This is a genomic window from Streptomyces sp. RG80 (assembly GCF_040446465.1).
In the GTDB taxonomy this organism is placed as follows: Bacteria; Actinomycetota; Actinomycetes; order Streptomycetales; family Streptomycetaceae; genus Streptomyces.
This window is the reverse complement of sequence record NZ_JBEAAJ010000019.1, coordinates 55,458-112,642: the sequence shown is the minus strand read 5'-3', so window position 1 is coordinate 112,642 and position 57,185 is coordinate 55,458. Positions and strand designations below refer to the sequence as shown.

Here is a 57,185-nt window from a genome sequence, read left to right as displayed (position 1 = left end):
GAGGTTGCGCGGGGTCTGCTCCTCGGGCGTCGTGGACGAGGTCTTCCCGAAGCCGAGCTGCGACCAGCGGATCACGACCTTGCCGAAGCCGATCCGGGCCAGGTTGCGGATCGCGTGCACGGCGACCTGCGGGTCGTCCGCGCAGGCCTGGATGCACAGGTCCCCGCTGCTGCGGTTCCTGTCGAGGGCGTCCCCGGCGAACTTGGGCAGCTCGAAGAGACCGTCGGGGCGCTGGTCCGCGAGCCCGAACTTCTCGAAGAGCGAGGGTCCGAAGCCGATCGTCAGCGTCAGCCGTGACGGCTTGAGCCCCAGTGCCTCGCCGGTGTCGTCCGGCGGCGCCTCGGCGAGCCCGCCGAAGGCACCCTCGCCGACGGCCTGTCCGCCGGTCATCCGCCGCGCGGCCGCCGTCCAGTCCTTGAGCATCTGCACGAACTCGGCGCGGTCGTCCGTCTTCACGTCGAACGCGGCGAAGTGCAGCCGGTCCTGTACGGGGGTGGAGATGCCCGCCTGGTGGTCGCCATGGAACTCGACAGCGGCGCCCGCTTCGGAGGCGGCCGGATCGACGTCGTTGCCGGCCTGGGTCATCGCCACCGCCCCGCCGGCCGCGGCGGCACCGAGCGCGAGCCCGGCACCACCCCAGCCGATCAGCGCACGGCGGGAGGGAGTTGCGTCCGTCATGGCTGCTCCTGCCTCAGGAAGACTTCGTGACGACGGCGGCGGCCAGCTTCGACAGCGGCTCCGCGAGGGCGTTCACCGCGTCCGACAGTTCCTTGCGGTCGTCCTTGCCGACCTTGTCGTACGAGGTGAAGTCGTACGAGTTCTTGTCGGCGCGGTACTTGTCGAGCAGCGCGTCGATCGCCGCGAACTGCTTGTCCAGCTCGGTGGTGAGGGCGGCGTCGTTCTCCTTGGCGACCGGCTTCAGCAGCTCGTAGGACTTCTCGGCGCCCTCGACGTTGGCCTTGAAGTCGACGAGGTCGGTGTGCGAGTAGCGCTCCTCCTCGCCGGTGACCTTGCCGGTGGCGACCTCGTCGAGGAGCTCCTTGGCGCCGTTGGCCATGGAGGTCGGGGTGATCTCGGCCTTGCCGACCCGCTTCTGCCAGTCCTTCAGGTCGGTGATCAGCTGGTCGGCGAGCTCGGAGTCACGGGCGGTGAGCTTCTTGTCCTTCCACAGCGAGCGCTCCAGACGGTGCCAGCCGGTCCAGTCCTTCTCCGGGTCCTGGCCATCCTCCAGACCGTCCTCGCGGACGTCGACCTTCGGGTCGATGTCACCGAAGGACTCGGCGACCGGCTCGGTGCGCTCCCAGCCGATACGGGAGGGCGCGTAGGCCTTCTTCGCCGCTTCGAGGTCGCCGTCCTTGACCGCCTTGGCGAAGGTCTCGGCGAGCGGCAGGGTCTCGTCGGCCTGCGCCTGCACATACTCGCGGTAGGCGGCGACGGCCTTGTCGAGGCGCGGGTCGCGCTTGGGCGCGCTGCCGCCGGTGGCCTTGACGTCCTGGCGGATGCCGTCGCCCTTCATGCCGGGCTTGCAGGCGATCTGGTAGTCACCGGCCTTCACCTCGGCGGTGACGGTCTGCTTGGTGCCGGGCCCGATGTTCTCGCGCTCGGTGACGACCCGGTCGTCCGGGAAGAGGACGTAGACCTCGGTGACCTTGGAGCCCTTGTTCTCGATGGCGAGCTTGATGTGCCCGGCCGGGAACTCCTTCTTCGACACCTCGCACTTGCTGTCGGTGGCGGTCACCTCGATGGTGCCGTCGCTCCCACCGGAGCTGCCCTTCTCGGTGCATCCGGTGACGGCGGTCAGGGCCGCCACGGCGGCGGTGGCGGTGACAGCGGAGAGTCTGGCGACTCGCATGCGGGCTCCCGAGCGATGGCTGAAAAATCACGTGACAGGGCTCACACGGTTCGGTGAGGCTCGCCTAACTTATCTGAGGCTTACCTGCGTGATACCCCGCCGTTCCGTGATTCACCTCTCATAGACGCTGTAAGAGCACGACCCGATCACGGTGACTCAAAACGGACCCCAAGCAACAGTCAAAGGAGATTCAAAGGTTCCGCTCCGGGTTTACGAGCAGGGCGCCGGTGCGGGGGTGCGGGATCACTTCCACGGGCTGGTCGTACACCTCCGACAGCAGGGCCTGGTCGAAGATCTCCTCCGGTGCCCCGTCGGCGGCCACCCGCCCGGCGCGCAGGATCGCGACCCGGTGCGCGTACGCCGCCGCGAGCCCCAGATCGTGCAGTACGACGACGACGGCGTCCCCCGCGGCCGCCCGCTCCCGGCAAACCCTGAGCACGAGCTCCTGATGCCTGAGGTCGAGAGCCGCGGTCGGCTCGTCGAGCAGCAGCAGCGGCGCCCGCTGGGCCAGCACCCGCGCGAGCGCGACCCGGGCCCGCTCACCGCCGCTGAGCGCCGAGAAGGGGCGCGGCGCGAAGGCGGTGACATCGGTCTGCCGCATGGCCTCGGCCACGGCCCGGTCGTCGTCCTCGGGGGCGGTGGCCGCCCAGGGCGCCCGACCCATCCTTACGACCTCCTCGACCGTGAAGGGGAACGACAACGACGCCGACTGGGGCAGCACGGCCCGCCGCAGGGCGAGATCCGGCGCGGACCACTCCGCGGCGGGGCGATCGAGAATCCGTACGACCCCGTCGGCGGCGGGGATGTCGGCAGCGAGCGCACCGAGGAGGGTGGACTTGCCGGCACCGTTGGGCCCGACGAGGGCCAGCACTTCACCGGCCCGGACGGTGACGTCCACACCGTGGAGCACATCCCGGGTACCGAGCCGTACGTGGAGTGACTCTGCGGTGGCGAGGGTGTCGCCGGGTTCGGCGGGGGCGGGGGGAGTGGGGCGGTTGCGGAGGAGTCTCATGCGGGGTCCTTCATGGGCTGGGTATGTGGTGGCGACTTCGGTGCTTCAAAGGGGCTGCGGCGATATCGCGGGCGCAGGTCACATACCTAGGGGCGCGGGGCTGTATCGATATGCGGCTCCGCCGCGTGGGCGCGACCAGCCCCCACCCGCCCGCAGACGACGCACAACCCCTACGCCCATCCCCCCTGCTTGCGCCGCGTCCGCCGCAGCAGCCAGAAGAAGAACGGGCTCCCCAGCAGAGCCGTCAGTACGCCCAACGGCAGCTCCGCAGGCGCGGCAATCGTCCGCGCGGCCAGATCCGCCGCCAGCAGCACCAGTGCCCCCGTCAACGCACTGCCCGGCACCAGGAACCGGTGCCCCGGCCCCGCCACCATCCGCAGCAGATGCGGCACGACGAGGCCCACGAAGCCGATGATCCCCGAGACGCTCACCGCCGCCGCGGTCAGCAGCGCGATCACAAGGATCAGGAGCACCCGCAACCGCTCCACGTCCACCCCGAGATGCCGTGCGGGCCGCTCGCCCAGCGACAGCAGATCCAGCCGCCGCGCGTACAACGGCGCCACCGCCAACCCCAGCACCGCACACGGCAGTACGGCCAACACCTTCGGCCACGTCGCCTGCGCCAGCGAACCCAACTGCCAGAACGCGACCTGGTTGACGGCCGCGGTGTCCGCGAAGAAGAGGAACAGCCCGATCAGCGCGCCCGCGAAGGCGTTCACCGCGATCCCCGTGAGGATCAGCGTCACGACCTCCGTACGCCCCCCGGAGCGCGACATCACGTACACGATCAGCACGGTCGCGAGCCCGGCCACGAACGCGAACGCCGAAACCGTCCAGTTGCCAAGGAAGTTGAGCCCGAACACGATCGAGGCGACCGCCCCGACCGCCGCTCCCGAGGAGATGCCGATGACACCGGGCTCGGCGAGCGGATTGCCGAACACGCCCTGCATCAGCGCACCCGCACACCCCAGCGAGGCCCCCACGAGCAGCGCGAGCACGATCCGCGGCAGCCGTACGTTCCACAGCACCGACTCGGCGACCCGGTCCAACTCGCCGCCCCCCAGCCCCACTTGGTGCAGGACGGAGGAGAGGACGTCCGCGAGCGGGATCGGATACGCCCCGATCCCCGCCGCGACCGGCACGAGGGCGAGGAGCCCGACGACCAGACCGACGGTCAGCAACCAGGCCGCCGAACGCGGTCTTCGGGGCGGCGACTCGGAAGCCTCGTCCTGTGCGGTGGTGGCCTTCTCCAGTACGGTCACGCGGCACCGTCCCTCTCGTACAGCTGCTCCACGTTTGTTAGGTTAGCCTTACCTGCCTTGGTTGGCCTCTGGCGGCCTCGCGGTGCGGGCGATGTTTCAATTCCCCCGTGACTGACTACGACGTGCTGCGCGTCTTCTGCGCGCCGAACGGCGGCTACGGCAACGAACTCGGCGTCGTGCGCGAGGGATCCGTGATGCCGGACCGCGAGGAGCGGCAGGAGTTCGCCGGGAAGCTCGGCTTCAGCGAGACGGTGTTCGTGGACGACCCCGAGCGCGGGATCATCGACATCTACACGCCGACGGTGCGGCTGCCCTTCGCCGGGTACCCCTGCGTCGGCACGGCGTGGTTGCTGGACGTGCCCGAGCTCGTCACGCCGGCCGGTGTCGTGGGTGCCCGTCTCGACGGGGAGTTCAGCTGGATCGAGGCGCGGGCGGAGTGGGCGCCGCCGCGGACCCTGAGGCAGTACGGGACCGCGGCCGAGGTCGACGACCTGGACGTGCCGCCCAAGGGGGAGTGGATCTACGCCTGGGCGTGGGAGGACGAGCCCGCCGGACGGATCCGCGCACGGGCGTTCCCCGGCCGCGACGACGGCATCGACGAGGACGAGGCCACCGGCGCCGCCGCCATCCTCCTCACCGAACACCTGGGCCGCGCCCTGAACATCACCCAGGGTGCGGGTTCACAGATCCTCACCTGCCCCCAGCCGGGCGGCTGGGTGGAGATCGGCGGACGGGTCGTCCTGGAACGCCAGCCGGAGCGTTAGGCGTCAGGCGCTCAGCGGGAACTCCTCGCCCAGTGCCCGGAACACCGCCGTGTTCAGCGCGAACGCCTTCTTGCACTCGGCCACGATCCGCTGCTTCTCCAGATCGTCGGCCCGCACCCCGTCCAGCAGCTCCCGGTAACCCCGCTTGAACGCGGCGGGGTTGGTGACGCCCTCGAAGACGTAGAAGCGGACGCCGTCGCCCTTGCGCTCGAAGCCCCAGGTCCGCTCCGCCTTGTCGCGGATGATCTGGCCGCCGGAGAGGTCGCCGAGGTAGCGCGTGTAGTGGTGGGCGATGTAACCGGCGGGCCACTCGGTGGCGCACTCGCGCACCCGGTCCGCGTAGGCCTGGGTGGCGGGAAGCGCGGTGAGCCCCGTACGCCAGTCGGCGCCCCGCAGATGCTCCAGGTCCCGCTCCAGGGCGCCCAGCCGGTACAGCTCCGGCTGGATGAAGGGCCCGGCCACCGGATCCCCGGCCAGCCGCTCGGCCCCGCTCTCCAGAGCCTCGTACACGAACCACAGCTGCTCGGTGTAGCGGGCGTACGCGTCCACGCCCAGCCTTCCGCCGAGCAGGTCGCTCATGAAGGACGAGGTCTCCGCCTCCACGTGCTGCTCATGGGACGCGGTACGGATGACTGTCGAGAAGGAGTCCATGCAGTGCATCCTCTAAGGTAAGGCTTACCTAAGTCAATAGGTTTGCCGACGCCCTGTCGGTAAAAGCGTACAAGAAAAGACCCGCCCCCAGCAGGGGACGGGTCCTCGGGCTCGCTACGGCAGCGTCAGGATCTCGGCGCCGCTCTCCGTCACCACCAGCGTGTGCTCGAACTGCGCCGTCCGCTTGCGGTCCTTCGTGACGACCGTCCAGCCGTCGTCCCACATGTCGTAGTCGTGCGTGCCCAGCGTCAGCATCGGCTCGATCGTGAAGGTCATGCCCTTCTGGATGACCGTCGTCGCGTGCGGGCTGTCGTAGTGCGGGATGATCAGGCCCGAGTGGAACGACGAGTTGATGCCGTGGCCCGTGAAGTCGCGGACGACTCCGTACCCGAAGCGCTTGGCGTACGACTCGATGACCCGGCCGATGATGTTGATCTGCCGGCCCGGCCGGACCGCCTTGATCGCGCGGTTCAGGGACTCCCGGGTCCGCTCCACCAGCAGACGGCTCTCCTCGTCGACGTCCCCGACCAGGTACGTCGCGTTGTTGTCACCGTGCACGCCGCCGATGTACGCCGTCACGTCGAGGTTGACGATGTCGCCGTCGTTGAGGACCGTCGAGTCCGGGATGCCGTGGCAGATCACCTCGTTGACGCTGGTGCACAGCGACTTGGGGAAGCCGCGGTAGCCGAGCGTCGACGGGTAGGCGCCGTGGTCGCACATGTACTCGTGCGCCACCTTGTCCAGCTCGTCGGTGGTCACGCCGGGGGCGATCAGCTTCGCCGCCTCCGCCATCGCCTGCGCGGCGATCCGGCCGGCGATCCGCATCGCCTCGATCGTCGCGGGCGTCTGCACCTCCGGTCCGGTGTACGGAGTGGGCGCCGGCTTGCCGACGTACTCGGGACGACGGATGTTTCCGGGCACGGAACGGGTGGGGGAGAGCTCCCCTGGTACGAGCAGCGACTGGCCAGACATGCCAGCGAGTCTAACTAGCCCCGGTGGGGGAACATGTCGGTGGCGAGAGGAGCTGGTCATGGCCCTGTTCAAGAAGCGCACGGTCGGCAAGCCGGGCGAGTGGTACTACTGCCTGGAGCACAAGAAGGTCGAGGAGGGGCCGGACTGCCCCGGCAAGGACCGCTTCGGCCCGTACACCTCCCGGCAGGAAGCCGAACACGCGATGGCGACCGCCCGCGAGCGCAACCTCCAGTGGGAGAACGACCCCAAGTGGCACGACGCCCCGGCGGGCGGCTCCACCGACGACTGATCAGGCACAGTCCTGATCAGATCCGGGCCTGATCACGGCTGGACTTGATCAGGGCTGGACTTGATCAGGACTGCGCCTCGGCGGGTGCGGCGGCGGCCTCGCGCTGCTTTCGCACCCGCGCCGCGTGCTCGTCCGTCCGGGCGTCGTACGTCATCAGCTTCGGCAGACACAGGGCCAGCAGACCGACCGCGCCCGCGCACAGCAGACCGCCCGACCACACCGACGTCCGCACGCCCCACCACGCGGCGAAACCGCCCGACCTCACCTGGCCGAGGGTCGGGCCGACCGAGTAGGACAGGAGCTCGATGCCGGCGAGCCGGCCGCGCAGCTCGTCGGGGATCGTCTGGTTCCACATCACGCCGCGGAAGATCCCGCTGACCATGTCGCAGCCCCCGGCCACGGTCAGACACAGCAGCACCAGCCATACGTTGCCCGCCATGCCCGCCGCCGCGATCGCCACGCCCCACAGCGCGGCCGACAGGACCACCATCCGGCCGTGCCGGTGGATCCGCGCCGTCCAGCCGCTCGTCACGCTCACCAGCAGCGCGCCGAGCGGGACCGTCGCGTACATCAGGCCCAGCGACCACTCCGCGTCCAGCTCGTCCGCCAGGAACGGCAGCAGCGCCAGCGGCATCGCCAGGAACATCGCGGCCAGGTCGACGGCGTAGGTGCCCAGCAGCTCCTTGCGGCTCCAGGCGTACCGGGCGCCCTCGGCGATGGCCTTCAGCGACGGCTTCGCCGCCTCGTGCGCGGCGGGGGAGGAGGCGATCGGGATGATCAGGGCGACCGAGACGACGAAGGTGAGCAGGTCGGCCGCGTAGGCCCAGCCGAGCCCGGCGTAGGCCACCACCACGCCCGCCACCGCCGGGCCCGCGACCCCGCCGACCGTCCAGCGGAAGGTGTTGAGGGAGGCCGCGGCCGGCAGATGGTCATGGGCCACGATCCGCGGCCACAGCGAGTCCAGGGCCGGGCGCTGGACCGACACCAGCGCCGAGGACAGGGCGGCCACGACATACAGCGGCCACACGGCCGGGTTCGGCATCAGCGCGTTGACCAGCAGCGCCGCGCTGAGCAGACCCTGCCCGGCCTCGGTCCAGATGATCAGGCCCCGCTTGTCCATCGCGTCGGCGAGCGCGCCGCCGTACAGGCCGAAGACGATCAGCGGGATCAGCTCCACCGCGCCGATCGCGCCCACCGCCGCCGCCGAGTCCGTCAGCTCCTTGATCTGGACCGGCAGCGCGACGAACGTCAGGAAGCTGCCGAAGTTCGAGATCAGGCCCGACACCCACAGCCGCCGGAAGTCGGCCGAGGCCCGCCAGGGCGTGAGGTCGGGAAGCATGGAGCGCAGGCGGGAAGGCCGGGGGGAAGGGGCGTCGTCGTCGGTCACGACGGGCCATGTTCGGGCGGGCCGACAGCCGTGGGCAACCGGTTTTTCAGCGGATCTGCCGGCGGTTCTACCAGCGGGCCGGCGGTGGGGCCGTCAACCGGTCCGTCAGCCGGGAGAGGCGGTCCCGGAAACGCCGGGGGGCCCGGGGCGTAGGCAGGGCGTTCTCCCCGGCCGCCGCGCTCACCAGGTGCTGCACGGTGTCCAGGTCCAGGTCGGTGCCGTCCGGTACGGCGAGGGACTCGTGCGCCATCGCCGTCAGATCCCCCTCGCCGGGGCCGAGAGCCAGCACCGTCGCACCGGCCCGCCGGGCGTCGTGCACCCGCTCCAGCAGCGGGGCGTCCGGCCCCTCCGGTGCCGGGGACACCACCAGCAGCGTCTCGCCCCGCCGCGCCGCCGCCAACCGCCCGAGCCCGACCGCCAGATGGGCCGGGTCCGACGGCCGCGCGTCATGGCGTACGAGCGTGGGGGCCAGCTCCGGCGTACCCGACCAGGCCGCCTCGTCCACCAGGTGGGCCGCCAGATGCCAGGGCTCGTACGCCGGAGTGCCGACCAGCAGCAGACCACCGCCGTGCGACACCACCGAGCCGCGCAGCACCCCGGCGAACCTCCTGGTCGCCCCCAACCACTCGGTCCCGGCGAGCACTTCGCGCAGCAACGCGACACGTACGGCGTCCATGCGGCCGCATCCTGCCGCAAGCGGCCACCCACGACCCGGAGTTCACCCCGAATTCGCCCGAACCGGGCACGAGGAGCGGCCGGCCACCGCGAGGAGCGCATCCCTGCCCGTGACGCGGCTCACCTGACCGGACGGGTCGCGCGTGGCGCACGTAAAGTCGGCCCATGACCTCTACCGACAGTGCTGCACAGGCTCCCGCGAAGGCCCCCGCGAAGGACCCCTGGGACCTGCCCGACGTCTCCGGGCTCGTCATCGGCGTGCTCGGCGGGACCGGACCCCAGGGCAAGGGCCTCGCCTACCGGCTGGCCAAGGCCGGCCAGAAGGTGATCATCGGCTCGCGCGCCGCCGACCGCGCCCAGGCCGCCGCCGACGAGCTCGGCTACGGCGTCGAGGGTGCCGACAACGCCGAGACCGCGCGCCGCAGCGACATCGTGATCGTCGCCGTGCCCTGGGACGGCCATGGCAAGACGCTGGAGTCCCTGCGCGGGGAACTGGCGGGCAAGCTGGTCGTCGACTGCGTCAACCCGCTCGGCTTCGACAAGAAGGGCGCCTACGCGCTGAAGCCGGAGGAGGGCAGCGCGGCGGAGCAGGCCGCGGCCCTGCTCCCGGACTCCCGGGTCGCCGCCGCCTTCCACCACCTGTCGGCGGTGCTGCTGATGGACCGCGAGATCGAGGAGATCGACACCGACGTCATGGTCCTCGGCGAGGAGCGGGCCGACGTCGAGATCGTCCAGGCGCTCGCCGGCCGTATCCCCGGCATGCGCGGCGTCTTCGCGGGTCGCCTGCGCAACGCCCACCAGGTCGAGTCGCTGGTCGCCAACCTGATCTCCGTGAACCGCCGCTACAAGGCGCACGCGGGGCTGCGCGTCACCGACGTATGAGCCGATGGGGGACACTGGACGGCGACGTCACCGGTGTCCCCCCGGACAGGCCCCGACAGGAGAACCCGCCCCATGCCCCGCCTCGCCGTCTACGCCCTGATCGTCTGCCTGCTCGCCGTGGCGGCGGCGGTCGTGTCCTTCGCCCGGGGCAGCTTCCTGGGGATCGTGTGGGTGCTGCTCGCGGGGCTGTCGAGCAACATGTGGTGGTACTACCTCAAGCGCGGCAAGGCCCAGGGGCCCGTCAGCCGTTGACCGAGCAGAAGTCGCCGGTCTGCCAGAACCGGTAGAGGTCCTGGCCGCAGTACGTCTCGAAGTCGCTGATGCCGAGCGAGGCCAGGATCGAGTCGACCGCGTCGAAGAACACGTGGTTGACCGACGGCACCCACAGCAGCGCGAACACGAAGAGCAGGCCGAACGGCGCGAACGGCTCCACCTGCCGCTTGATCTTGTACGACAGCCAGGGCTCGATCACGCCGTAGCCGTCCAGGCCCGGCACCGGCAGGAAGTTCAGGATCGCGGCCGTCACCTGGAGCAGGGCGAGGAAGGCCAGCGCGAACCGGAAGTCCGCCGGCACCCCGTCCAGGGCGTCCAGCCAGAACGGGGCGGTGCAGACCACCGCGAACAGCACGTTCGTCAGCGGACCGGCCGCCGAGATCAGGCTGTGCTTCCACCGCCCCCGGATCCGCCCGCGCTCGATGAACACGGCACCGCCCGGCAGACCGATCCCGCCCATGATCACGAAGAGGACGGGCAGGACGATGCTGAGCAGCGCGTGGGTGTACTTGAGCGGATTGAGCGTGAGGTAGCCCTTCGAGCCCACGGTGATGTCGCCGCTGTGCAGGGCGGTCCGCGCGTGCGCGTACTCGTGCAGACACAGCGAGACGATCCACGCCGCCGTCACGAACAGGAACACCGCGACCCCGGGCTGCTCGGCGAACCCGGTCCAGGTGGCCCAGCCGGTCACCGCCGTCACGGCGAGGATGCCCACGAAGACGGGGCTGATCCGCCGGTCGCTGTTGCGGGCGGCTGTGGTGGTCATGGGGCTCCCCCGACTCTCGTACAGGCTGTGGGACTGCCCGACCGTACCGGGCGTACGTCGAAAACGTCTCGCGGTGGGTCATCGGTTCCGGAGAAGGTGGGGCCATGGGGCTTTGGCATGTGTTCTACGAGGACTGGCAGATGGAGTGCTGCGGTACGCCCTTCTCGGTGGGGGACGAGGTGAGCTGGCCGCTGCTGCTGGTGACCGGGGGCGACATGCTGGGCGGCGGCTGGCACGACCAGCTGACCAAGGTCGTGGGGCCGGTGGAGGACGGGGTGCTGCGGGACGAGCATGGGCTCGAGGTCGCCGTGCGGGCGCGGACGGGGCGCTCGACGCGCCTGGTCGGGCTGCTCACCGTCGAGACCCACGGGGCGAAACTGCCCGAGGTGCGGGGGCGGGTGCGGGCCGTGCAGGTGGTGACGCAGGCGTACGCGCGGCCGGAGTCGGGGGACGGGGCCTGGGAGCCGGTGCCCCGGGAGCGGTGGCTGAAGGCGGTGGAGAGCTGCCCGAAGTGGTTCGGCGACAAGGAGGCGGGAACGGGCCCGGACGGCCGGGCCCGACGGCACCGGGGCGCGGGCGTCGTGGCCACCGTCGAGGTGCCGGGCACGGACTCCTGGCTCTCGTACGCCGTCCGCGAGGCGAGCGGCCTTCCCGCGGACGCGCCGCCCGGGGCTGAGACGGCGGACCTCGACGCGGACTCGCTGGCCGCGCTGCTGGAGACGTTCAGTACGGTGCGGGGTCGCCCTCGGTGATCCGCCGGCCGCCTCCTCCGACATCGCGTCCGACACGGCCGCCGCCCGTGCCCGATCCCCGTGACCGTCCCCGAACCCACCAGAGACAATGGACCCCGTGCGCTATCGCATCCTCGGCACCACCCAGGTACTCCGTCCCGACGGCACCCCGCTCCCCGTCGGCGGCGCCCGACTGCGTGCGCTGCTGACCGTGCTCGCGCTGCGACCCGGCCGTACGGTCGCCGCGAGCCTGCTGGTCGACGAGGTGTGGGGCGCGGATCCGCCCGCCGACGCACCGGGTGCGTTGCAGGCGCTGGTGGGACGGCTCAGGCGGGCCCTCGGGCCGGACGCGGTCGACTCCGCGGACGGCGGCTACCGGCTCGCCGCCGCGCCCGACGACATCGACCTGCACCGTTTCGACCGACTCACCGGCGAGGGCACCCGCGCGCTCGCCGACGACGACCCCGCGAAGGCGGCCGGCGTCCTCGACGACGCCCTCGCCCTGTGGCGCGGCCCCGCCCTCGCCGACCTGCCCGACCGCACCGCCGAGGCGGCCCGCTGGGAGACCCGGCGCCTCGACGCGCTGCGCGCCCGGCACACCGCCGCCCTCGCCCTCGGCCACGCCGAGCAGTCCCTGCCCGAACTGACCGCCCTCTGCGACCACCACCCCCTCGACGAGCCCCTCCAGGCCCTGCGCCTGCGCGCCCTGCGCGACTCGGGCCGCACGGCGGAGGCGCTGGCCGCCTACGAGGACGTACGACAGGTCCTTGCGGACCGGCTGGGTGCCGATCCGGGGCCGGAACTCAGGGCGCTGCACGGGGAGTTGCTGCGGCCGGACGAGTCGTGGCGGGGGGTCTCGGCAGTGCCGGACGGGCGGCGGGACGGGGGGCCTGGAGGGTTCGGGAGTGCGGCAGACCCCGAGTCCCGGTCCGTTCCGTCCTCCTCGTCTGCTCCGTCCACCGGGCGACCGGGTGCCCCTGGCGCCGCCGCCTCCGGCCCGGCCGCCCAGGGTGCGCGAGGCCCCCTTCCCTCCGCCGCCGAACCCCCCGCCCTCGGCAACCTCCGGGCCCGTCTCACCTCCTTCGTCGGCCGGGAGACCGACATCGAGGCCATCCGCGGCGACCTCGCCACGGCGCGGCTTGTGACGCTCCTCGGGCCCGGTGGCGCGGGCAAGACACGGTTGTCGCAGGAGGCGGCCGAGGCGGTACGGCCCGGCGCGCGGGACGGGGTGTGGCTGGCCGAACTCGCGCCCGTGGACGATCCGGAGGGCGTCCCGGAGGCCGTGCTCACCGCCGTCGGTGCCCGCGAGACCGTGCTGTACGGCGCGGGCGCGGAGGCGATGCGGGCCGCGAACGACCGGCACGCCGACCCGGTCGAGCGGCTCGCGGAGCACTGCGGCAAGCGGCGGATGCTGCTGATCCTCGACAACTGCGAGCATGTCGTGGACGCCTCCGCCCGGCTCGTGGAGGAGTTGCTGGCCCGCTGTCCGCAGCTGACGGTACTGGCCACCAGCCGTGAACCCCTCGGCGTACCGGGGGAGTTGCTGCGTCCGGTGGAGCCGCTGCCCGAGCCGGTCGCCCTGCGGCTGCTCGCCGACCGCGGGGCCGCGGCCCGGCCCGGGTTCCGGGTCGAGGACGACCCCGAGGCCTGCGCCGAGATCTGCCGGCGGCTCGACGGTCTGCCGCTGGCCATCGAGCTCGCGGCGGCCCGGCTACGGATGTTGACGCCGCGTCAGATCGCGGACCGGCTCGACGACCGCTTCCGGCTGCTCACCTCCGGCAGCCGCACCGTGCTGCCCCGTCAGCAGACGCTGCGGGCCGTCGTCGACTGGTCCTGGGAGCTGCTCGACGAGGACGAACGGGACGTGCTGCGGCGGCTGTCGGTGTTCGCCGGCGGCTGCGACCTCGCCGCCGCCGAGTCCGTCTGCGGGCCGGTCGCCCTGGAGGCGCTGGGCTCCCTCGTCGACAAGTCCCTGGTCGTGGCGGCCCCTTCGGGCGAGGGCGGCGAGATGCGCTACCGGCTCCTGGAGACCGTCGCCGAGTACGCGGGCGAACGGCTCGACGAGACCGGCCGGCGGGGCGAGGCGGAGCGCGCGCATCTGACGTACTACCGCGAACTCGCCCGCACCACCGACCCGTTGCTGCGGGGCCCGCACCAGTCCCTCGCCATCGAACGCCTGGAGCGCGAGTACGAGAACCTGCGCACCGCCCTGCGGCACGCCGTCGCCGAGCGCGACGAGCAGGAGGGGATCTGCCTGGGGCTGTCGCTGTCCTGGTACTGGCAGATGCGGGATGCCCGTATCGAGGCCCGCAACTGGCTCGCCGAGATCATGGCCCTCGGCCCCGACCCGTTCACCGCCCCGGTGCGCCGCGCCGTCGCCGTCCACCAGCGCTGCACCGACACCCCGCCGCCCTGGACCGGCGAACTCCTCACCGAGGCCCGCCGCGGTGTCCACCTCGCCCATCTGGCCTGTATGGACACGGAGTTGCACTCCTGGGAGACACCGGAGGGCCGGCAGAAGCTGCGCATCATCGCCGACACCTACGAACCCGGCCTGCCGCAGGTCTGCCGCGCCCCCGGTCTGCTCTGGTTCTACGCCGTGATGCTGAGCGGCGGTGTGGACCGGCTGCCCGGGATCCTCGACGCCGCCGTACGCACCTGCCGGGCCACCCCCGGCATGGAGTGGGAGCTCGCCGGCGCCCTCCAGATCCGCGCCAACCTCCTCGCCAACCGGGCCGAATGGGCGGGCGACGCCTCCCGCGACGCGGGCGAGTCGCTGGAGCTCTTCCACCGGCTGGGCGACAACTGGGGCACCGCCGAGGCGCTCTCGGCGCGCGGGGAGGCTCGGGAACGCAAGGGCGAGTACCTGGCGGCCGCCGCCGACTACGAGGCGGCGATGGAACACGCGGACCGGCTCGGCGCCCGTGCCCAGAAGGCGGTGCTCGGTGCCCGGCTCGGCAGCGCGCTCATGGAAGGCGGCGAGATCGAGCGGGCCGAGCGGATCCTGCGCGAGGTGATCGACCGGCCGGAAGGCGTGAGCAGCGAGGCCATGCCCGCCGCCCGGATGTTCCTCGCCGGACATCTCGCCCTGACCGGCCGGGTCCCGGAGGCGCGCGAGCAACTGCGGCTGTTGCGCGAGCAGTTCAGCATCTCCCACTTCGTCGTCTTCGATGCCTTCATCCTCGGCTCCGAGGCCTGGCTGGAAGCGATCGACGGCTGCTACGACGTCTGCCTGGACAAGGCCCGGCAGGCCCTCGCACGGGCCGACGACCCGCTGTCCGAGGCCATCGCGCCGTACATGCGCCCCCTGTACCTGACCATCGCCGCGATCGCCCTGGCCGGCCTCGACGGCGGGAGCAGAGCCCGGGACGCGGCTCGCTGCCTCGGAGCCGGGCGTTCGATGCTGTCGCCGAGTCACGTGGCGACGTCCATCGAGCGCGAGGCGTACGGCAGGGCCGAGCGCCAGGCACGGGCCGTGCTCGGCGACGAGGCCTTCGAGGCGGCGTACGCCGAGGGCGGCGGCCTCTCTCCCGCGGAGGCCACCGCCCTGATCTGACATCCGACCGAGCCGGTCGTCAGCTCTTCGACTTGAACTTGTGGATGGCGACCGGCGCCATGACGGCCGTGATGAGGACCGACCAGGCGAGCGTCACCCACAGGTCGTGGGCGACCGGGCCGCCCACCATCAGCCCACGGGCCGCGTCGGCGAGCGTGGACAGCGGGTTGTAGTCGGTGAACGTCTGGAGCCAGCCCGGCATCGACGTCGTCGGCGCGAAGATCGACGAGCCGAACTGGAGCGGGAACAGCACCAGGAAGCCCATCGCCTGCACGGACTGCGCGCTCTTCATGACCACGCCCAGGGTGAGGAACACCCACATGATCGACGAGGCGAACGCCGTGGACAGGGCGACCGTGGCGAGCAGACCGCCCCAGTTGGTGATGTCGAAGCCGACGGCGACGGAGACCAGCATCAGCACGGTCGTCGCGAACAGCATCCGCATGAGCTCCACGGAGATCTTCGCGAAGAGCACCGAGCCGCGGCCGATCGGCAGGGACCGGAAGCGGTCCATGACACCGGAGTTGAAGTCCTGGCTGAATCCGGTGCCGACGCCCTGCGACAGCGTCATGCTCATCATCGCGATCATGCCGGGGATGACGTACTGCACGTACTGGTCCTGCCCGCCGCCCAGCGCCTGGCCGATCGAGCCGCCGAAGACGAACACGAACAGCAGGGTGAAGATGACCGGCATCAGCAGCGCGTCGGCCATCGACTCCGGGTCCTGGCGGATCCAGAGCAGATTGCGGCGGATCAGGGCGCCGGTGTGCCGCAGATGCCCGCGCAGCGGGATACGGACGTCGTCGGCGGTGGAGACGGGGGTGGCGGTGGCGGTGGCGGTGGCGGCGCTCATACGGCGACCTCCTCGCGGTCGTCGGCGGGCACGGCGTCCTGCGGGGCGCTCGCGCGGTGGCCGGTGAGGGACAGGAACACCTCGTCCAGACTGGGGAGTTCGGTGGTGATGGAGGAGATCGTGACGCCGCGCGCGGTGACCGCGCCGACGACCGCGGTCAGCTGCTCGTCGCTGAGGATCGGGACCAGGAGGGAGCCGGCGTCGGGGTCCAGGGTGGTGGTGGCGAGGCCGGTGATGCCGAGGTCGTCGAGGTGGGCGGCGAGGGGCCGCAGCTGGAGCGGATCGACGGTGCGTACGCGCAGGGTCCGCCCGCCGACCTTCGCCTTCAGCTCCTCGATGCCGCCGCCCGCGATGACCTTGCCGCGGTCCACGACGGTCAGCTCGTCGGCGAGCTGCTCGGCCTCCTCCATGTACTGCGTGGTGAGCAGGACGGTGACCCCGTCCCCGACCATCCGCTTGACCTCGTCCCACACCTCGTTGCGGGTGCGGGGGTCGAGTCCGGTGGTGGGTTCGTCGAGGTACAGCACCGCCGGCCGGCCGATCATGGACGCGGCGAGGTCGAGCCGGCGCCGCATACCGCCGGAGTAGGTGCTCGCCGGGCGCTTGGCGGCCTCGGTGAGCGAGAAGCGCTCCAGCAGCTCGTCGGCGCGGGTCCTGGCCTCCTTGCGGGGCAGGTCGAGCAGCCGCCCGATCATGTACAGGTTCTCCCACCCGGGGAGCTTCTCGTCCACGGAGGCGTACTGCCCGGTGAGCCCTATGACCCGCCTGAGCTGCCGGGGCTGCCGTACGACGTCGTAGCCGGCGACGGTGGCCTGTCCCGAGTCCGGGGCGAGCAGGGTGGACAGGATGCGGACGAGGGTGGTCTTCCCGGCGCCGTTGGGCCCGAGCACACCCATGACGGTGCCCTCCCGCACATCCAGGTCCACACCGTCGAGCGCCTTGGTCTCGCCGTAGTGCTTCACCAGCCCCCGCACGGTCACGGCGATGTCGGCGCCGCTGGGGTTCTTGTCGATTCGCGTCATGCCGATGACAGTGTCAGCCCCCACCGACAAACGACCGACAGGTCACCGACACCCGCCGACAGACGGCCGACAAGCAGTTCTCGCCCCCGCCGCCCCTACCCGTCCCATCCCGGGGGCTGCGCCCCCGGACCCCCGCTTCGGCCCTGAAGGGGCCTCGTCCTCAAACGCCGGACGGGCTGAAAAACTCAGCCTCTCCGGCGTTTGAGGAGCGGGGTCTGGGGCGGAGCCCCAGAAGGATGGGACGGGTAGGGGCGGCGGGGGCGAGGGAAACGGCAGCAGCCCGCCGGCGGGGGAAGATCGGCGGGCTGCTTTGGTGCCGCAATGGCTCTAGTGGACGCTGTGCTCCTCGAGCGGGAACGTCCCGCCCACCACGTCCTCCGCGAACGCCTTCGCCGCGTTGCCCATGACCTCGCGGAGGTTGGCGTACTGCTTCACGAACTTGGGGACCCGGCCGCCGGTCAGGCCCATCATGTCGGTCCAGACCAGGACCTGCGCGTCCGTCTCCGGGCCCGCGCCGATGCCGACCGTCGGGATGTGCAGGGTACGGGTGACCTCGGCCGCCAGCTCCGCGGGGACCAGCTCCAGGACGACCGCGAACGCGCCCGCGTCCTGGACGGCCTTCGCGTCGCGGAGCAGTTGCGCCGCCGCCTCCTCGCCGCGGCCCTGGACGCGGTAGCCCATCGCGTTGACGGACTGCGGGGTGAGGCCGATGTGGGCCATCACCGGGATGCCGGCCTCGACCAGCAGCCGGATCTGTTCGTGCGAGCGCTCGCCGCCCTCCAGCTTGACCGCCCCGACCCCGGCGTCCTTGATCAGCCGGGTCGCGGAGCGCAGTGCCTGGACGGGGCCCTCCTGGTAGGAGCCGAAGGGCAGGTCGCCGACGATCAGGGCGCGGGAGGTGCCCCGGACGACCGCCGCCGACAGCATCGTCATCTGGTCGAGGGTGACGGGCACGGTCGACTCGTAGCCGAGGTGACAGTTGCCCGCGGAGTCGCCGACGAGCATGACCGGGATGCCGGCCTCGTCGAAGACGGACGCGGTCATCGCGTCGTACGCGGTGAGCATGGGCCACTTCTCGCCGCGCTCCTTGGCGAGGCCGATGTCGCGAACGGTGATACGGCGTGTGCCCTTCCCCCCGTACAGCGCCTTGCTGCCGTCGGAGGGCTTCGTCTGGGCAGCCGAAAGCTGCGTCATGGAACGGCTCCTTACGTCATCTCGAGGCGCCCTCACGGCGTCCCCGGACCACCTCCCATGGTGGCACCTCGTGCCACGCGCGGCCAGAGCGGGGCGCGGGACTTGGGTCACGCCTCGAGCGGCGTAGGCCTCAGGTCCTAGGGCCGTTCTTAAGGTCTCCGTAAAGAATTCCGATACGAGACGGTGCCGTATCGAAATGGGTCTAGGCTCGACCGTATGACTTCTCCTGCCGACTCTGCCCTCACCGGCCCCCGTATCCCGGAAGCCGTGCACCGGCGCCGCTGGGCGATCCTCGGCGTGCTGATGCTCAGCCTGCTGATCGTGGTGCTCGACAACTCGATCCTGAACGTCGCGATCAAGACGATCTCCACCCCCGCCCCGACCGGCCTGGGCGCCACCCAGAGCGAGCTGGAGTGGGCGATCAACTCCTACACCCTCGTCTTCGCGGGGCTGCTCTTCAGCGCCGGGATCCTCGGCGACCGGCTCGGCCGCAAGAAGGTGCTGCTCGGCGGGCTCGCCGTGTTCGGCATCGGCTCCGCCCTCGCCGCCATGTCCGGGTCGCCCGGCGAGCTCATCGCCTTCCGCGCCGTCATGGGCCTCGGCGCCGCCTTCGTGATGCCCGCCACCCTCGCCGTGCTGATGAACGTCTTCGAGCGCGAGGAGCAGCCCAAGGCCATCGGCATCTGGGCCGGCGGCGTCGGGCTCGCCATCGCCATCGGACCGATCACCGGAGGCGTGCTCCTCGACCACTTCTGGTGGGGGTCCGTCTTCCTCATCAACGTCCCGATCGTGCTGCTCGCCCTCGCGCTGATGGTGTGGCTCGTCCCGGACTCGCGTGACCCGAACCCCGGCCGTATCGACCCGATCGGTGTCGTGCTGTCCGTCGTCGGCCTGGTCCTGCTGGTCTACGGCATCATCAAGGGCGGCCAGCTCGCCGACTTCACGGACGCCGCGGTGCTCTCGACGATCGGCGCCGGTCTCGCCGTGCTCGTCGCCTTCGTCGTCTTCGAGAAGCGCAGCGACCATCCCTCGATCGACGTCACGTACTTCAGGAACAAGGTCTTCTCGGCCGCGATCGCCGCCATCGCGCTGGTCTTCTTCGCGCTGATGGGCGTGACGTTCTTCTCGGTCTTCTACACCCAGAGCGTGCGCGGGTACTCGCCGCTTCAGACCGGTCTGCTGATGCTGCCGCTGGCCGCCGCCCAGATGATCTTCGCGCCGCGGGCCCGCCTGGTCGTCGACCGGTTCGGCAACAAGGCCACCACCACGGCGGGACTGCTCGTCATCGCCGCGACGCTCGCCGCGTTCGCCGGGTTCGAGGCGGACACCCCGATCTGGATCCTGGAGGTCGTCTTCTTCCTCATGGGCGCCGGCATGGCCCACATCATGACCCCGGTCAGCGTCGTCATCATGCAGGCCCTGCCCCGCGAGAAGGCCGGCTCCGCCTCCGCGCTCAGCAACACCTTCCGCCAGGTCGGCGGCGCCCTCGGTATCGCCGTCCTCGGCTCGGTGCTGTCCACGGCCTACCGCAACGGCATCGAGGACAAGCTCGGCTCACTGCCCGCCGGCCTGCGCCACACCGCGGGCGAGTCCATCGAGGCCACCCTCGGCGTCGCCGCCAAGCTCGGCCCCGAGGGCAGGGTGCTCGTCGACCCCGCCAACGACGCCTTCCTGCACGCCATGCACGTCACCGCGCTGTGGGGCGCGGGCGTCGCGGTGGTCGGCGCGGTCGTGGTCGCGCTGTTCCTGCCGGGGAAGCCGTCGGACGCTCAGCAGGACGAGGAGGGACGGAAGTTGGTCGCGGCCGAGTAGAGGCGGGCCGCGTACGAGTCCGCGTGCGGGGGACAATCGTCCGAGGAGACAGAGAGGATCCAGCGACGTGAGCAGCAGCCTCGCCGAAGGCCACCCCCCGCCGGCGGGCCCCGTACGCGGCCGCCCCCGCAGCGAGGCCGTGGAGCGCGCCATCGTCGAGGGCGTGCTCAAGCTCCTGGAGGAGGGCGTGCCGCTCGCCGAGCTCTCCATCGAGCGCATCGCCCGTACCGCGGGCGTCGGCAAGGCCACCATCTACCGCCGCTGGAGCGGCAAGGAGGAGCTCTTCGTCGACGTCGTACGCGCCACCGAGCCGCCCGACCCCGAACTCCCGGGCACCTCCATGCGCGACGACCTGGTGGCGTTGCTGGAGCAGTTGCGGCAACGCGGCCTGATGACCCGGTCGTCGGCGCTGCTGCGCAGTGTCTTCGCCCAGATGAAGAGCAGCCCGAAGCTCTGGGAGGCCTACCACGCCATCGTCGTCACCCCGCGGCGGCAGAAGCAGTACGCCATCCTGCGCCGCGGCCAGGCGGGCGGCGAACTCCGCACCGACCTCGACGTCGAACTCCTCAACGACCTGCTGGTCGGCCCCATGCTGTTCCGCACCATCATGCAGCCCGACGCCGACCTGCCCGCGGGCCTGTCCGAACAGATCGTGGACAGCGTCCTCGAAGGGCTACGGCCCGTCAGCTCACCGCCCGTCAGTTCGCCCGCGCCGTAGCGCGCGTGTGCGCGTTTCGTCACAGAGGGCGCTTTCTGCGTCCGCGACCGGAACTGGCGGCGTCGACTTGTTCGTCATCGTGCGGGTACGGCCGTCATGGGACGGCGGGATCGGAACCGATCATCCCCTAGGGTCTTGTGCGGGGGACGGACGGATGCACGGCAGGCAGTGAGGCGACGCGGTATGGCGCAGCAGGCGTACATGGAGGAGACGGACAACGGAGGCTCGGGACCCGAGCGCCGGGGCTCCAGGCTCCGGCGCCTGCTCGACCGGCTGGTCACCGGATGGCGCGGCGACCCGAGAATCTGGCGCCGCGGTCTCGTCCTCGCCGCGCTGGCGGGGGCCCTCGCGCTGGTGATGCTGGTGCACTCGCGCATCCCGAACCGCATCGGCAACCTCGGCAGTCTCACCGAGACCTTCCTGCCCTGGCTCGGCCTGTTCGTGCCGGTGCTGCTGGTCCTGGCCGTCGTACGGAAGTCGGCGACCGCCCTGATCGCGGTGCTGCTCCCGGCGATCGTGTGGCTCAACCTCTTCGGCGGGCTGCTCACCGACAAGACCGGCTCCGGCGGCGACCTCACGGTGGCCACGCACAACGTCAACGCCGACAACCCCGACCCGGCCGGCACCGCCCGTGCCGTGGCCGCCTCCGGGGCGGACGTGGTGGCGCTGGAGGAGCTGACCTCGGGGGCGGTGCCGACGTACGAGAAGGCGCTTGCGGGGACGTACCGGTACCACTCGGTGCAGGGGACCGTCGGGCTGTGGAGCAAGTACCCGCTGAGCGGCGTGAAGCCCGTCGACATCAAGCTGGGCTGGACCCGTGCCATGCGGGCCACGGTGACCACGCCCGAGGGGCGGATCGCGGTGTACGTCGCCCACCTGCCGTCGGTGCGCGTGAAGATGGAGGCCGGGTTCACGGCGCGGCAGCGCGACAAGAGCGCCAACGCCCTGGGCGAGGCCATCGCCGACGAGCCGATCCAGCAGGTCGTGCTGCTCGGTGACCTCAACGGCACGATGAACGACCGGGCCCTCAACGCCGTGACCGCCCAGATGCGCTCCACGCAGGGGGCCGCGGGCAGCGGGTTCGGGTTCAGCTGGCCGGCGTCGTTCCCGATGGCGCGGATCGACCAGATCCTGGTGCGGGGGGTCGAGCCGGAGAGCTCCTGGACGCTGCCGGAGACGGGGAGCGACCACCTTCCGGTGGCCGCTCGTGTGAAGCTCGACACGTCCTCCTGAGGTGCTGGAATACTGAGCCCGAGAGGCTTTGTTCCGTAGCTGAACATAAGCTGTGGAACTCCGCTCTTGAAAGGCACAGGCTTCTCCATGCCCCTGGCCCTGCTCGCTCTGGCCGTCGGCGCGTTCGGTATCGGCACGACCGAGTTCGTGATGATGGGGCTGCTGCCCGATGTCGCGGACGACCTGCACGTCTCCCTCCCCGAGGCCGGGCACCTGGTCTCCGCGTACGCGCTGGGCGTCGTCGTCGGCGCACCGCTGCTGGCGGCCGTGACGGCGCGCGTGGCCCGCCGTACGGTCCTGATCGGGCTGATGGCGCTGTTCGTCGTCGGCAACACGGCCTCCGCGTTCGCGCCCGGCTACGACTCGCTGCTCGTGGCCCGGTTCGTCAGCGGTCTGCCGCACGGGGCCTTCTTCGGGGTCGGCGCGGTCGTCGCCACCGGCCTGGTCGCGCCGGAGCGCAAGGCCCGGTCGGTGTCGCTGATGTTCCTCGGGCTGACCGTCGCCAACGTCGTGGGGGTACCGGTCGCCACGCTGATGGGTCAGCAGCTGGGGTGGCGGGCCACGTTCCTCGGGGTCGGGGTGATCGGGCTGGCGGCGATCGCCGCGCTCGCATGGCTGATCCCGCACGACCGCGTGGTCGCGGTGGCCGGTGGCGGACTGCGCCGTGAGCTTGCCGCGCTGAAGTCGCTGCCGGTCTGGCTGGCCCTCGGTACGACCGTCGCGGGCTTCGGCGCGCTCTTCGCCGCGTACAGCTACATCACGCCGATGCTGACAGACTCCGCCGGGTTCGCCGAGGGGCGGGTGACGCTGCTGCTCGCGCTGTTCGGCGTCGGCGCGACGATCGGCAACCTGCTGGGCGGACGCCTGGCCGACCACGCGATGCGGGGCACGCTGTTCGCCGGACTGGTCTCACTGGCCCTGGTCCTGGCCCTCTTCCCGGTGCTGATGACGTCGGCGTGGAGCGCGGCCCTGGCGGTCGTCCTGCTCGGCACGGCCGCCTTCGTCACGGGCTCCCCGCTCCAGCTGATGGTCATGGAGAAGGCGTCCAGCGCCCCCTCCCTCGCCTCCTCCGCCAACCAGGCGGCCTTCAACCTCGCCAACGCCGGCGGCGCCTGGATCGGCGGCCTCACCCTCGCGGCGGGCTTCGGCGTGACCTCCCCGGCCCTGGCGGGCGCGGCCCTGGCCGTCCTCGGCCTGGGCGTCGCGGCGACGGCGTACGCCGTGGACCGCCGCAGGCCCGTCCAGCGGCCCGGCCGCGAACGCCTGGTCGCCAGGCACACCCCGCAGCTCGCCGAGACGGCGCACCGCTGAGCTGACGGGCCGTCCTGGTTCCTTGTTCCTTGACGCGCGGGCTCGGTGGGGCGCACCTCCACCGAGCCCGGTCCCGTACACGCTCTAGTCGAAGCGGGCCAGATCCCGCAGCCACGCTGCCGCCGAGCTGTCCGAGGGGGCCCGCCAGTCGCCGCGGGGTGAGAGGGAGCCGCCTGCCGAGACCTTCGGGCCGTTCGGCATCGCCGAGCGCTTGAACTGGGCGAAGGCGAAGAAGCGGCGGCAGAAGACCTCCAGCCACTTCCGGATCTCCGGCAGGTCGTAGGCGACCCGCTTGGCCTCGGGGAAGCCGGGGGGCCAGGCGCCGGCGGTCGTGTCGTGCCAGGCGTGCCAGGCCAGGAAGGCGATCTTCGACGGGCGGAAGCCGTAGCGCAGGACGTGGAAGAGCGTGAAGTCGTGCAGGGCGTACGGGCCGATCTTGGACTCCGTGGACTGCATCTCCTCGCCGGGCACCAGCTCCGGGCTGATCTCGGTGTCGAGGATCGCGGTGAGGATCTTGCCGGTCTCCTCGTCGAACTGGTCGCTGCTGACGACCCAGCGGATCAGATGCTGGATCAGCGTCTTCGGCACGCCCGAGTTGACGTTGTAGTGGCTCATCTGGTCGCCCACGCCGTACGTGGACCAGCCGAGCGCGAGCTCCGAGAGGTCACCGGTGCCGAGCACGATGCCGCCGCGCTGGTTGGCCAGGCGGAACAGGTAGTCGGTGCGCAGGCCCGCCTGGACGTTCTCGAAGGTGACGTCGTAGACCGGCTCGCCCGAGGCGAAGGGGTGCTCCATCTCCTGGAGCATCAGCCGCGCGGTCGGGGTGATGTCCAGCTCGGCCGCGGTGACGCCGAGCGCGCGCATCAGGGCGTGGGCGTTGTCCTTGGTGTGGTCGCTGGTGGCGAAGCCGGGCAGGGTCCAGGCGAGGATGTCGCTGCGCGGGCGGCCGGCGCGGTCCATGGCGCGGGCGGCGACGATCAGGGCGTGTGTGGAGTCCAGACCGCCGGAGACGCCGATGACCACCTTCGGGCCACCGATCGACGCGAGCCGCTGCTGGAGGCCCTGGACCTGGATGTTGTACGCCTCGAAGCAGTCCTGGGCGAGCCGGTCGGCGTCGGCCGGCACGAACGGGAAGCGCTCCAGGCGGCGGCGCAGGCCCAGGTCGGTGAGGGGCGGGTCGAGTTCGAAGCCGACGGTCCGGAAGTCGGCGGTCCGGGTGCGGTGCGTACGGCGGTTGTCGTCGAAGGTGCCCATCCGCTGCCGCTCCTGCCGGAGCAGGTCGAGGTCCACGTCGGCCACCGCGTACTCGTCGCCCAGCGGGAACCGCTCGGTCTCGGCCAGCAGTACGCCGTTCTCGTAGACCATGGCCTGTCCGTCCCAGGACAGGTCGGTGGTGGACTCGCCGAGACCGGCCGCCGCGTAGACGTACGCCGCGAGACAGCGGGAGGACGCCGAGCGGCACAAAAGCTTGCGGTCCTCGGCCCGGCCGACCGTGATCGGGCTGCCGGAGAGGTTGACCAGGACCGTCGCACCGGCGAGGGCGGCCTCCGCGCTGGGCGGCACCGGCACCCACATGTCCTCGCAGACCTCGGCGAACAGGACGAGGCCGGGGACGTCGTCGGCGGCGAAGAGGAGGTCCACGCCGAAGGGGACGCTCGCGCCGCCCACCCGGATCGAGCCGCCGCGCTCGTCGGCGCCGTCGGCGATCTGGCGGCGCTCGTAGAACTCGCGGTAGTTCGGGGGGTACGACTTGGGCACGACGCCGAGGATCCGGCCGCGGTGCACGATCACCGCGCAGTTGTAGACCCGGCCGCGGTGGCGCAGCGGGGCGCCGACGACCAGGACCGGCAGCAGGCCGGCCGAACCGGCCACCACCTCGGCGAGCGCCTGCTCGACCTCGTCCAGCAGTGCGTCCTGGAGCAGCAGGTCCTCGATCGAGTAGCCGCACAGCACCATCTCCGGGAAGACGGCGACCGCGACCCCCTCCTCGGCGCAGTGGCGCGCGTGGCGCAGGACCGACGCGGCGTTGGCCGGCGGGTCCGCGATCACGGTGTGACCCGTGCATGCGGCGACGCGGGCGAAGCCGTGCTGATAGATCGACCTGAAGTTCAACGGAGGCACGGGATCAGTGTAATCGTCAGAGCGACGCGATGGGGTGACGTGAGGTGTCGGTCACCTCACGCCACCCCCGGTGTTTCAGTGCCGGCGGAACGATTCGACGTAACCGCCTGCGGGCGTGCCCACGCCGGTGACGTCGTCGTAGCCCTTCACGGCGGACAGCGAGCTGTCCTTGCCGAGGGAGCGGACCGACGTGGTCAGACCGCCCGTCGCGTCGTAGCCGTTGACGAAGTCCACGCGCGCGACCGCCAGGCCGGAGCCCGTCGGGTTGTCGGTGACGTCGTGGAAGGCCTTCGTGCCGTACTTGGCGTAGATCGACGGGTTGGCGAAACCGATCGCCTTGCCGCCGCGCGCCTCCTGGGCGAGGGCCTGGACGGCCGCGATGACCGGCGAGGCCAGCGAGGTGCCGCCGATGCGGTACTCGCTGTACGACTCGGAGCCGTCGGCCTGGGTCTGCGTCTGGCCGACCAGGAAGCCGGTGTTGGGGTCGGCGATCGCGGAGATGTCCGGGACCACGCGGTTGCCGGCGGCGTTGTTCGCCTTGGCGAGCGCGTCCGGGACGACACCCTTCTGGTAGAAGGGCTCGGCGACCGTCTTGCTGGTGCCGCCGCCCGCACCCGAGGTGAACGCGCCGGGGAAGTCCGTCCAGCTCTTGCCGTCCGCGGACAGCGTGGCCTTCTGGGTGCCCCAGCCGGTCTCCCACAGGTACTTGTCGCCCTTGCCGACCGCCAGCGAGGTACCGCCGACCGCCGTCACCCACGCCGAGTTGGCCGGGGTGTCGACCTGCTTCGTACCGGTGTTGGCGACCTCGTCGCCGTTGTCGCCGGAGGAGAAGTAGAAGCCGATGCCCTGGACCGCGCCGAACTGGAAGACCTGGTCGTAGGCGGCCGCGAGGTCCGGGGTCTGGTTGGCCTCGATGTCGCCCCAGGAGTTGGAGACGATGTCGGCCAGGTGCTTGTCGACGATCTTGCTGAGGGAGTCGAGCAGATCGTCGTCCATGCAGGACGCGGCGCCCACGTAGGTGACGTTCGCGTTCGGCGCCACCGCGTGCACGGCCTCGACGTCGAGGGTCTCCTCGCCGTACCAGCCGGACGCGTCGCACTCGTCGGCGCCGGTGTGCGTGTACTTCTTCGGCAGCACCTGGGTCAGCTGGCCGGTCTTCCAGGCGGCGTCGCCGTGCTTCTTCGCGTAGGTCTGCGCGTCGAAGGCGATGGTCGGCGAGGCGAACGCGTCGGTGATGGCGACCCGCACACCCTTGCCCGTGTACCCGCCGGCGCCGTACGCGGCCCGCAGCTGCTTGCCGGTGTAGCCCTTGACGGCGTACGGGATCTTGCCGCCGTAGGCGTCGGGCAGCGTGCTCGCGACGTTGGAGCCGTAGTACGAGGAGAACGGTCCGGCGTTCTTGAACACCGCGGACGGACCCGGCAGTTGGTCCTTGTGGCTCGCCTTGTGCGGGGCGTTGTCCAGGCCGGTGACGGTCAGGACGGCACCGTTCAGGCTCTGGGGCGCGGAAGCCGTCCTCGCGGGCGCGCGGTAAGTCTTCGTGCCCTTGGCGTAGTTGTGCAGCTGGGTGCCGAACGCCTTCTCGGCGGCGGCCACGTCACCAGTGACCGAGATGTAGTGCTGCGTGACGCCGGTGACCTTCAGGCCCGCCGAGCTCAGCCAGGACTTCACCGCGGCCACCTGGGCCTTCGTCGCACCGAAGCGGGACTGTGCCTGCTTCGCGCTCAGGTACTTGCCGTACGACGCCGAGGACGGGTCGGACACGGCCTTCGCGTACGCGGCGAGGCCGGTGGCGTCCCGGCCGGCGAGGTAGACCCGGGCGGAGACCTGGGAGCTGTCCGCCGTGGCGCCCTTGTCGGCCTTGGCCGTGGCCCAGGTGGGCTTGGTCCCGGCCAGCGTGTCCCGGGCCGGACCGTCCGCGGCGTGCGCCGCGGGTATGCCGAGCGCGAGCGCCCCGGCGATCATGGGCAGTGTCGCTGCCATGCTCAACCCGGCGCGCATCGCGGCGCGGTTGGATCTCATGGAACCCCCTGTATGCGGTTCGTCTCGAGTGGATCACTCGACGGGGGCCACTCTTTCGACGAACCGTTCATGCCAGGGGAATACGAGTCCCAAGAAGGACCCAATTAACCTAATGACAAAGCCATTTGAGGGTTAAGGCGCAGCCAGGACCGAGGGTTAACCCTCTATGAACGGGCCTTCGCGCCCCGCTCCTTGAGCATGTCCGCCATCAGCTGGATCTCGGATTCCTGCCCGTTGACCATGCCCTGCGCGATCTGCTTCTCCACCTTCACCGTGCAGCGTTTGACGCAGGCCTCGGCCATGTGGATGCCGCCCTTGTGATGGTCGGTCATCAGCTGCAGATAGAAGATCTCGGCCTGCTTGCCGCTGAGCTTGCCCAGCTTCGCCAATTCGGTGTCGGTCGCCATGCCCGGCATCAGCGCGCCGTCCTCGCCGGAGGCCATGCCGCCCATGTCCATCCAGATCATCGGGGGGTCCGCCGACACCTTGGGCAGGTTCCACAGGTCCAGCCAGCCCAGCAGCATGCCGCGCTGGTTGGCCTGGGTCTGCGCGATGTCGTACGCGAGCAGCCGTACGTCCTCGTTCTTGGTGCGGTCGCGGACGATGAACGACATCTCCACCGCCTGCTGGTGGTGCACCGCCATGTCCCGCGCGAACCCGGCGTCCGCCGAGTCGGCGGTCGGGGTGGCACCGGAGCCGTCGTCCTGGGCGACGGCGTAGGTGATCCCGCCGGCCGCGACGAGCACCGCCGCCGCGGCCGAGGCGATCCAGCCGGCCTTCCTCACTACGACAGACCGCCCTGACACGTCGCGCCCTTCTCGGGAGTCTGCTCACCCTGGACATACGTCTCGAAGAACTTCGCCACGTTCGGGTCGTCGGCACTCGTCACCGTGCGCTGGTGGCCCCACGCGGTCAGCATGATCGGGGCCGCCTGCTTCTCGTACGGGCTCATCAGCGTGTACGGCGTCTTCTTCACCTTCGCCGCCAGCGCGTCCACGTCGGCCTTCTTGGCCTTGGAGGTGTAGGTCACCCAGACCGAGCCGTGCTCCAGGGAGTGCACGGCGTTCATGTTGTTGAGTTCCTTGGTGTAGACGTCGCCGTTGCAGTTCATCCAGCGGGCGTCGTGGTCACCGCCGGCCGGAGGCGTCATCGGGTACTTCACGGTCGTCTTGACGTGGGTCTGGCTGAGCTTCGACGACCAGGTCTTGACGCCGTCCTTGCCGGTGGTCCAGTGCCCCGGGTTGCTGGAGTCGGCCACCGAGCTGCCGCCGTCGTCCTGCGACCGCACGAGCACGACGCCGCCCACGACGAGACCGGTGACGACGGCCACGCTCGCCCCGATCGTGAGAAGCCGGTTGCGGCGCTCGCGGGCCTGTTCGGCACGCCGCATCTCCGCTATTCGAGCCTGGCGCTCGGAGGAGTTCTTCTTCTTGGCGGAACCCATGGGGTGTGTCCTTCTGGGGCAAGAGGGCCGGTCGGGTCCGCTGATCGTAATAGGGGGGAGGGTGCCTATAGAAAGGGAGGGCACAGGAATGGCCGAAGAGCGGGTGATCGGCTCGCGGCAGGTTGCGGCCCGTCCGGCATTACGGATGACGGTCCGAGCAGGCAAGATGGGCGCAGAACAGTACACCTGTCGTACGTGAGGCGTTCGCCCAGGGGTCGGCCCGCCGATCATGGTCCGCAACACGGATGAAATGGTGTTGTGGTGGGATGCTCAGGTGCCCGGTCCGTCTCGAACGGGACCCGAGACAGGCGGCCTGACCAGCAAGGATGGGGAAGCGGAAGATGGACAAGCAGCAGGAGTTCGTGCTCCGGACGTTGGAGGAGCGCGACATCCGGTTCGTACGCCTGTGGTTCACGGACGTGCTGGGCTTCCTCAAGTCCGTCGCCGTGGCCCCGGCCGAACTCGAACAGGCCTTCGATGAGGGCATCGGCTTCGACGGCTCCGCGATCGAGGGCTTCGCCCGGGTCTACGAGTCCGACATGATCGCCAAGCCGGACCCGTCGACCTTCCAGATCCTCCCCTGGCGCGCGGAGGCCCCCGGTACGGCCCGGATGTTCTGCGACATCCTCATGCCGGACGGCTCCCCGTCCTTCGCGGACCCGCGCTATGTGCTCAAGCGCGCGCTGGCCCGCACCTCGGACCTGGGCTTCACCTTCTACACCCACCCCGAGATCGAGTTCTTCCTGCTGAAGGACAAGCCGCTCGACGGCACCCGCCCGACCCCGGCCGACAACTCCGGCTACTTCGACCACACCCCGCAGAACATCGGCATGGACTTCCGCCGCCAGGCGATCACCATGCTGGAGTCGATGGGCATCTCGGTCGAGTTCTCCCACCACGAGGGCGCCCCCGGCCAGCAGGAGATCGACCTGCGCTACGCCGACGCGCTGTCCACGGCGGACAACATCATGACGTTCCGCCTGGTCATGAAGCAGGTGGCGCTGGAGCAGGGCGTCCAGGCGACGTTCATGCCGAAGCCGTTCAGCGAGCACCCCGGCTCGGGCATGCACACGCACCTCTCCCTCTTCGAGGGCGACCGCAACGCGTTCTACGAGTCCGGCTCCGAGTACCAGCTCTCCAAGGTCGGCCGCTCCTTCATCGCCGGCCTGCTCCGGCACTCCGCCGAGATCTCCGCGGTCACCAACCAGTGGGTCAACTCCTACAAGCGCATCTGGGGCGGCTCCGAGCGCACCGCGGGCGCCGGCGGCGAGGCTCCCTCGTACATCTGCTGGGGCCACAACAACCGCTCGGCCCTGGTCCGGGTCCCGATGTACAAGCCCGGCAAGACCGGCTCGGCCCGCATCGAGGTCCGCTCGATCGACTCCGGCGCCAACCCGTACCTCGCCTACGCGGTCCTGCTCGCCGCCGGCCTCAAGGGCATCGAGGAGGGCTACGAGCTCCCGCCGGGCGCCGAGGACGACGTCTGGGCCCTCTCCGACGCCGAGCGCCGCGCGATGGGCATCGAGCCCCTCCCGCAGAACCTCGGCGAGGCCCTCACCCTGATGGAGCGCAGCGACCTGGTCGCCGAGACGCTGGGCGAGCACGTCTTCGACTTCTTCCTGCGCAACAAGCGCCAGGAGTGGGAGGAGTACCGCAGCGAGGTCACCGCGTTCGAGCTGCGGAAGAACCTGCCGGTGCTGTAGGCACGCAGTACCGGAGGGGCCGACGGTCGCGGACCGCCGGCCCCTTGGCGTTTCGTCAAGCACGCGCCAAGGTCAGGGGTGGCTTCTGGCTCTACAAGGAAGACGGCAACACCCTTGTCGGATACGGGAGTTTCCGTGCGGACGGCGAGCATCTCGTCGGCCTCAACTGCAAGACCCAGACGGCGCGGGCATGACCGCAGGGGCGCCGGCAGGCCCCGCGCCCCGTCCGCGCGCTACTGGCCCGCCGACTCGGACAGCACCCGGTGCAGCGGCTCCGTGGCCCTGCGCCGGTACTCCTGGATGGACCAGCCGTTGCCGTCCGGGTCCTTGAAGTACATGAACGTGCCGCCGTCGTCAGGGGCGTACTGGACCGGCTCGGAGACCTCCAGGCCGCGCTCCACGAGTTCCGCCCTGGCCGCCTTGATGTCCGCCACGCACAGCTGGAGCCCCTGGTAGGAACCCGGCTCGGGCTTGGTCTCGCCCTTGGTCAGGTCCCAGACGCTGTCGCCGAGCGCGATCGAACAGCCGGAGCCCGGCGGTGTGAGCTGCACGATCCGCATGCCCGGCATGATCTCCTGGTCGATGTCGACGTGGAAGCCGACCTTGTCCCGGTAGAAGTCCCTGGCACGGTCGATGTCGCTCACGGGCAGCGGAATCACTTCGAGGGTGAAATCCATCGCTAGTCCTCCCTGGAGAATCGTCAGCAGGTCCGGCCGGGTGGCTCCCCCTTACCGAAGCCGAAAACCGCGCCGGGCGCCACCGAGAACGCCGAAGCGCGCCCTCCGGCCCCGATGTGAGAGAACGCCTTCCGCACCCGGTCCCGCACCGGTCGGTCACAGCGCCTCCGCCTCCGGGAACACCCGCGCCACCGCGGCCGTACGGCTCGACACGCCCAGCCTGCCGAAGGCGTTCTCCAGGTGCTTGCGGACCGTGCTGGGGGAGATCGCGAGCTGTTCGGCGATCTGCGGGGTGTTCAGACCCCGGGCCACACAGCGCAGGACGTCGAGCTCCCGGTGGGTCAGCCGGATCGGCGGCCGGCGTCGGTGGGCGGCCTCCTTGTAGATCTCGTACACATGGGGGGCCAGCAGCCGCAACGTGGTCATCTCGTGGTCGGAGAACGGCTTGGTGCCCGTGCGGTAGAACTGGAAGACGCGGGTGCGGTTGGGCGCGGTGGGCAGGGCGATGTCCGCGATGTTCGGGTACGGCGCGAGGAACTCCGTGTAGATCGCAAGGTCGCGCAGCTCGCGCACCGAGAGGAAGTCGGCCATCTGGGTCGTCTCCGGGGCGCTGTGGGGCCGGCAGACCTGCACGCACTGGAGGTGCTGGTGGCGCCAGAGCCAGTAGGCGTCCATCGAGCAGTCCTCATCCTCGACGTTCGTCTCCTGGCTGTTGAGCTCCCGCCTGGTCGGAATATCCAGCTCGCAGAAACTGGCGGAGTCACACGGGACGAGGCGTTGCAGGCCGAGCAGCAGGGATCTCGGGGGCACCCCGTCCGAGGGGTCCTGCCGGGCCTCGGCGAGGACGTCCGCCATGCGCCGCAGATGGGCCTCCGCCGTCGTCATGGGTGCCTCCCGAGGACGGTTCCCGCGTTGTCGCGACCGTACTCCCAGGCAATCCGTGGTCACCGGGAATTCGCCAAATGACGAATGGAACGCGGCGGTCGACCGGAGCATCGTCGGGTCCGGCAGCGATCCGGCTGCCGGCACGAACGGAGGCATCCCATGCGTTCCCACCCGCGCCCCCACGACGGCCGTGGCCACCCGCGGCCACGCCGACCCGCCGCCCTCCGCACGGGCGCCGCCGCCCTCGTCGCGGCCCTGCTCGCCACCGGCTGCGAGGCCGCGGCTACCCAGGGCGTCCAGGAGCAGGCCGAGCCCTTCACGACCGTCCGCTTCACCCTCGGCCCCCAAGGCGGCATAGAGGTGCACGGCGCGTCCCGTGACACCGTCACCCCGGCCGGGTCCTACACCGTGTCCGCCGGCCGCGCCCACCCCTTCGCCCGCCCCGCCGGCCGGCTCCTCGTGGTGCTGCGGCACTGGCCGGAGACAGGATCGGAGCGGGCCTCGCGCGGGCGGGCGCCCAGGCTGCTGGAGCCGCCGGAGCAGTCCGCGGTCGAGACCGGGTTCGTGGTCGACACCACGGGCTGGGCGCTGGCCGACCTCGACGGGCATCCGTTGCAGTGGCTGCGCGACGACACGATCCGGGTCGACACCACGAACGGCGCCGTCGGCGACCTCACCCGGCTCACGCTGTCCCGACCGCACGGGGGTCGGTCCGGACAGCCCCAGCCGCCGCCGGGCGACCGCGACTGCGAGAAGCCCTCGCAGACGGTCCTCCCTGCCGTCGAACCGGGCGCCCCCGTCACGGCCGTACTGACCGCGCTGCGCGAGCGGTGCCTCGACGTGCAGTACGCCGCACTCCCCGGCCCCGGCCGCCCCGGCACGGTCCAACGCGTCCACGTCCCGCTGACCGGCCACCCCGTGGCGACCGCCTTCCTGCCACCCCTGGACGGCACCACCACCCCGGGCCGCACACCGGGCGACAAGGTCCACACAGACCCCTCCCGCCCGACCACCCTGGTACTGACCCGCTGACCCGCTCAGCCCCACCCGACCACGGGACGGAGTTCCCGGTGCTGCGTCGCTGGGTCGCACCGTCACCCGGTCCCTCCGCCCCGGCGCTTCTCTCACCCTCTCCGGTTAGGCTCAGGCAGGTATGACCTTGATCGGAGGAGGCCGAGGATGACGGCGCCGGGGCGCAGGAGCAGTACCTTCAGTCGGCTGCTGCGGCACGGGTTCACCGATCCCTCGGCGGCCGAGCGGCTTCTGGAGAGCCGGGAGCTCACCGCCGTACGCAACGATCCGGTGCTGCTCGAAGCCCTCGGGGCCACCGCCGATCCCGATCTCGCGCTGCACGGCCTCGTACGGCTCCTGGAGGCCCAGCCCGACCGTGAGCTGCTGGACACGGTGATAGCGGCCAAACCTTTGCGGGACCGGCTGCTGGGGGTGCTGGGGGCGTCCTCCGCGCTCGCCGAGCATCTGGCCCGGCACGCGGGCGACTGGCAGGCGCTGGTGACGTACGAGCCGCGCGATCTGCACCCGGGGGTGGAGGAGTTCGAGCGGGGGCTCGCCGAGGCCACGGACCCGGTCGCGCTCCGTGTCGCCTACCGGCGCTGTCTGCTGTCCATCGCCGCCCGTGACGTGTGCGGCACCACCGACGTCGCCCAGACCGCCGCAGAGCTCGCCGACCTCGCCACCGCGACCCTGCGCGCCGCCCTCGCCATCGCCCGGGCCGCCGCCCCCGACGACGCCGCGCTGTGCCGGCTCGCGGTCATCGCGATGGGCAAGTGCGGTGGCCACGAGCTCAATTACGTCTCCGACGTCGATGTGATCTTCGTGGCGGAGGCGGTGGAGGGGGCTGACGAAGGCAAGGCCCTGCGGTCCGCCACCAAGCTCGCGTCGCACATGATGCGGATCTGCTCCGAGACGACCGTGGAGGGGTCGATCTGGCCCGTCGACGCCAACCTCCGCCCCGAGGGCCGCAACGGCCCGCTGGTGCGCACCCTCTCCAGCCATCTCGCCTACTACCAGCGCTGGGCCAAGACCTGGGAGTTCCAGGCCCTGCTCAAGGCCCGCCCGGTCGCCGGTGACATCGAGCTCGGCGAGGAGTACGTCGCCGCCCTGGAACCCCTGGTCTGGAAGGCCGCCGAGCGCGAGAACTTCGTGACCGACGTGCAGAAGATGCGGCGCCGGGTCGTCGAGAACATCCCCGTCGCCGAGATCGAGCGCGAGCTGAAGCTCGGCCCGGGCGGTCTACGGGACGTCGAATTCGCCGTCCAGCTCCTGCAGTTGGTGCACGGCCGCGCCGACGCCTCGCTGCGCAGCGGCACCACCCTCGACGCCCTACAGGCCCTCGCCGCCGGCGGCTACGTCGGCCGCGACGACGCCGTACAGCTCGACGACGCCTACCGCTTCCTGCGCTCCATGGAGCACCGCATCCAGCTCTACCGGCTGCGCCGCACCCACCTCGTCCCCGAGGACGAGGCCGACCAGCGCCGCATCGGCCGCTCGCTGGGCCTGCGCACCGACCCGGTCGCCGAGCTGAACCGCGAGTGGAAGCGGCACACCAGTGTCGTACGACGGCTGCACGAGAAGCTCTTCTACCGGCCGCTGCTCGACGCCGTAGCCCAACTCGCCCCCGGTGAAGCCAGGTTGAGCCCGGAAGCGGCTCGCGAACGGCTCGTCGCCCTCGGCTACGCCGACCCGGCCGCAGCCCTCAGGCACCTGGAGGCACTCGCCTCCGGCGTCACCCGCAAGGCCGCCATCCAGCGAACCCTCCTGCCCGTGCTGCTGGGTTGGTTCGCCGACTCCGCCGACCCGGACGCCGGACTGCTCAACTTCCGCAAGGTCTCGGACGCGTTGGGCAAGACCCCCTGGTATCTCCGGCTGCTGCGCGACGAGGGCGCCGCCGCCGAGAACCTCGCCCGTGTGCTGTCCGCCGGACGTCTCGCCCCCGACCTGCTCATGCGCGCCCCGGAAGCGGTGGCGCTGCTCGGCGACAGCGACGGCGGACTCGAACCGCGCGACCGCGCCGCCCTCGAACAGGAGATCCTCGCCGCGGTCAGGCGCGCGGACGGCGCCGAACAGGCCGTCACCGCGGCCCGCGGAGTACGCCGCCGCGAGCTGTTCCGCACCGCCGCCGCGGACATCGTCGGCTCCTACGGCACCGAGACCCAGCCCGCCGAAGCCGACCAGGGCGCCCTGGTGGACCGGGTCGGCGGCGCGGTCTCCGACCTCAACGCGGCGACCCTCGCGGGCACCCTGCGCGCGGTCGTGCGGGACACCTGGGGCGACACCCTGCCGACCAGGTTCGCCGTCATCGGCATGGGCCGCTTCGGCGGCCACGAACTCGGCTACGGCTCCGACGCGGACGTCCTGTTCGTCCACGAGCCCCGCAACGGCGTACCCGAGCAGTCCGCCTCCGAGGCCGCCAACAAGGTCGTCTCCGAGATGCGCCGCCTGCTCCAGATCCCCAGCGCCGACCCACCCCTGCTGATCGACGCCGACCTGCGCCCGGAGGGCAAGTCGGGGCCGCTGGTACGGACGTTGAAGTCCTACGAGGCGTACTACCGCCGGTGGTCCCTGGTCTGGGAGGCCCAGGCTCTGTTGCGGGCCGAAGTCGTCGCCGGCGACGAGGACCTGGGGCTGCGTTTCATCGAGCTGATCGATCCGCTGCGGTATCCGGCGGAGGGGCTCGGTGACGATGCCGTACGGGAGATCCGGCGGCTGAAGGCGCGGATGGAGTCGGAGCGCTTGCCTCGCGGCGCCGACCCGAAGCTGCACACCAAGCTGGGGCCGGGAGGACTGTCCGACGTCGAGTGGGTCGTGCAGCTCATGCAGTTGCGGCACGGGTGGGCCGAGCCGGGACTGCGGACCACGCGGACGCGGGAGGCGCTTGCTGCGGCGTGCGCCGCGGGGCTCATCGCGGGTGAGGATTCCGCGATCCTCGACGAGGCCTGGGTGTTGGCCACGCGGGTGCGGAACGCGGTGATGCTGGTGCGGGGGCGGGCCGGGGACACGTTCCCCACGGACCCGCGTGAACTGGCCGCCGTGGGGCGGTACTTGGGGTATGGACCCGGGCATGTGGGGGACATGCTGGATGACTACCGGCGGACGGCGCGGCGGGCTCGGGCTGTGGTGGAGACGTTGTTCTACGGGGCGTAGAGCTTGGATTTCGGCTGCGGCGCCGTCGTGGCTGGTCGCGCAGTTCCCCGCGCCCCTATGGGGCGCGTCATGGCCACCCCCACCAGTATGACCACCATGCCGAACAACACCCGGATCCCGACCTCCTCTCCCAACAGCAGCGCGCCCAGCGCCACCGACACCACCGGCAGCAGGTAACCCACCGTCGCCGCCGTCGTCGCGCCCTCGTCCGCTATCAGGCGGTAGTTGAGGTAGAAGGTCACGCCCGTGCCCAGGATGCCCAGCGCGGTGACCGCGAGGAGGGCGGTGAGGTCGGCGTCGACCGGGCCCGCCACCGGCAGGGACAGGGTCGTCCAACCCGTCGCCATCAGCAGTTGCGCCGCCGACATCGCCATCGGCGCCTGCTTGTCCGTGAGTTTGCGGGCCATGTAGGCGAACGCCACGGCGTAGCTCGCGGCCGCCCCCAGCAGGGCCAGCGCGCTCCAGCTCAGCAGGCCCGAGCGCTGCCAGGGGGCGAAGATCAGGACCGTGCCGGCGAAGCCGAGGAGGAGACCGGCCAGGCGGACGGGGCGCAGGCCGCGGTCGGTGCCGAGGAGCAGGCCGATCAGCAGTGACCACAGGGGAGTTGTGGCGTTGAGGACGCCCGCGATGCCCGAGTCGAGGTGCTGCTCGCCCACCGCGAACAGGGCGAACGGGATCGCGTTGCAGAACAGCGCGGCCACCAGCAGATGACCCCAGGTGGCCCGTGAGCGGGGCAGTCGCTGACCGACCGAGCGGGCCAGCACCAGCAGGGTCGCCGTGCCCAGCGCGCAGCGGACGATGGTGATCTGCGCGGGGGAGAGGCCGTGGTCGAGGGCGAGCTTGATCCAGAGGAAGCCGGAGCCCCACAGGAGGGCTAGGGCGGCCATGCGGAGCGTGGAGGCGGGAGACATGGTTCTACGGTCCGGGAGACCACGCGTGAGGACAAGTGAAGAGTTCTGGAGGGTTGGTTAAGCTGTCCTACATGCTTGATGTGCGTCGGATGCAGGTGCTGCGGGCCGTGGTGAGCAGCGGGTCGGTGACGGGGGCGGCGGCGGTGCTCGGCTACACGCCGTCGGCGGTGAGCCAGCAGATCGCCGCGCTGGAGAAGGAGGCGCGGACGGAGCTGCTGGAACGGGTCGGACGCGGGGTGCGCCCGACGGCCGCCGGACTGCTGCTGACCGGGTACGCGGACACGATCAGCCGCCAGGTCGCCGAGGCCGAGACGGCCCTGGCGGATCTGCTGGCGGGGCGCACGGGCCGGCTGTCGGTGCGGTACTTCGCGACGGCGGGCGCGTCACTGGTCGCCCCGGCGGTGGCCCGGCTGCGCACGGAACACCCCGGCGTACAGATCGAGCTGAAGCTGATCGACCCCGAGGACCCGTTGCCGGACGTCCGGGAGGGCCGGGCGGATCTGGCGCTCGTCGTGGGGCCCACGGAGCGCGAGGGGGTGCGGTCGCTGCACCTGCTCGACGATCCGTATCTGGCGGTGCTGCCCGAGGGACACCGGCTGGCCGACGCCTCCGACCTGGAGTTGTCCGACCTCGCCGACGAACCCTGGGTCGGCAGCGAATGGCCAGGCCCCTGTCTCGACGCCCAGCTCGCCGCCTGCGAGGCCGCCGGGTTCCGGCCGCGCTTCGTGGTCGAGAGCGAGGACTACGTCACCGCCCAGGGGTTCGTCGCGGCGGGACTCGGCGTGAGCCTCGTCCCCCGGCTCGGGCTGGGGGTCGGCGTCCGGCCGGGTGTGGTCGTACGGGAGCTGCGGAGCCCGCAGCCCTCGCGCTCGATCTACGCGGCCGTACGCGAGACGGCACCGCCGCAGCCGGCGCTGCGGGCGTTCATCGCGGCGCTGCGGGCTGCGGCCGGGGCTGCTTGAGGGGCACCTCCGGCACCAGCCGCGGCAAGCGGTACGGCAGGGCGCCGTACCAGAGGCGGGCCACCGTGAAGCCGAAGGTGAGGCAGAGGATGCCGCCCACCGCGTCGAGCCAGAAGTGGTTGGCGGTGGCGACGATGACCACCAGCGTGGCCGCCGGGTAGAGGAGGCCCAGGACCCTCACCCACGGGACCGAGGCCAGCGCGAAGATCGTCAGGCCGCACCACAGGGACCAGCCGATGTGCATCGACGGCATCGCGGCGTACTGGTTCGACATGTTCTTCAGGTCGCCGGACGCCATCGAACCCCAGGTCTGGTGGACCACGACCGTGTCGACGAAGTCGCCGCCGTTCATCAGCCGGGGCGGGGCCAGCGGATACAGATAGTAACCGACGAGGGCGACCCCGGTCGTCGCGAACAGCACCGTGCGCGTCGCCGCGTAGCGGCCGGGGTGGCTACGGAAGAGCCAGACGAGGACACCCAGCGTCACCACGAAGTGCAGCGTCGCGTAGTAGTAGTTCATGCCCACGATCAGCCAAGTCACCGAGTTCACGGCGTGGTTGACCGACTGCTCGACCGCTATTCCCAGGTCGTGCTCGACCCGCCAGATCCAGTCGGCGTTGCGCAGCGCCTCGGCCTTCTGCTCCGGGACCGCGTTGCGGATCAGTGAGTACGTCCAGTAACTCACCGCGATCAGCAGGATCTCGAACCAGAGGCGGGGGCGACGCGGGGTGCGCAGCCGGCGCAGGAAGCCCGGCCTCGTGTCGGCCGCGACAGGCTGGGGAACGGCCTCTTCGCGACCTTCCAGTGTCGTCACGGTCGAATCACCCATGGACACAGAGTCTGCCAGAAAAGCCCTTGCCCCCAGATCATCCCCCGGTCCAGTCCGGGACGCATGTTCTACGGCGAGAAGACTCCTCGGCCTCCTACCGGCGCAGGGCCCCAGAACCCCCGCTTCTCCGCCTTAGGGACGATTCCGGTCCCCAGGGGCCGAAGCGGTCGAACCACGCACCACCAGTTCCGGCATGAACACGAACTCGCTGTGCGGCGCGGGCGTCCCGCCGATCTCCTCGAGGAGCGTGCGCACCGCGGCCTGGCCCATCGCCGGCACCGGCTTGCGGACCGTGGTGAGCGGCGGGTCGGTGAAGGCGATCAGCGGGGAGTCGTCGAAGCCGACCACCGAGATGTCCTTCGGCACGTCCAGACCGAGCTGCCGGGCCGCCCGTATCGCGCCCAGCGCCATCATGTCGCTGGCGCACACGACCGCCGTGCAGTTGCGGGAGATCAGCGCGGTGGCGGCCGCCTGGCCGCCCTCCAGGGTGTAGAGCGAGTGCTGGACGAGCTCCGCCTCGATCGTCTGCGCGGGCAGCCCCAGCTGGTCCTGCATCGCGCGCACGAAGCCCTCGATCTTGCGCTGCACCGGCACGAACCGCTTCGGACCCAGCGCGAGCCCGATCCTCGTGTGTCCCAGCGAGGCCAGATGCGTCACCGCCAGCGTCATCGCCGCGCGGTCGTCGGGGGAGATGAACGGCGCCTGCACCTTCGGCGAGAAACCGTCCACGAGCACGAACGGCACACCCTGGCCGCGCAGCTGCTCGTAGCGCTGCATGTCGGCGGAGGTGTCCGCGTGCAGTCCGGAGACGAAGATGATGCCCGCCACGCCCCGGTCGACGAGCATCTCCGTGAGCTCGTCCTCGGTGGAGCCGCCCGGAGTCTGGGTGGCCAGCACCGGCGTGTAGCCCTGCCGCGTCAGCGCCTGCCCTATCACCTGGGCCAGCGCCGGGAATATGGGGTTCTCCAGCTCCGGCGTTATCAGGCCCACCAGGCCCTCGCTGCGCTGGCGCAGCCGCACGGGACGCTCGTAGCCGAGCACGTCCAGCGCGGCCAGCACGGACTGGCGGGTGGTGGCGGCGACGCCCGGCTTCCCGTTGAGGACGCGGCTGACGGTCGCTTCGCTCACCCCCGCTTGCGCAGCGATGTCCGCAAGCCGTGTGGTCACAGGGTTGGACTGTACCGGCCGACTCTGCCCTTGCACACCAATGGGACGTCGCGGCCGACCTGTTGGCCGCGCTCGTCCGGGTTGCCGCGTCATCGCGCTCCCTCGTGAAAGTGATGGCAAGAGCTTGCAGAGTCTTGCACAACCCGCCGTGGACCGTCCCACCGCCGGAAACAAGCGTCTCACAGTGGTTGCCCCCAGGTCACGCCCGGATAACTTCGACGGCGTCTTGCACTTTTTTGCTGCAAGGTCTTTCGCAACGCTTACATCGCTGTTACGTTCGGCCACGCCCGGCGGCGGCAACGGCGCGGTCGGCAAGACGGCAGGGAACGGCGGACGGGATCGCCGCCCTGCATCACGCGGGGCCGGCAGACGGGGCCACCCCGCACCACACGGGCTTTCACCCTCAAGGAGAACTCATGCGGCGTGGCATAGCGGCCACCGCGCTGGTGGCGTCCCTCGCCCTCACGGCGACGGCCTGCGGCGGAGACGACGACAGCGGCAGCGACTCGAGCGGTGCGACCACCATCACCTGGTGGGACACCTCCAACGCCACCAATGAGGCCCCGACGTACAAGGCCCTCATCAAGGAGTTCGAGGCCGCCAACAAGGACGTCAAGGTCAAGTACGTCAACGTCCCCTTCGACCAGGCGCAGAACAAGTTCGACACCGCCGCCGGCGCCTCGGGCGCCCCGGACGTGCTGCGCTCCGAGGTCGGCTGGACCCCCGCCTTCGCCAAGAAGAGCTACCTGCTCCCGCTCGACGGCACCGAGGCCCTCGCCGACCAGGCCAAGTTCAAGCCGAACCTGATCGAGCAGGCCAAGTACGAGGGCAAGACCTACGGCGTCCCCCTGGTCACCGACACCCTCGCCCTCGTCTACAACAAGGCCCTCTTCGAGAAGGCCGGCGTCGAGGCCCCGGGGACCTGGGACGACCTGAAGAAGGCCGCCGCCACCATCAAGGACAAGACCGGCGTCGACGGCTACTGGGGCTCCACCCAGGCCTACTACGCCCAGTCCTTCCTCTACGGCGAGGGCACCGACACGGTCGACGCCGACGCCAAGAAGATCACGGTCAACTCGCCCGCCGCCAAGAAGGCGTACGGCACCTGGCTGAGCCTCTTCTCCGGCAAGGGCCTGCACAAGGCCGACACCACCGCCGACGCCTACGCCCACATCCAGGACGCGTTCGTCAACGGCAAGGTCGCCGCGATCATCCAGGGCCCGTGGGAGATCACCAACTTCTACAAGGGCGCCGCGTTCAAGGACAAGAACAACCTCGGCATCGCCACCGTCCCGGCCGGCTCCACCGGCAAGGCGGGCGCCCCGACCGGCGGTCACAACCTGTCCGTCTACGCCGGCTCCGACGAGGCCCACCAGAAGGCCGCGCTGAAGTTCGTCAACTTCATGACCTCCGCGAAGTCCCAGGCGACCATCGCGCTGAAGAACTCCACGCTGCCCACCCGCGACGACGCCTACACCACCGAGGTCAAGGCCGACCCGGGCATCGCCGGCTACGGCACGGTCCTCGCCGCCGCCCAGCCGCGCCCGGCGCTGCCCGAGTACAGCTCCCTGTGGGGCCCCCTCGACACCGAGCTGCCCAAGATCGCCGGTGACAAGGAGTCCCTGGACAAGGGCCTGAGCAACGCCGAGACCGCCATCGCCAAGCTGGTGCCGGACTTCAGCAAGTGACCCCGTATGACCGTCGGGCCCGCCTGATCATGGGGGGACGGGCCCGACGGTCATCGGCCTGTGAGTCGTCGTACACCCCCTGATCCTCCAGAAGGTGCCGAGAACCATGACTGTCGCCATCGACCGCGCGACCGGCAAGCGCCGCGGTGAGCAACCGCGACGCCCCGGGCTGGGGCAGCGCCTCAAGCACGGCTACCAGAAGCACTGGTATGCGTACGCGATGATCGCCCCGGTGGTGATCGTCCTCGGCATCCTCGTGCTGTACCCCCTGGCGTACGGCCTCTACCTCACGTTCACCGACGCCAACAGCCTCAACACGGCGCGGACGATCGGCGTCAACGAGATCGACGCCACCTACAAGTTCATCGGCCTCGACAACTACGCCGACATCCTGTGGGGCGACACCGCCTACGACCGCTTCTGGTCGCACTTCATCTGGACGATCGTCTGGACGGCCGCCTGTGTGGCCCTGCACTACGGCATCGGACTCGGCCTCGCGCTGCTGCTCAACCAGAAGCTGCGCGGCCGTACCTTCTACCGGCTGATCCTGGTCCTGCCGTGGGCCGTGCCGACCTTCGTCACCGTCTTCGGCTGGCGGTTCATGCTCGCCGACGGCGGCATCATCAACAGCTTCCTGGAGACCCTCCACCTGCCCACCCCGCTGTGGCTGGAGGACACCTTCTGGCAGCGGTTCGCCGCGATCATGGTCAACACCTGGTGCGGTGTGCCGTTCATGATGGTCTCGCTGCTCGGCGGCCTCCAGTCCATCGACGCCTCGCTGTACGAGGCCGCAGAGATGGACGGCGCCAACGCCTGGCAGCGGTTCCGGTACGTCACCCTGCCGGGCCTGAGGTCCGTCAGCTCCACCGTCGTACTGCTCGGCGTCATCTGGACCTTCAACCAGTTCGCCATCATCTTCCTGCTGTTCGGCAACACCGCCCCCGACGCCCAGATCCTGGTCACCTGGGCGTACTACCTCGGCTTCGGACAGCAGCCGCGTGACTTCGCCCAGTCGGCCGCCTACGGCATCCTGCTGCTGGCCATCCTGATCGTCTTCACCTCCTTCTACCGCCGCTGGCTGAACCGCAACGACCAGCAGCTCGCGATCTGAGGCAGGAGTCCCCATGAGTACGACCACAGTTGAGAACTCCGCCGGCGTGGCCAAGGACGCGTCCAAGGGCACCGCACCGCGCAAGGTCCGCGGCCGCGAGCAGCGCAGCCGCCTCGGCTCCGCCGCCTCCCACGGCATCCTGATCGTCGCGAGCCTGATCGCGCTGTTCCCGATCGCCTGGCTGGTCTATCTGTCCCTCGGCCCGGACAAGGACGACTACCTCCACCCGGGCGGCATCTGGGACAAGATGACGCTGGACAACTACTCGTTCGTCCTTGAGCACACCAACTTCTTCGACTGGCTGAAGAGTTCGCTGATCGTCTCCCTCGGCACCACCGTCATCGGGGTGTTCGCGGCCGCCACCACCGGCTACGCGGTCTCCCGGATGCGGTTTCCCGGCTACCGGAAGCTCATGTGGGTGCTACTGGTCACCCAGATGTTCCCGATAGCCGTACTCATCGTGCCGATGTACCAGATCCTCTCGGAACTGCAGCTCATCGACACCTACATTGGTCTCGTCCTCGTCTACTGCGCGACCGCGGTGCCCTACAGCGCCTGGCTGCTCAAGGGCTACTTCGACACCATCCCGTTCGAGATCGACGAGGCCGGACGCGTCGACGGACTGACCCCCTTCGGCACGTTCTTCCGGCTGATCCTGCCGCTCGCCAAGCCGGGCCTCGCGGTCGCCGCGTTCTACAACTTCATCACCGCGTTCGGTGAGGTCGCCTTCGCCACGACGTTCATGCTCGACGACGAGAAGTACACGCTCGCCGTCGGACTCCAGAGCTTCATCAGCGAGCACGACGCGCAGCGGAACCTGATGACCGCGGCGGCGGTACTGATCGCCATACCGGTGTCGGCGTTCTTCTACCTCGTGCAGAAGAACCTGGTGACCGGTTTGACCGCGGGTGGCACGAAGGGGTGAGTGCCGCTTCCTGTCATCGATCGGCCTCAGCGCCGTCGTGGCTGGTCGCGCAGTTCCCCGCGCCCCTATGGGGGCTTCGCCCCCATACCCCCAGAGACCCGAGGCGGTCGTGGTCGCCATCCGACCCCGCTGCGACCGCGGCCGCCTCGCACCAACTCCGAACCCCCACCCGATGACCCCGTTACGTATCAAGGACGCCATGAGCCAGCAGCACACTGCCGCCGACCCGGCCCCGAACTCCGCTGTCGTCACCGCCCCGCGCAGGGACTGGTGGCGGGACGCGGTGATCTACCAGGTCTATCCGCGCAGCTTCGCCGACAGCAACGGTGACGGCATGGGTGATCTGGAGGGCATCCGCTCCCGACTGCCGTATCTGCGTGACCTCGGCGTGGACGCCGTGTGGCTCAGCCCCTTCTACGCCTCGCCGCAGGCCGACGCCGGCTACGACGTGGCCGACTACCGGGCCGTGGACCCGATGTTCGGCAACCTGCTGGACGCGGACGCGCTGATCCGCGACGCGCACGGCCTCGGGCTCCGGATCATCGTCGACCTCGTCCCGAACCACTCCTCGGACCAGCACGAGTGGTTCAAGCGGGCCCTGCGCGAGGGCCCCGGCTCGCCTCTGCGGGAGCGCTACCACTTCCGCCCCGGCAAGGGTGAGAACGGTGAACTCCCGCCCAACGACTGGGAGTCGATCTTCGGCGGCCCGGCGTGGACGCGGGTCACCGAGCCGGACGGCTCGCTCGGCGAGTGGTATCTCCACCTGTTCGCCCCGGAGCAGCCCGACTTCAACTGGGACCACCCCGCGGTCGGCGACGAGTTCCGCTCCATCCTGCGGTTCTGGCTCGACATCGGCGTCGACGGTTTCCGGATCGACGTGGCCCACGGCATGGTCAAGGCGGAGGGTCTGCCGGACATCGGCGGCGCCGGCGATCAGCTCAAGCTGCTGGGCAACGATGTCATGCCGTTCTTCGACCAGGACGGCGTGCACGCCATCTACCGGCAGTGGCGCGTCATCCTCGACGAGTACTCGGGCGAGCGCATCTTCGTCGCCGAGGCGTGGACCCCGACGGTCGAGCGCACCGCCAACTACGTCCGCCCCGACGAGCTCCACCAGGCCTTCAACTTCCAGTACCTGGGCACGGACTGGGACGCGGACGAGCTCCGCAAGGTGATCGACCGCACGCTGGAGGCGATGCGCCCGGTGGGCGCCCCGGCCACCTGGGTCCTCTCCAACCACGACGTCACCCGGCACGCGACCCGCTTCGCCAACCCGCCCGGCCTCGGCACCCAGATCCGCGAGGCGGGCGACCGGGAACTGGGCCTGCGCCGGGCTCGCGCGGCCACCCTCCTGATGCTGGCCCTCCCGGGCTCGGCCTACGTCTACCAGGGCGAGGAACTCGGCCTCCCCGACGTCGTCGACCTCCCCGACGAGGTCCGCCAGGACCCCGCGTACTTCCGCGGCGAGGGCCAGGACGGTTTCCGCGACGGCTGCCGCGTCCCGATCCCGTGGACCCGCGAGGGTTCGTCGTACGGCTTCGGCGCGGGCGGCAGCTGGCTGCCCCAGCCGTCGACCTGGGCGGACCTGAGCGTGGAGGCCCAGACGGGCGTCGCCGGCTCGACCCTGGAGCTCTACCGCGAGGCCTTCGCCGTCCGCCGCGCCCAGCCGGACCTCGGCGCCGGCGACTCGGTGGAATGGCTCCGCGCACCCGAGGGCGTCCTCGCCTTCCGCCGGGGCGAGTTCGTCTGCGTCGCCAACACCAGCGGCGAGTCGGTCACGACCCCGTCGTACGGCCGCGTCCTGCTGACGACCGGCGAGGTGACGGAGGCCGACGGCGAGACGAAGGTCCCGTCGGACACGACGGTGTGGTGGACGACGGCCTGACGGTCGTCGCACCCGGAGAGGGCCCGCTGCCTGGTGAGGTGGCGGGCCCTGTCCTGTGGGGATGCCGGTAGCCTCACCGCCTGTGGAGATCACATGGGCGATATGGGGCCACGCTCGGGACAAGGCCGACATCGAGCGCCTCTACCAGCTCTGGGACGAAGACGCGTACGAGGCGGTCGAGGCCGGGGCCAGGGAGCTCGACGCGAAAGCGGGGCGCCTGCACAGGCGTTCCCGGCGCCTGGCCCTGGGGCAGTTCGCGAGGTTCATGGCCACCGGCGCGGCGTGTGCCCACGGGCGCGGGGCGCGGGTGCTGCACGAGATGGAAGCGCTCGCGGCAGAGCTGACCGGGACGGCGGGGCCGTATCGGCTGCTCCTGCTGGGCGTGCGGAGGAACCGCCTGGTCGTCCTCAACGCCGAGGGGCGGCACAGCGAGGCCGAGGCGGAAGCGTCGGCCGTGCTGCGCGAACTGACTCGGCTCAAGCATCTGATGTCGGTGCAGACCGTCGAGTTGTCCGTGCTGGCCGGCCTCGTTGACGCGCTGTCAGGACAGGCCCGCCACGAGGAGGCCGAGACCATCGCCCGCGGGAACCTGCCCCGCGCCGAACGACGTGCGCTCGCCGCCCTGCACTGCGGCCTGGTCGAAAGCCTCATCGGCCAAGGACGCCTCGACGAAGCGCTCACCGAGGCGCGCCGATTCGTCCCACCCCGCGTCCGGGAGCAGAGCGGAAGACTGGACCTAATCACGGCTACCGCCCTGCACGGCCTGGGCCGCCGAAACGAGGCGGAAGCGGCGGCGCGCCAGGCACTGGCCGACTGCGAGCTGCGTCTCCATCCGGAGCACCCGCGCCTCCGGCAGGCCCGCATCCTGCTGGTCGAGATCGAAGAGGCCGCTCGCTGAACGAGCGGCCCCTGCGGGTCAGGTCAGGTCGGTGTCACTTCCAGGTGTCGCTCGCGCTGTAGCCCGAGGAACTGCCCGTCGCGTACGAGCGGTTGGTGCCGGACTCCCAGGTCACGTTCCCGGAGCTGTCCTTCTTGATGTATTTGTACTCGAACGTCGTGTTCTTCGGGACGATCGCCGGCTTGCTCCACGTCGGGTACGAAGCCGAGGACAGCGGGATCGCGTCGGCCGTGTTCCAGGAGCCCAGCGAGGCGACGGAACCGACGACGTAGACGTTGGTGCCCAGAACGGTCGTGGCGGTGACGTTGAAGGTGACGTCCGTGGCGCTCGTGCTCGCCACGTTCCAGGAGTTGTTCGCGGAGATCGCCGAAGTCGTCGTGGTGGCCGACCTGTTGGCGTTCGACTCCCAGGTGACGTTGCCGGAGGAATCACGCTTGATGTACTTGTACTCGAACGACGTGTTCACCGGCACGCTCACCGCACCCGACCAGATCGGGTACCCGGTGGACGACAGCTTCACCGCCTTCGACGTGTCCCAGTTGCCCAGCGCCGCGATGGAGCCGACGACGTAGACGTCCTGGCCGGAGCTCGTCGCGGCGTACTCGTTGAAGGTCGCCGTGACTGTGGACGTGGAGTCGTCGTCCTCGCAGGTCGTGCACGGCGTGAACTCGCCGTCGTAGAAGGCGATCGCGCTCTTCGCGGGGATCGTGAGGGTCGCGCTGCCGCCCGACACGGTGACCGTCGTCGAGCCGTTGTCCGTGACGTTGGCGTACGTGCCGTCTGCCATGCCCGTCGCGAAGGTGTACGTCGCCGCCGAGGAACCGTTGTTCAGAGCGACGTAGCCCGCGGTGCCCCGCCCGAAGCCGATCACGCTCGACGACTTCGTGGACCAGTTGGTCACCGACGCCGAGCCCACCGCGTTGTGCCACTTCACCATGCCGGTGACGGCGGTGTCCCGCTGGAGGCAGGACCAGCCGCTCGCGCAGTTCGTGTCGGTCACGAAGCCGGAGGAGTTGGGTGGGGCCTGGTCGGAGGAGGAGAACTCGAAGCCCGAGTACACCGTCGGCGTCGACCACTTGTAGGCCAGCTGGAAGACGTTCGCCAGCTTGTACGTGTCACCGTCCTTGTACGACATGTGCAGACCGTTGCGCTCGGTGTCGTGGTTCGTCACGAAGGACACCGAGTTCGCCGGGGTCAGCACACCGGACGAGGACAGCGACTCCAGGTCGCTCACATTGCCCTGGAACGCCGACTTCAGCTTGCTGGCGTAGGTGAAGTCCAGGACGTCACCCGCGGAGTAGTAGTCCGAGGCGGCCGGCGTCGAACCCGGGTACACCTCCTGGAAGATGTAGGGCGCCGCACCGGACGTCGTCGTGTTCAGCTTTGCCCGGATCGCGTTCAGGTCCGCCACCGGCATGTGCTTCGCCGCGTCGATCCGGAAACCGTCGACGCCGAGCGCGATCTGCTTGTTCAGGTAGGCCGCGATGCCCGAGCGGACGTCGTCGTCCTCCGTCTCCAGGTCCGGCAGGCCCAGCAGTTCGCAGTTCTGGATCTCGGTGAGGTTGGACCAGTCGTCGATGATCAGGTCGGAGTCCGCGCACTCCGCCGAGGTGTGGAAGTCGTCCGGGTCCCAGTCGGGGGTGTCGTACTTGTTGGTGATCGTCGTGCCGTTGTAGCCGGTCCCGGTCTGGGCCGCGGTGTGGTTGATCACCGCGTCCGTATACACCTTCACGCCCGCGTCATGGCAGGCGTCCACCATCGACGCGAACTGCGCGGCGGTCCCGAAGCGGCCGCTGAGGTTGTAGGAGTACGGCTGGTACACGTCCCACCAGTAGTAGTTGGTCTGCTTCAGCGACTCGGCCGGTGGGGCCACCCACACCGCGCCGTAGCCGTTCGGGCCGAGTACGTCCGTGCACTCGGAGGCGACCGAGTCCCAGTTGTAGGACCAGAGGTTGGCGATGACATCGCCCGAGGCCGTGGCGTCGGCCTGGGCGGGTGTCGCGGGCAGGGCCAGCGCCCCGGCCAGTGCGAGGGCACCGGCGGCCGCGGTGGTCGCGGCGCGGCGGAGGACACCCCGGGGTCGGTGTCTGGTGGTCATCGGCGGCTCCGAGTCAGAAGGGGCGGCATTCAACAACTCGTGAGCGTGGGGGAGTTGAGAAGGGCACGTCAAGGTCATGGGTGAAAGTTCTTGCTGTGAGTTTCAAGCCCCTTGCTGTAAACCTTTCGTTAGCGGTACGTTCTCGCCGGCGCCGGGCAAAGACGCCTGGCCGTCACGCAAGGAGCCCCCACGTGATATCGAGATGGTCCGCAACCGCCGGTGCCGCGGCCACCGCGCTCGCCACCGCCGCAGCCGTCCTGGCCCCCACCACCGCCGCCGCCTCCCCGCCCGGCACCAAGGACGTCACCGCCGTCCTCTTCGAGTGGAACTTCGCCTCGGTCGCCAAGGAGTGCACCAACACCCTCGGCCCCGCCGGTTACGGCTATGTCCAGGTGTCCCCGCCCGCCGAGCACATCCAGGGCTCGCAGTGGTGGACCTCGTACCAGCCGGTGTCGTACAAGATCGCCGGGCGGCTCGGTGACGCCACCGCCTTCAAGAACATGGTGACGACCTGCCACAACGCGGGTGTGAAGGTCGTCGTCGACACCGTCATCAACCACATGTCGGCGGGCAGCGGCACCGGCACCGGCGGTTCGTCGTACACCAAGTACAACTACCCGGGCCTGTACTCCTCGTACGACTTCGACGACTGCACGTCGACCATCAGCGACTACACCAACCGCGCCAACGTCCAGAACTGCGAACTCGTCGGCCTCGCCGACCTGGACACCGGTGAGGAGTACGTCCGCGCCACCATCGCCGGGTATATGAACACCCTGCTCGGCTACGGCGTCGACGGCTTCCGTATCGACGCGGCCAAGCACATCCCGGCGACCGACCTCGCCAACATCAAGTCCCAGCTCTCCAGCACCTCCGTGTACTGGAAGCAGGAGGCCATCTACGGCAGCGGAGAGGCCGTCCAGCCCACCGAGTACACGGGCAACGGGGATGTGCAGGAGTTCCGTTACGCCTACGACCTCAAGCGCGTCTTCAACAACGAGAACCTCGCCTACCTGAAGAACTACGGTGAGGGCTGGGGGTACATGAGCAGCTCGGTCGCCGGTGTCTTCGTCGACAACCACGACACCGAGCGCAACGGCTCCACCCTCAACTACAAGGACGGCGCCAACTACACGCTGGCCAACGTCTTCATGCTCGCCTACCCGTACGGCGCCCCGGACATCAACTCCGGCTACGAGTGGTCCTCCACCGACGCCGGCCCGCCCAACAACGGCTCGGTGAACGCCTGTTGGCAGGACGGCTGGAAGTGCCAGCACGCCTGGCCGGAGATCCTGCGCATGGTCGCCTTCCGCAACGCTACCCGCGGTGAGTCGGTCACCAACTGGTGGGACAACGGAGGCGACGCGATCGCCTTCGGGCGCGGCAGCAAGGGCTATGTGGCGATCAACCACGAGTCGAGCTCGCTGAGCCGCACCTACCAGACGTCCCTCGCCGCCGGTACTTACTGCAACGTGCAGAACAACACGACGGTGACCGTGAACGGCTCCGGCCAGTTCACCGCCACCCTCGGCGCCAACACCGCGCTCGCGATCTACGCCGGCAAGTCCAGCTGCTGACCCGACGCGCCCCCCACTGAATCGGCCACCCCTGCCACGGCTCCACGCCGTCGCATGGGTGGCCGACTCAGTATCTCGATGTACATGATCCGGCCGTCCACGACGTCGAGGATCAGATCACCCTGGGCGGGGACCAACGGCACGCAGCGATACCCCGGGCCGTACGGCTGCCCCTGCGGGCGGTCCACCGTCCGGATGCTCTGGCAGAAGCCGTCGCCGCAGCCGCACTCGCCGACCATGCGGACGTCCCACACGCAGATCGCCAGCCAGTGTTCCCCTTCCTCCTCCAGAAGCCGGACCAGTTCGGCCACGAGCTCCGGGAAGACCTCGCGCACGAGGGGCGGTTCGTCCTCCATGCCGGGACGGTAGCCAGGAGCGGCCGCGCGGGGCGAGTGATTATGCGCGGCGGACGTCGAGTCGAACCCTGCTGAAAATTCTTTCCGTTACTTTCAGGACTCTTGCTGTAAGCATTACGGCGGCGATACGGTCGCGCGGGGTCGGACCCACGTAGAGCCGCCGTAATCGCAAGGAGTCCATCTGTGATACCGAGATGGCCGACGCCGTCGAGGCGCCGCACCGCCCAAGCCGGACGGGTCGCCGCGGTCACCGTCACCGCGCTGGCCGCAGCGCTCGTCCAACCCCTCGCGGCGCGGGCGGACACCCCGCCACCGCCACCGTCCGACGCCAAGCTCGCCGCCGAGCCCGCCCGGCACGACTCCACGCGCGAGCAGTTCTACTTCGTCCTGCCGGACCGGTTCGCCAACGGTGACACCGGCAACGACAAGGGCGGCCTCACCGGCACCCGCCTCACCACCGGATACGACCCCACCGACAAGGGCTTCTACCAGGGCGGGGACCTCAAGGGTCTGACCAAGAAGCTCGACTACATCAAGGGGATGGGCACCACCGCCATCTGGATGGCCCCCATCTTCAAGAACCAGCCCGTACAGGGCACCGGCAACGACGCCTCCGCCGGCTACCACGGTTACTGGATCACGGACTTCACCCAGGTCGACCCGCACTTCGGGACGAACCAGGACCTGGAGAACCTCATCTCCAAGGCCCACGCCAAGGGCATGAAGGTCTTCTTCGACGTCATCACCAACCACACCGCCGACGTCGTCGACTACGAGGAGAAGTCCTACGGCTATCTCTCCAAGGGCGCCTTCCCGTACCTGACCGAGGACGGCGAGCCCTTCGACGACAGCGACTACGCCGACGGCAAGCGGGACTTCCCCGAGGTCGACACCGACTCCTTCCCGCGCACGCCGACCGTCGCCGCCGCGAAGAAGGACGTCAAGGTCCCGTCGTGGCTCAACGACCCGACGATGTATCACAACCGCGGCGACTCCACCTTCGCCGGTGAGAGCTCCGACCAGGGCGACTTCTCCGGCCTCGACGACCTGTGGACCGAGCGTCCCGAGGTCGTCAGCGGCATGGAGAAGATCTACGAGAAGTGGGTGCGGGACTTCCGTATCGACGGCTTCCGGATCGACACCGTCAAGCACGTCAACACCGAGTTCTGGACCCAGTGGGCCACCGCTCTCGACGCCTACGCCGCCAAGAAGGGCCGCGACGACTTCTTCATGTTCGGCGAGGTCTACTCCGCCGACACGAACATCACCTCGCCGTACGTCACCCAGGGCCGCCTCGACGCCACGCTCGACTTCCCCTTCCAGGAGGCGGCCCGCCAGTACGCCTCCCAGGGCGGCAGCGCGCAGCGGCTGGCCTCGGTCTTCGGCGACGACTACAAGTACACGACCGACAAGGCCAACGCGTACGAGCAGGTCACCTTCCTCGGCAACCACGACATGGGCCGCATCGGCACCTTCCTGAAGCAGGACAACCCGAAGGCCACCGACGCGGAGATCCTCGCCAAGGACCGGCTCGCCAACGAGCTGATGTTCCTCAGCCGCGGCAACCCGGTCGTCTACTACGGCGACGAGCAGGGCTTCACCGGCGCCGGCGGCGACAAGGACGCCCGCCAGACGATGTTCGCCTCGAAGACCGCCGACTACCTCGACGACGACGAGATCGGCACCGACCGCACCCACGCGAGCGACGCGTACGACACGAGCGCGCCGCTGTACCGGCAGATCGCCGAGCTCTCCAAGCTCCGCAAGACCGACCCGGCCCTCGCCGACGGCGTCCAGACCGAGCGCTACGCGGCCGACGGCAGCGGCGTCTACGCCTTCTCGCGCACCGACGCCAGGACGGGCACCGAGTACGTGGTCGCGTTCAACAACGCCGGTGAGTCCAAGTCGGCGACCTTCGCGACCGGTTCGGCCGGTATGGCGTTCAAGGGGATCTACGGCAGCGACTCCACGGTGACCTCGGGTGCCGACAAGAAGGTCACCGTCACCGTCCCCGCCGGTGCCGCGATCGTCCTCAAGGCGGCCGGCAAGCCCGCCAAGCCCGCCACCGCGCCGACCCTCACCCTGAAGGCCCCGGCCACCGGCGCCACCGGCACGGTCGAGATCGGCGCCGACGTGGACGGCGGACAGCTCAACCGGGTCGTCTTCGCCGCCCAGGTCGGAAACGGCAAGTGGAGGACGCTCGGCTCCGCCGATCACGCCCCGTACAAGGTCACGCAGGTCGTCGGGAAGGACGTACCGGCCGGAACCGCCTTGCGGTACAAGGCGGTTGTGATCGACTCCGCCGGACGCACCGCGAGCGCCACGGCGGCCTCCACCTCCGGTACCGCGCCGGTCGATGAGGTGCCCACCGCCTCCTCCCGCGACTACGTGATCGTCCACTACAAGCGCGCCGACGGCGACTACACGGACTGGGGCCTGTATGCCTGGGGCGACATCGCCGACGGTGAGGCCACGAACTGGCCGGACAGCCATCCCTTCATCGGCCGTGACGCCTACGGTGCCTTCGCCTACGTCAAGTTGAAGCCCGGGGCCTCCAGTGTCGGCTTCCTCGTCATCGACAAGGACGGCGACAAGGACGTCTCCGCCGACCGCACGATCGACGTCACCAAGACCGGCGAGGTCTGGATCGAGCAGGGCAAGACGGACGTCGTGACGGAGAAGCCCGACTACCCGGCACAGGACAAGACCAAGGCCGTCCTCCACTACCACCGGGCCGACGGGAACTACGACGGCTGGGGTCTGCACGTCTGGACCGGCGCCGCGAACCCCACGGACTGGTCGAACCCCTTGAAGCCGGTGAAGACTGACGCCTATGGCGCGGTCTACGAGGTACCGCTCACCGACGGGGCCACCAGCCTCAGTTACATCCTGCACAAGGGCGACGAGAAGGATCTGCCCACCGACCAGTCCCTCGACCTCACGGCCGACGGCCACGAGGTGTGGCTGGTGAACGGCCAGGAGAAGTACTTGCTGCCGCAGCCCGCGGGCTCCGCGGCCGCCCTCGACCTGACCACCTCCAAGGCGGTCTGGATCGACCGGAACACCCTCGCCTGGAACGGCTCCGAGGCAGCCGCCTCCACTCAGCTGCGGTACTCCCGCACCGGCTCGATCGCCGTCGCCGACGGCGCCCTGACCAGCGACGACGAGCGCTGGCTGCGGTTGTCCAAGACGTCCCTCACCGACGCCCAGAAGGCCAGGTTCCCGCACCTGAAGGACTACACCGCCTGGACCGTCGACCCCCGCGACCGCGACCGGGTCCGCCAGGCCCTCGGCGGTCAGGTCGTCGCCTCCCAGCTGGCCGCGAACGGCGCCGTGCTCACGGCGACCGGCGTGCAGATCGCCGGCGTGCTCGACGACCTGTACCCGGCCGCGACCAAGGCCGACCTCGGGCCGACCTTCGGCAAGGGCGGCCGCCCCACGCTGGCCGTCTGGGCGCCGACCGCGCAGAGCGTCGCCCTGGAGCTCGACGGCTCCACGGTGAAGATGAGGCGCGACGACTCCACCGGCGTCTGGTCCGTCACCGGCCCCAGGTCCTGGAAGGGCAAGGAGTACCGGTATGTCGTCAAGGTCTGGGCGCCCAGCGTTCAGAAGGTCGTCACCAACAAGGTCACCGACCCCTACTCGGTCGCCCTCACCACCGACTCCGAGCGCAGCCTCGTCGTCGACCTGGACGACAGGTCCCTCGCTCCCAAGGGCTGGTCGACCTACACCAAGCCCAAGGCGACCCCGCTGAAGGACGCGCAGATCCAGGAGCTGCACATCCGCGACTTCTCGGTGGCGGACAAGACGGTGGCCGCGCAGGACCGGGGCACCTACCTGGCCTTCACCGACAAGGGCAGCGACGGCTCGAAGCACCTGCGGGAGCTGGCGAAGTCCGGCACGTCGTACGTCCATCTGCTCCCCGCCTTCGACATCGCGACGATCCCCGAGCGCCGCGAGGACCAGGCGAGCCCCGACTGCGACCTCGCCTCCTTTGCCGCCGACTCCGACAAGCAGCAGGAGTGCGTGGCGAAGACGGCGGCCAAGGACGCCTACAACTGGGGGTACGACCCGTACCACTACACGGTCCCCGAGGGTTCGTACGCCACCGACCCGGACGGCACCGGGCGCACGGTCGAGTTCCGCGAGATGGTCAAGTCGCTGAACGAGGACGGCCTCAGGGTCGTCATGGACGTCGTCTACAACCACACCACCTCAAGCGGCCAGGCCGACACCAGCGTCCTCGACAAAGTCGTCCCCGGCTACTACCAGCGGCTCCTCGCCGACGGCTCGGTCGCCAACAGCACCTGCTGCGCCAACACCGCGACGGAGAACGCGATGATGGGCAAGCTGGTCGTCGACTCGATCGTCACCTGGGCCAAGGAGTACAAGGTCGACGGCTTCCGCTTCGACCTCATGGGCCACCACCCGAAGGCCAACATCCTGGCCGTTCGCAAGACCCTCGACGCGCTGACCCTCAAGAAGGACGGCGTCGACGGCAAGAAGATCATCCTGTACGGCGAGGGCTGGAACTTCGGCGAGGTCGCCGACGACGCCCGTTTCGTGCAGGCCACCCAGAAGAACATGGCCGGAACCGGTATCGCCACCTTCTCCGACCGGGCCCGCGACGCGGTGCGCGGCGGTGGTCCCTTCGACGAGGACCCGGGTGTCCAGGGCTTCGCGTCCGGTCTGTTCACCGACCCCAACTCCTCGAAGAGCAACGGCACTTCGGCCGAGCAGAAGGCCCGTCTGCTGCACTACCAGGACCTGATCAAGGTCGGCCTCTCCGGCAACCTGAGCGCGTACACCTTCACCGACACCAGCGGCGAGGAGGTCAAGGGCTCCCAGGTCGACTACAACGGCGCCCCCGCCGGTTACGCCGACGCGCCGGGCGACGCCCTCGCCTACGCGGACGCGCATGACAACGAGTCGCTGTTCGACGCGCTGACGTACAAGCTGCCCGCCACGACCAGCGCCTCGGACCGCGCCCGGATGCAGGTCCTCGCGATGGCGACGGCCACCCTCTCGCAGGGCCCGTCGCTCTCCCAGGCCGGCACCGACCTGCTGCGTTCCAAGTCGTTGGACCGCAACTCCTACGACAGCGGCGACTGGTTCAACGCCATCCACTGGAGCTGCCAGGACGGCAACGGCTTCGGACGCGGGCTGCCGATGGCGGCCGACAACGAGTCCAAGTGGCCGTACGCCAAGCCCCTGTTGGGCTCGGTCAAGGTGGGCTGCCCGCAGATCGAGGGCACCTCGGCGGCGTACCGGGATCTGCTGCGGATCCGCTCGACGGAGAGCGTGTTCTCCCTCGACACGGCCGCGCAGGTGCAGTCGAAGCTGTCCTTCCCGCTGTCGGGCAAGGACGAGACGCCGGGCGTGATCACCATGGAACTCGGTGACCTCGTCGTGGTGTTCAACGCGACGCCGAAGGCCCAGGAGCAGCGGGTGGCCGCGCTGGCCGGCAAGACGTACGCGCTGCACGAGGTCCAGGCGGCGGGCGCGGACTCTACCGTCAAGGCCTCGTCCTATGAGCGGGTTTCGGGCACCTTCGCCGTTCCGGCACGGACCGTGGCCGTATTCTCCCGCAAGTCCTGACAAGGGCATTACCTTGGTGGGGCAGGCCCGGTCCGGGTCTGCCCCATCGTGTTGTCCAAGGGCTGAACACACATGGACGTCAACGCACATCTGACAGGCACCACCGTGATGGTCGTGGACGACACGGAGGCGAGTCGGTATGCCATGGGCACCCTGCTGACCCGTGCGGGCCACCGGGTCGTGCCGGTCGCCAGCGGCGGCGAGGCGCTCGCCGAACTCGATACGCGGGTGCGCAAGGGCACCCTGCCGGACGTGGCCCTCGTCGACGTGGGCCTGCCCGACATGAGCGGCTTCGAACTGTGCCGCCTCTTCAAGGAGCGGCCCCACACGGCCGGGCTGCCCGTCGTGCACTTCTCGGCAGCCGGCGTGGCCCCGGTCGACTGCTGCGAGGGCCTGGCCGCGGGATTCGAGGCCTATCTGAAGGTGCCCGCCGAGCCCCTGGAGATCGAGGCCGTGGTCCGCGCCGCCGTGCGCAACGCACAGGTACGAGCGGAGGACCGGGCGCTGGTACGCAGGCTGACCCTGCTGTCGGAGACGATCGTCACCATCCAGGCGGCGCGCTCCCTCCAGGAGCTCACCGACGCGGCCGCCGAGGGCATCTCACGGGTCACCGGCACTCCCGCCGCCGTGTTCGTCCTGGACCAGGAGGACCGGCTCTACCGAGGCCTGTCCCGGGACCGCGTCCCGGTCGCCCTGCCCGACGAGGGGGCCGACCGGGCGGTGGCCGCTCTGCTGCAACGGCTCACCCGGGGACAGGCCGTCGGCGTACAGCTCACGACGGTACCCACGCCGCTGTGGCCGGCCGGGTACTTCCGGCCCGGTGTGGAGCACGACGCCCGGCTGGCGCTCGTCCGCACCCAGGACGGCCGGGCCGTGGTGTGTCTGGCGGCGCCCGCGCGCGGGATGCGGCGGCTGGGCCCGGAGCGGGAGAGTCTGCTGGCCCAGCTGATCC

46 protein-coding genes (2 of these 46 cut by a window edge) are annotated in these 57,185 nt (G+C 70.2%); 23 read left to right on the top strand and 23 right to left on the bottom strand.

Annotated features, from left to right (window positions below; all coding sequences use genetic code 11):
- The 4 genes from efeB to ABKA17_RS45205 form a co-directional block, all read right to left on the bottom strand.
- Window positions 1-678, bottom strand: partial view of an iron uptake transporter deferrochelatase/peroxidase subunit gene (gene efeB / locus ABKA17_RS45220; protein ID WP_353698291.1) — the 5' portion only. The gene continues 561 nt to the left of window position 1, outside the view; the window shows 678 of its 1,239 coding nt (coding positions 1-678); its start codon is at window positions 676-678; its stop codon lies off the left edge, out of view.
- Window positions 679-691: 13 nt separating this feature from the next.
- Entirely contained in the window at window positions 692-1,852 is a 1,161-nt protein-coding gene (efeO, locus tag ABKA17_RS45215) for an iron uptake system protein EfeO (protein ID WP_353698290.1), read from the bottom strand.
- A gap of 190 nt (window positions 1,853-2,042) precedes the next feature.
- Entirely contained in the window at window positions 2,043-2,864 is an 822-nt protein-coding gene (locus tag ABKA17_RS45210) for a heme ABC transporter ATP-binding protein (protein WP_353698289.1), read from the bottom strand.
- 170 nt (window positions 2,865-3,034) lie between these two features.
- Window positions 3,035-4,126, bottom strand: a complete 1,092-nt coding sequence (locus ABKA17_RS45205; protein WP_502994547.1) for a FecCD family ABC transporter permease — start codon at window positions 4,124-4,126, stop codon at window positions 3,035-3,037.
- A gap of 107 nt (window positions 4,127-4,233) precedes the next feature.
- Here ABKA17_RS45205 and ABKA17_RS45200 point away from each other — a divergent pair, with 107 nt between their 5' ends.
- Entirely contained in the window at window positions 4,234-4,890 is a 657-nt protein-coding gene (locus tag ABKA17_RS45200) for a PhzF family phenazine biosynthesis protein (protein ID WP_353698288.1), read from the top strand.
- A 3-nt stretch (window positions 4,891-4,893) separates the two neighbouring features.
- On the opposite strand, the gene ABKA17_RS45195 is transcribed toward ABKA17_RS45200, so the two are convergent.
- The gene (locus tag ABKA17_RS45195; RefSeq protein WP_353698287.1) at window positions 4,894-5,541 is read right to left on the bottom strand and encodes a biliverdin-producing heme oxygenase; all 648 of its coding nucleotides are present in this window, start codon (window positions 5,539-5,541) and stop codon (window positions 4,894-4,896) included.
- Between the two features lie 114 nt (window positions 5,542-5,655).
- Window positions 5,656-6,513, bottom strand: a complete 858-nt coding sequence (gene map, locus ABKA17_RS45190; RefSeq protein ID WP_353698286.1) for a type I methionyl aminopeptidase — start codon at window positions 6,511-6,513, stop codon at window positions 5,656-5,658.
- 58 nt (window positions 6,514-6,571) lie between these two features.
- Between map and ABKA17_RS45185 the strand changes: the two genes are divergently transcribed.
- Window positions 6,572-6,802, top strand: coding sequence for a hypothetical protein (locus ABKA17_RS45185; RefSeq protein ID WP_353698285.1), 231 nt, complete (start codon window positions 6,572-6,574; stop codon window positions 6,800-6,802).
- 64 nt (window positions 6,803-6,866) lie between these two features.
- Here ABKA17_RS45185 and ABKA17_RS45180 read toward each other — a convergent pair whose 3' ends face one another.
- Complete coding sequence (locus ABKA17_RS45180; RefSeq protein ID WP_353698318.1) at window positions 6,867-8,141, bottom strand: MFS transporter; 1,275 nt, start codon at window positions 8,139-8,141, stop codon at window positions 6,867-6,869.
- A gap of 115 nt (window positions 8,142-8,256) precedes the next feature.
- A complete protein-coding gene (locus tag ABKA17_RS45175; protein ID WP_353698284.1) occupies window positions 8,257-8,865 on the bottom strand; it encodes a hypothetical protein in 609 nt (202 codons plus the stop codon).
- Between the two features lie 164 nt (window positions 8,866-9,029).
- Between ABKA17_RS45175 and npdG the strand changes: the two genes are divergently transcribed.
- Complete coding sequence (npdG, locus tag ABKA17_RS45170; RefSeq protein WP_353698283.1) at window positions 9,030-9,746, top strand: NADPH-dependent F420 reductase; 717 nt, start codon at window positions 9,030-9,032, stop codon at window positions 9,744-9,746.
- A gap of 72 nt (window positions 9,747-9,818) precedes the next feature.
- Window positions 9,819-9,998 (top strand): hypothetical protein, encoded by a 180-nt coding sequence (locus ABKA17_RS45165; RefSeq protein ID WP_353698282.1) that lies wholly within the window; start codon window positions 9,819-9,821, stop codon window positions 9,996-9,998.
- Here ABKA17_RS45165 and ABKA17_RS45160 read toward each other — a convergent pair.
- A complete protein-coding gene (locus ABKA17_RS45160; RefSeq protein ID WP_353698281.1) occupies window positions 9,988-10,785 on the bottom strand; it encodes a site-2 protease family protein in 798 nt (265 codons plus the stop codon). The genes ABKA17_RS45165 and ABKA17_RS45160 overlap by 11 nt on opposite strands.
- Before the next feature lie 104 nt (window positions 10,786-10,889).
- Between ABKA17_RS45160 and ABKA17_RS45155 the strand changes: the two genes are divergently transcribed.
- Window positions 10,890-11,537 (top strand): DUF6578 domain-containing protein, encoded by a 648-nt coding sequence (locus tag ABKA17_RS45155; protein ID WP_353698280.1) that lies wholly within the window; start codon window positions 10,890-10,892, stop codon window positions 11,535-11,537.
- 88 nt (window positions 11,538-11,625) lie between these two features.
- Window positions 11,626-15,072 carry an AfsR/SARP family transcriptional regulator gene (locus ABKA17_RS45150; RefSeq protein ID WP_353698279.1) on the top strand — a complete coding sequence of 1,149 codons (3,447 nt, stop codon included), beginning with the start codon at window positions 11,626-11,628 and terminating at the stop codon, window positions 15,070-15,072.
- Between the two features lie 19 nt (window positions 15,073-15,091).
- Here ABKA17_RS45150 and ABKA17_RS45145 read toward each other — a convergent pair whose 3' ends face one another.
- The 3 genes from ABKA17_RS45145 to panB form a co-directional block, all read right to left on the bottom strand.
- Window positions 15,092-15,925 (bottom strand): ABC transporter permease, encoded by an 834-nt coding sequence (locus ABKA17_RS45145; RefSeq protein ID WP_353698278.1) that lies wholly within the window; start codon window positions 15,923-15,925, stop codon window positions 15,092-15,094.
- On the bottom strand, window positions 15,922-16,947 hold the full coding sequence (locus tag ABKA17_RS45140; RefSeq protein ID WP_353698277.1) for an ATP-binding cassette domain-containing protein: 1,026 nt from the start codon (window positions 16,945-16,947) through the stop codon (window positions 15,922-15,924). Before ABKA17_RS45140 ends, ABKA17_RS45145 begins: the two co-directional genes overlap by 4 nt.
- Before the next feature lie 327 nt (window positions 16,948-17,274).
- On the bottom strand, window positions 17,275-18,141 hold the full coding sequence (panB, locus tag ABKA17_RS45135; protein ID WP_353698276.1) for a 3-methyl-2-oxobutanoate hydroxymethyltransferase: 867 nt from the start codon (window positions 18,139-18,141) through the stop codon (window positions 17,275-17,277).
- Between the two features lie 216 nt (window positions 18,142-18,357).
- Between panB and ABKA17_RS45130 the strand changes: the two genes are divergently transcribed.
- The 4 genes from ABKA17_RS45130 to ABKA17_RS45115 all read left to right on the top strand — a co-directional run bounded on the left by ABKA17_RS45130 (window position 18,358) and on the right by ABKA17_RS45115 (window position 23,215).
- A complete protein-coding gene (locus ABKA17_RS45130; protein ID WP_353698275.1) occupies window positions 18,358-19,953 on the top strand; it encodes an MFS transporter in 1,596 nt (531 codons plus the stop codon).
- 67 nt (window positions 19,954-20,020) lie between these two features.
- Entirely contained in the window at window positions 20,021-20,671 is a 651-nt protein-coding gene (locus ABKA17_RS45125) for a TetR/AcrR family transcriptional regulator (protein ID WP_353698274.1), read from the top strand.
- A 183-nt stretch (window positions 20,672-20,854) separates the two neighbouring features.
- Complete coding sequence (locus ABKA17_RS45120; RefSeq protein WP_353698273.1) at window positions 20,855-21,904, top strand: endonuclease/exonuclease/phosphatase family protein; 1,050 nt, start codon at window positions 20,855-20,857, stop codon at window positions 21,902-21,904.
- 87 nt (window positions 21,905-21,991) lie between these two features.
- The gene (locus ABKA17_RS45115) at window positions 21,992-23,215 is read left to right on the top strand and encodes an MFS transporter (protein ID WP_353698317.1); all 1,224 of its coding nucleotides are present in this window, start codon (window positions 21,992-21,994) and stop codon (window positions 23,213-23,215) included.
- A gap of 84 nt (window positions 23,216-23,299) precedes the next feature.
- Here ABKA17_RS45115 and ABKA17_RS45110 read toward each other — a convergent pair whose 3' ends face one another.
- The 4 genes from ABKA17_RS45110 to ABKA17_RS45095 form a co-directional block, all read right to left on the bottom strand.
- The gene (locus ABKA17_RS45110; protein ID WP_502994548.1) at window positions 23,300-25,327 is read right to left on the bottom strand and encodes an NAD(+) synthase; all 2,028 of its coding nucleotides are present in this window, start codon (window positions 25,325-25,327) and stop codon (window positions 23,300-23,302) included.
- A gap of 84 nt (window positions 25,328-25,411) precedes the next feature.
- Window positions 25,412-27,358 (bottom strand): S53 family peptidase, encoded by a 1,947-nt coding sequence (locus ABKA17_RS45105; protein WP_353698271.1) that lies wholly within the window; start codon window positions 27,356-27,358, stop codon window positions 25,412-25,414.
- A 164-nt stretch (window positions 27,359-27,522) separates the two neighbouring features.
- On the bottom strand, window positions 27,523-28,164 hold the full coding sequence (locus ABKA17_RS45100; protein WP_502994546.1) for a DUF305 domain-containing protein: 642 nt from the start codon (window positions 28,162-28,164) through the stop codon (window positions 27,523-27,525).
- Window positions 28,143-28,802, bottom strand: coding sequence for a thioredoxin-like domain-containing protein (locus ABKA17_RS45095; protein ID WP_353698270.1), 660 nt, complete (start codon window positions 28,800-28,802; stop codon window positions 28,143-28,145). Before ABKA17_RS45095 ends, ABKA17_RS45100 begins: the two co-directional genes overlap by 22 nt.
- Window positions 28,803-29,143: 341 nt before the next feature.
- On the opposite strand from ABKA17_RS45095, the gene glnA2 reads away from it, so the two are divergent.
- Both glnA2 and ABKA17_RS45085 read left to right on the top strand, forming a co-directional pair.
- The gene (glnA2, locus tag ABKA17_RS45090; protein WP_353698269.1) at window positions 29,144-30,505 is read left to right on the top strand and encodes a gamma-glutamylpolyamine synthetase GlnA2; all 1,362 of its coding nucleotides are present in this window, start codon (window positions 29,144-29,146) and stop codon (window positions 30,503-30,505) included.
- A gap of 44 nt (window positions 30,506-30,549) precedes the next feature.
- Entirely contained in the window at window positions 30,550-30,699 is a 150-nt protein-coding gene (locus ABKA17_RS45085) for a hypothetical protein (protein ID WP_353698268.1), read from the top strand.
- Window positions 30,700-30,738: 39 nt separating this feature from the next.
- Here ABKA17_RS45085 and ABKA17_RS45080 read toward each other — a convergent pair whose 3' ends face one another.
- Both ABKA17_RS45080 and ABKA17_RS45075 read right to left on the bottom strand, forming a co-directional pair.
- Window positions 30,739-31,182 (bottom strand): VOC family protein, encoded by a 444-nt coding sequence (locus tag ABKA17_RS45080; protein WP_353698267.1) that lies wholly within the window; start codon window positions 31,180-31,182, stop codon window positions 30,739-30,741.
- Window positions 31,183-31,338: 156 nt separating this feature from the next.
- Window positions 31,339-32,067 (bottom strand): response regulator transcription factor, encoded by a 729-nt coding sequence (locus ABKA17_RS45075; protein WP_353698266.1) that lies wholly within the window; start codon window positions 32,065-32,067, stop codon window positions 31,339-31,341.
- Between the two features lie 159 nt (window positions 32,068-32,226).
- On the opposite strand from ABKA17_RS45075, the gene ABKA17_RS45070 reads away from it, so the two are divergent.
- Window positions 32,227-33,099 carry a hypothetical protein gene (locus ABKA17_RS45070; RefSeq protein ID WP_353698265.1) on the top strand — a complete coding sequence of 291 codons (873 nt, stop codon included), beginning with the start codon at window positions 32,227-32,229 and terminating at the stop codon, window positions 33,097-33,099.
- Between the two features lie 147 nt (window positions 33,100-33,246).
- Window positions 33,247-36,228, top strand: coding sequence for a bifunctional [glutamine synthetase] adenylyltransferase/[glutamine synthetase]-adenylyl-L-tyrosine phosphorylase (locus ABKA17_RS45065; protein ID WP_353698264.1), 2,982 nt, complete (start codon window positions 33,247-33,249; stop codon window positions 36,226-36,228).
- Here ABKA17_RS45065 and ABKA17_RS45060 read toward each other — a convergent pair.
- Complete coding sequence (locus ABKA17_RS45060) at window positions 36,216-37,139, bottom strand: DMT family transporter (RefSeq protein ID WP_353698263.1); 924 nt, start codon at window positions 37,137-37,139, stop codon at window positions 36,216-36,218. The two genes, ABKA17_RS45065 and ABKA17_RS45060, sit on opposite strands and share 13 nt — an antisense overlap.
- Before the next feature lie 71 nt (window positions 37,140-37,210).
- Here ABKA17_RS45060 and ABKA17_RS45055 point away from each other — a divergent pair, with 71 nt between their 5' ends.
- Entirely contained in the window at window positions 37,211-38,101 is an 891-nt protein-coding gene (locus ABKA17_RS45055) for a LysR family transcriptional regulator (RefSeq protein WP_353698262.1), read from the top strand.
- Here ABKA17_RS45055 and ABKA17_RS45050 read toward each other — a convergent pair.
- Window positions 38,064-38,930: a phosphatase PAP2 family protein gene (locus ABKA17_RS45050; RefSeq protein WP_353698261.1), complete on the bottom strand. Its 867-nt coding sequence runs from the start codon at window positions 38,928-38,930 to the stop codon at window positions 38,064-38,066. The genes ABKA17_RS45055 and ABKA17_RS45050 overlap by 38 nt on opposite strands.
- Before the next feature lie 132 nt (window positions 38,931-39,062).
- Window positions 39,063-40,097: a LacI family DNA-binding transcriptional regulator gene (locus tag ABKA17_RS45045; protein ID WP_353698260.1), complete on the bottom strand. Its 1,035-nt coding sequence runs from the start codon at window positions 40,095-40,097 to the stop codon at window positions 39,063-39,065.
- Window positions 40,098-40,513: 416 nt separating this feature from the next.
- Here ABKA17_RS45045 and ABKA17_RS45040 point away from each other — a divergent pair, with 416 nt between their 5' ends.
- From ABKA17_RS45040 to ABKA17_RS45020, 5 genes are all read left to right on the top strand, one after another.
- Window positions 40,514-41,785 (top strand): extracellular solute-binding protein, encoded by a 1,272-nt coding sequence (locus ABKA17_RS45040; RefSeq protein WP_353698259.1) that lies wholly within the window; start codon window positions 40,514-40,516, stop codon window positions 41,783-41,785.
- A 106-nt stretch (window positions 41,786-41,891) separates the two neighbouring features.
- Window positions 41,892-42,896 (top strand): carbohydrate ABC transporter permease, encoded by a 1,005-nt coding sequence (locus tag ABKA17_RS45035; protein WP_353698258.1) that lies wholly within the window; start codon window positions 41,892-41,894, stop codon window positions 42,894-42,896.
- A 13-nt stretch (window positions 42,897-42,909) separates the two neighbouring features.
- Window positions 42,910-43,821 (top strand): sugar ABC transporter permease, encoded by a 912-nt coding sequence (locus tag ABKA17_RS45030; RefSeq protein ID WP_353698257.1) that lies wholly within the window; start codon window positions 42,910-42,912, stop codon window positions 43,819-43,821.
- Between the two features lie 199 nt (window positions 43,822-44,020).
- Window positions 44,021-45,706: a glycoside hydrolase family 13 protein gene (locus tag ABKA17_RS45025; protein WP_353698256.1), complete on the top strand. Its 1,686-nt coding sequence runs from the start codon at window positions 44,021-44,023 to the stop codon at window positions 45,704-45,706.
- Window positions 45,707-45,788: 82 nt separating this feature from the next.
- Window positions 45,789-46,604 (top strand): tetratricopeptide repeat protein, encoded by an 816-nt coding sequence (locus tag ABKA17_RS45020; RefSeq protein ID WP_353698255.1) that lies wholly within the window; start codon window positions 45,789-45,791, stop codon window positions 46,602-46,604.
- 34 nt (window positions 46,605-46,638) lie between these two features.
- On the opposite strand, the gene ABKA17_RS45015 is transcribed toward ABKA17_RS45020, so the two are convergent.
- A complete protein-coding gene (locus tag ABKA17_RS45015; protein ID WP_353698254.1) occupies window positions 46,639-48,702 on the bottom strand; it encodes a carbohydrate-binding module family 20 domain-containing protein in 2,064 nt (687 codons plus the stop codon).
- 191 nt (window positions 48,703-48,893) lie between these two features.
- Here ABKA17_RS45015 and ABKA17_RS45010 point away from each other — a divergent pair, with 191 nt between their 5' ends.
- The gene (locus ABKA17_RS45010; protein ID WP_353698253.1) at window positions 48,894-50,279 is read left to right on the top strand and encodes an alpha-amylase; all 1,386 of its coding nucleotides are present in this window, start codon (window positions 48,894-48,896) and stop codon (window positions 50,277-50,279) included.
- On the opposite strand, the gene ABKA17_RS45005 is transcribed toward ABKA17_RS45010, so the two are convergent.
- Window positions 50,255-50,635, bottom strand: a complete 381-nt coding sequence (locus ABKA17_RS45005; protein ID WP_353698252.1) for a hypothetical protein — start codon at window positions 50,633-50,635, stop codon at window positions 50,255-50,257. The two genes, ABKA17_RS45010 and ABKA17_RS45005, sit on opposite strands and share 25 nt — an antisense overlap.
- A 183-nt stretch (window positions 50,636-50,818) precedes the next feature.
- Here ABKA17_RS45005 and pulA point away from each other — a divergent pair, with 183 nt between their 5' ends.
- Both pulA and ABKA17_RS44995 read left to right on the top strand, forming a co-directional pair.
- Complete coding sequence (gene pulA, locus ABKA17_RS45000) at window positions 50,819-56,233, top strand: pullulanase-type alpha-1,6-glucosidase (protein WP_353698251.1); 5,415 nt, start codon at window positions 50,819-50,821, stop codon at window positions 56,231-56,233.
- Between the two features lie 72 nt (window positions 56,234-56,305).
- On the top strand, window positions 56,306-57,185 hold the 5' portion of the coding sequence (locus ABKA17_RS44995; protein ID WP_353698250.1) for a SpoIIE family protein phosphatase. 743 nt of this gene lie beyond the right edge of the window; only the first 880 of its 1,623 coding nucleotides appear in the window; it begins with the start codon at window positions 56,306-56,308; the stop codon falls past the right edge of the window.

What these genes read in the sequence shown, in the direction of transcription:
- efeO (WP_353698290.1), bottom strand. Translation starts at nt 1,852, where the DNA reads ATGCGAGTCGCCAGACTCTCCGCTGTCACCGCCACCGCCGCCGTGGCG.
- ABKA17_RS45210 (WP_353698289.1), bottom strand. Translation starts at nt 2,864, where the DNA reads ATGAGACTCCTCCGCAACCGCCCCACTCCCCCCGCCCCCGCCGAACCC.
- ABKA17_RS45195 (WP_353698287.1), bottom strand. Translation starts at nt 5,541, where the DNA reads ATGGACTCCTTCTCGACAGTCATCCGTACCGCGTCCCATGAGCAGCAC.
- map (WP_353698286.1), bottom strand. Translation starts at nt 6,513, where the DNA reads ATGTCTGGCCAGTCGCTGCTCGTACCAGGGGAGCTCTCCCCCACCCGT.
- ABKA17_RS45185 (WP_353698285.1), top strand. Translation starts at nt 6,572, where the DNA reads ATGGCCCTGTTCAAGAAGCGCACGGTCGGCAAGCCGGGCGAGTGGTAC.
- ABKA17_RS45180 (WP_353698318.1), bottom strand. Translation starts at nt 8,141, where the DNA reads ATGCTTCCCGACCTCACGCCCTGGCGGGCCTCGGCCGACTTCCGGCGG.
- ABKA17_RS45175 (WP_353698284.1), bottom strand. Translation starts at nt 8,865, where the DNA reads ATGGACGCCGTACGTGTCGCGTTGCTGCGCGAAGTGCTCGCCGGGACC.
- npdG (WP_353698283.1), top strand. Translation starts at nt 9,030, where the DNA reads ATGACCTCTACCGACAGTGCTGCACAGGCTCCCGCGAAGGCCCCCGCG.
- ABKA17_RS45165 (WP_353698282.1), top strand. Translation starts at nt 9,819, where the DNA reads ATGCCCCGCCTCGCCGTCTACGCCCTGATCGTCTGCCTGCTCGCCGTG.
- ABKA17_RS45160 (WP_353698281.1), bottom strand. Translation starts at nt 10,785, where the DNA reads ATGACCACCACAGCCGCCCGCAACAGCGACCGGCGGATCAGCCCCGTC.
- ABKA17_RS45155 (WP_353698280.1), top strand. Translation starts at nt 10,890, where the DNA reads ATGGGGCTTTGGCATGTGTTCTACGAGGACTGGCAGATGGAGTGCTGC.
- ABKA17_RS45150 (WP_353698279.1), top strand. Translation starts at nt 11,626, where the DNA reads ATGGACCCCGTGCGCTATCGCATCCTCGGCACCACCCAGGTACTCCGT.
- ABKA17_RS45145 (WP_353698278.1), bottom strand. Translation starts at nt 15,925, where the DNA reads ATGAGCGCCGCCACCGCCACCGCCACCGCCACCCCCGTCTCCACCGCC.
- ABKA17_RS45140 (WP_353698277.1), bottom strand. Translation starts at nt 16,947, where the DNA reads ATGACGCGAATCGACAAGAACCCCAGCGGCGCCGACATCGCCGTGACC.
- panB (WP_353698276.1), bottom strand. Translation starts at nt 18,141, where the DNA reads ATGACGCAGCTTTCGGCTGCCCAGACGAAGCCCTCCGACGGCAGCAAG.
- ABKA17_RS45130 (WP_353698275.1), top strand. Translation starts at nt 18,358, where the DNA reads ATGACTTCTCCTGCCGACTCTGCCCTCACCGGCCCCCGTATCCCGGAA.
- ABKA17_RS45120 (WP_353698273.1), top strand. Translation starts at nt 20,855, where the DNA reads ATGGCGCAGCAGGCGTACATGGAGGAGACGGACAACGGAGGCTCGGGA.
- ABKA17_RS45115 (WP_353698317.1), top strand. Translation starts at nt 21,992, where the DNA reads ATGCCCCTGGCCCTGCTCGCTCTGGCCGTCGGCGCGTTCGGTATCGGC.
- ABKA17_RS45105 (WP_353698271.1), bottom strand. Translation starts at nt 27,358, where the DNA reads ATGAGATCCAACCGCGCCGCGATGCGCGCCGGGTTGAGCATGGCAGCG.
- ABKA17_RS45095 (WP_353698270.1), bottom strand. Translation starts at nt 28,802, where the DNA reads ATGGGTTCCGCCAAGAAGAAGAACTCCTCCGAGCGCCAGGCTCGAATA.
- glnA2 (WP_353698269.1), top strand. Translation starts at nt 29,144, where the DNA reads ATGGACAAGCAGCAGGAGTTCGTGCTCCGGACGTTGGAGGAGCGCGAC.
- ABKA17_RS45080 (WP_353698267.1), bottom strand. Translation starts at nt 31,182, where the DNA reads ATGGATTTCACCCTCGAAGTGATTCCGCTGCCCGTGAGCGACATCGAC.
- ABKA17_RS45075 (WP_353698266.1), bottom strand. Translation starts at nt 32,067, where the DNA reads ATGACGACGGCGGAGGCCCATCTGCGGCGCATGGCGGACGTCCTCGCC.
- ABKA17_RS45070 (WP_353698265.1), top strand. Translation starts at nt 32,227, where the DNA reads ATGCGTTCCCACCCGCGCCCCCACGACGGCCGTGGCCACCCGCGGCCA.
- ABKA17_RS45065 (WP_353698264.1), top strand. Translation starts at nt 33,247, where the DNA reads ATGACGGCGCCGGGGCGCAGGAGCAGTACCTTCAGTCGGCTGCTGCGG.
- ABKA17_RS45060 (WP_353698263.1), bottom strand. Translation starts at nt 37,139, where the DNA reads ATGTCTCCCGCCTCCACGCTCCGCATGGCCGCCCTAGCCCTCCTGTGG.
- ABKA17_RS45055 (WP_353698262.1), top strand. Translation starts at nt 37,211, where the DNA reads ATGCTTGATGTGCGTCGGATGCAGGTGCTGCGGGCCGTGGTGAGCAGC.
- ABKA17_RS45050 (WP_353698261.1), bottom strand. Translation starts at nt 38,930, where the DNA reads ATGGGTGATTCGACCGTGACGACACTGGAAGGTCGCGAAGAGGCCGTT.
- ABKA17_RS45040 (WP_353698259.1), top strand. Translation starts at nt 40,514, where the DNA reads ATGCGGCGTGGCATAGCGGCCACCGCGCTGGTGGCGTCCCTCGCCCTC.
- ABKA17_RS45035 (WP_353698258.1), top strand. Translation starts at nt 41,892, where the DNA reads ATGACTGTCGCCATCGACCGCGCGACCGGCAAGCGCCGCGGTGAGCAA.
- ABKA17_RS45030 (WP_353698257.1), top strand. Translation starts at nt 42,910, where the DNA reads ATGAGTACGACCACAGTTGAGAACTCCGCCGGCGTGGCCAAGGACGCG.
- ABKA17_RS45025 (WP_353698256.1), top strand. Translation starts at nt 44,021, where the DNA reads ATGAGCCAGCAGCACACTGCCGCCGACCCGGCCCCGAACTCCGCTGTC.
- ABKA17_RS45015 (WP_353698254.1), bottom strand. Translation starts at nt 48,702, where the DNA reads ATGACCACCAGACACCGACCCCGGGGTGTCCTCCGCCGCGCCGCGACC.
- ABKA17_RS45005 (WP_353698252.1), bottom strand. Translation starts at nt 50,635, where the DNA reads ATGGAGGACGAACCGCCCCTCGTGCGCGAGGTCTTCCCGGAGCTCGTG.